Below are 57,671 nucleotides of genomic sequence, written 5' to 3'. Positions count from 1 at the left end.
CAGGTCCGGCCCGACCGCAGTGACCGAGCCCTGGTCGAACAGTCCGATCTGCACTCCGAACAGCTTGAACGTCGGCAGGGTGAAGATCCACTGATCGAGGACGACCGCGAACGCGGCCGTGCCGAGGGCCAGGTAGACCCCGGAGAGCCGTAGCGCGGGCAGCGCGATCAGCCCCCCGGCCACGGCGGAGACCACGACCGCGACCAGCAGCGCCCAGAGCTCCCCGTGCGCGCCGAGGTGTGCCCACACGACCGCGCCGATCCCGGCCATGCTCAGCTGGCACAGCGAGATCTGTCCCGCGTAGCCGGCCAGTGGCACATAGGACAGCGCCACCACGCCGAGCGAGAAGATCGGGCCGTAGGTGATCAGGTCGGGGGCGCTCAGCACGGTGGCCAGGACCACCCCGAACGCCACCACCACCAGCGCGAACAGCCCCGTACCGGCCATGGTCGGCACCGGGATCTGCCGCAGCCGCCGGTCGCGTCCGCGCAGCCGCCGGTGCGGGAAGGCCAGCAGCGCCGCGAACAGCAGCAGCGCCGGCGCGGCCAGGCGCAGGCCCGGGAGGTAGGCGTTCTGCGGCAGGTAGCCGGCCAGGTAGCTCTCCATGCAGCCGACCACGATCGCGCCGACGAAGGTCATCGGCAGGCTGCGCAGCCGGCCGAAGACGGCCGCGGTGTAGGCGCTGACGATCAGCAGGGAGAGCTGCGAGGCGTCCAGGGTGACTGTCGGGGCGATCAGGATGCCGCCGATGGCGGCCAGTTGGGTGCCCAGGATCCAGGCGACCTGGTTGGCGCGCACCGGCCTGGCCCCGGCGAGTCCCACCAGCGCGCGGTCGTCGACGGTCGCCCGCATCTCCGCGCCGGTCCGGGTCCGGTACATCAGCACCCGCAGCCCGATCGCCACGGCCACCGCGACCGCCATGGTGATGGCCTGATGCCAGGTCACCGTGGCCGGACCGAGGTGGAACGGCTTCCGGTCGGCGAAGAACGTCGGCAGCGGCCGGGCGACGTTGGGGTCCCAGATCCACCGGGCCGCGGCGATCAGACCGCTCAGCATCGCCACCGTCATCACCAGGCGTTCGGCCTCGCCCAACGCCTGGACCGGTCGCAGCACAGCCCGCTCCACGAGCAGCGCGAAGGCCGGCGCGAGCACCAGCAGCACCAGGACCAGGGCGACCGGGACCGGCCAGCCCCAGCCGACGGTGAACTGCCAGTAGCAGAACGCGGCGAGCATGCCCGCCGCACCGTGCGCGAAGTTGAACACGCCGGTCGTGGAGTAGGTGAGCACCAACCCGCTGCCGATCACCGCGTAGATCGCGGCGGTGCTCAGGCCGACGATCCCGAAGGTGATGAACTGGTCCATTACTCGCCGCCAACCGGTCTGGGCAGATCCATGGGATGTCCTCCTCGTTGCAGACTCCAGCAAGTGAGTCTGCTCCTCTCCACAGATGGAAGCTATCTTCTCGCTAATGAAGAATCAATCATTCGGACCAAGGAGGAACCATGGCCAAGCAGCGGTTCGGCACCTCGATCGCGATGACCGACGACGAACGTGACGCGTTCCTGCGCACCCGGTCGGTGTGCCGGGTCGCGACGGTGGGCCCGGACGGGCGCCCGCACGTCAGCGCCCTGTGGTTCGTCTGGGACGGCAGCGCGCTGTGGCTCAACTCACTGACCCGCAGCAAGCGCTGGGCCGACCTCGCGGCGGATCGGCGCTGCAGCGTGATCGTCGACGAGGGCGACACCGACTTCATGGCGCTGTGCGGCGTTGAGCTGCAGGGAAGCGTCGAGGTCGTCGGTGAGGCCCCGCGTCGGGGCGAGCCCGTGGAGCAGCTGCTGACCCCCGAGAAGCTCTTCGCCGACAAGTACATGGGCGGCGGCGACTTCCGCTACGACGGCCGGCACGGCTGGCTCCGGCTGCTGCCGGAGACGGTGGTCAGCTGGGACTTCGCCAAGCTGCGGCAGCGTCCGTTGACGCCGCCGCCGACCTCGTGAGAACCTTCCATCCGTTCAGTGAGAATTAAATTCTCACGCATGCCGGTGCCAGGAAGGGCGGTCGGGTCCTTGTCCACTGACGACCTGATGGAGATCCAGCAGCTGCTGGCCCGCTACGCGGTGCAGATGACCCGCGGGGACATCGACGGCGTGATCGCCGTCTTCACCCCCGACGGCAGCTACAGCGCCTTCGGCGACAGCTACGGACTGGACGAGTTCCCGGCGCTGGTAGCCGCCGCCCCCAAGGGGCTCTTCCTCACCGGTACACCCGTCGTCGAGCTGTCGGGGGACAGCGCGACCGGCACCCAGCCGCTCTGCTTCGTCGACCACGCCAGCCACGACCTGCGGATCGGCTACTACAACGACACCTATCTGCGCACAGCCGAGGGCTGGCGGCTGCGGACCCGGGCGATGACCTTCATCCGCCGCAGCGGAGCGCACGACTCGGGCCGCCCGCACGCCTACCAGCGCCCGGACGCATGAGCAGCACGCACATGAACGTCGCCGACTTCCGCTCGGGCCTGCGGACCTGGCTGGACCGGAACGACCTGTCCCCCGGGCCGGACCACTCCCTCGACGGACAGGTCGCCCAACTGGCCCGGGTGCGCAGGGCGCTCTTCGACGCGGGCTGGATGCGGTACGGCTGGCCCCCCGACGTCCAGGGACTCGGGGGGCCGGCGGTACTGCGCGCCGTACTCGGCGAGGAGGTCGCCGAACGCGGCCTGGCCGAGCCCGGGATCTACTCGATGGTCGAGGTGCTGGTCCCGACGCTGATCTCGTACGCCCCGCCGGCACTGGCGAGGACCATGGTCCCGCGGCTGCTCAGCGGCCGCGAACAGTGGTGCCAGGGCTTCTCCGAGCCCGGCTCCGGCAGCGACCTGGCCTCACTCACCACCCGGGCGGTCCCGCGCGAAGGGGGTACCTCCCACTCGAGCGGAGCCGAGAGTGGGGGAGACTGGGTGATCACCGGTCAGAAAGTCTGGACCAGCCTGGCCCAGTACGCCGCCCGCTGCGTCCTGCTCACCCGCACCGGCCCCGGCCACGGCGGGATCACCGCCTTCTTCGTCGACATGGACACCCCCGGCATCACCGTCAGGCCGCTGCGCACCATGCACGGCGTGGACGAGTTCGCCGAGGTGTTCCTCGACGACGTGGTCGTCCCCGCCGACCGGATGCTCGGCCGCCCGGGCGACGGCTGGCAGCTGGCGATGGACCTGCTCCCGCACGAGCGCTCCACCTGCTTCTGGCACCGCATCGCCCACCTGTTCACCCGGCTGGACCGGTTGCTCGACGAGACCGGGGATCCGGACGACGACGCCCTGGGCGCCGCCTACCTGGCGCTGCACACCGCCCGGGCCCGCTCCCACGCGACCCAGCGGCGACTGGCCGAAGGCGCCGTCCTCGGCCCGGAGACCTCGGTCGACAAGGTGCTGCTGGCCACCGCCGAACAGCGGCTGTTCGACACGGCCCGGGACCTGCTGCCGGGCGTGCTGGAGCTGACGGACTCCCCCTGGCGGGAGGAGTACCTGTACTCCCGGGCGGCGACCATCTACGGCGGCACCGCCGAGATCCAACGCAACATCATCGCCCGCCGACTGCTCGGCCTGGGGAAGGACTGACCGTGGACCAGGCCGAACGGGAGCTGCTCGCGGAGACGCTCCGCAAGACGATGACGGCGGCGTCGGGCCGCGCCCTCGACTCGGCCCTGGCCGACCTCGGCTGGGCCGAGCTGCTCGCCGAACTGCCGGACGTCGCAGTCCCCTTGACCTTCCGCCTGCTCGGCGAGACCGGCGCCCACGCCCCACTGCTGAACGACGTCCTGCTCCGCGCGGCCGGACGACCGCCCGGCGGCACCACGGCACTGCCGTACACCGGCGGCGCATGGGTGCGCTGGGAGCGGGACGACCGGGAGAGCACGGCGCTGGACGGGGACCTGCCGCTGCGCATCCTCCCGACCGGGGATCCGCTCACGGACCCGGCGCTGGCCGCCGGCCGCCGCGCACTCGGCTGGTGGCTGCTGGGCACCGGCCGGGCCATGCTCGCGCTCGCCCGCACCCATGTGCTGGACCGCACCCAGTTCGGCCGCCCGCTCTCCTCGTTCCAGGCGGTACGGCACCGGCTCGCCGAGACCCTGGTCGACCTGGAGGGCGCCGAGGCGACCCTGCTGGCCGCCGAGGACGGGCTCGGCTCGCTGCTCGCCAAGGCGGCCGCCGGACGGGCGGCGCTGACAGCGGCCCGGCACTGCCAGCAGGTGCTCGGCGGGATCGGCTTCACCGCCGAGCACGGTCTGCACCGGCACGTCCGGCGGACCCTGGTGCTGGACGGACTGCTCGGCAGCGCACGGGAGTTGACCCGGGAGGTGGGGGCGCTGCTGCGGGAGAGCGGCACGGCCCCCCGGCTGATCCAGCTCTGACGTCACGTCAAGCCCTCACGTCAGGTCCGGCTCTGCGCACGCCCGCGGGCGGTGACCTCGCGGCGCCGGGCGGCGACCTGGCTGGTCCCGGGCTGCCAGGTCTCGGCCATGACGCCCTCGATGTGGTGCGCCTCGTCGAGGGTGGCGGTGTTGGCCAGCTGACGGTAGTGCCGGAGCAGCCGGCGCACGCCGCGCTGGTCGTTGCTAACGATGTCGGCGGCCAGCTGCCGGGCACAGGGAAGCAACTCCTGGTGCGGCACGACATGGTTGACCAGTCCTAGGTCCAACGCCTCGTCAGCGGTCAGGAAATTGCCGGTGAGTGACATCTCGACAGCCCGGCGCAGCCCGACGGACTGGGCCAGCAGCACGGTGGCGCCGCCGCCCGGCATGATGCCGAGCCGGGCATGGGTGTCGGCGAACCTGGCCCGCTCCGAGGCCACCAGGAAGGTGCACTGCAGGGCCACTTCGAGCCCGCCGGTCACCGCGACGCCGTTGACGGCCCCGATCACCGGCTTGCCGATGACCGGCAGGAACCGGTAGAGGCCGTTGCTGTCACGCTCGGGCCCCTGGCCCGATGCCCGAGGAGCCGCGGTGGCGGGTATCTCCCCCGACACCTCCTTCAGGTCGACGCCGGCGCAGAACGCGGGATCCGCTCCGGTCAGGATCACCGCATCGACGTCGGTGTCCCGCCCGGCCGCGGTGACCGCGTCCCAGAGCGCCTGGGTGAGCTCCCGGCTCAGCGCATTGCGGGCCTCCGGCCGGTTCAGCGTCACCGTCGCGACGCGCTCCTCGATGTCGACCAGAACGACGGGCTCGGGCAAGGGACACCTCTTCGCAGAGAACTAGATTCTCACTGAATGCACATCATACTATCCATAAATGAAAATCGACGGTGGTATCACCGGCCTGGCCGGCGCCGCAGCACGGGCCCGCGTCCTGGAGGGCGACGGCTACGACGCCGCCTGGGCGGGAGAGCTCAACCAGGACCCCTTCCTCCCGCTCGCGGTCGCCGCCGAGGTGACCGACCGGATCGAGCTGGGCACATCCATCGCGGTCGCCCTGGCCCGATCGCCGATGACCCTCGCCTACACCGCCGACGACCTGCAACGGCACTCGGGCGGCCGACTGCTGCTCGGCCTCGGCTCGCAGGTGCGGGCCCACGTGGTGCGCCGCTACTCCATGCCCTGGGGCCGGCCCGCGGCGCAGCTGCGCGAGTTCGTCCTCGCCCTGCGGACCATCTGGTCCTCCTGGCAGGACGGCACACCACTGGACTTCCAGGGCGAGTACTACCGGCACACCCTCATGCCCCCGGACTTCGTCCCCCCGCGCCACGACTTCGGCCCGCCCCGGGTACTGCTGGCCGGTGTCGGCGAGCTGATGACCCGTACCGCCGGCGAGGTGGCCGACGGCTTCCTCTGCCACGGCTACACCACCGCGCGCTGGATCCGCGAACGGACCCTGCCGGCCCTGCGCGAGGGGCGCGAGCGGGCCGGCGCCACCATGGACGGCTTCGAGGTGGCCAACACCCCGTTCATCGTCACCGGCACCGATCAGGAGATGGAGGCCGCCCTGCCGGTGCTGCGGGCCCGGATCGCGTTCTACGCCTCCACCCCCGCCTACCGGGGCGTGTTCGAGCTGCACGGATGGGGCGATCTGAACCAGGAGTTGACCGCGCTGTCGAAGGCTGGGCGCTGGCCGGAGATGGCCGGCCTGGTCACCGACGAGATGGTCGACGCCTTCGCGATCGTCGCCCGCCCCGACGTCCTGCCCGTCCGTGTCGCGGAACGCTTCGGCGGGCTGCTGACCCGCATCACCTTCACACCACCGGCCGGCCTCGCCCGCGACGCCGCAGCGGACCTGGTCGAGCGGCTGCGGGCGTGCTGCTGAGGGTTGCGAAACAGCATTCTCGTAAACGAGAATCAGACTTACCCACCTGGACCCCGACCTGCACCGGGAGCACCCGTGACCGACCTCTGGACCGACCTGCTGGCCTGCGTGGACCTGCGCGAGCAGGAGGGCGGACCGGGCCCGCGCTACACCGGTCCCAACCAGCGGCTGCCCTACCACCGTCTGTTCGGTGGGCAGTTGCTGGCCCAGTTCGCCCGGGCCGCCTCGCTCGCCTGCCCCGGAAAGACCGTCAAGTCCCTGCACGCGCTGTTCCCCCGGGCCGGAAGGACCGACGAACCGGTCGACTACCAGGTGGAGCGCCACCACGAGGGCGGCACCTTCGCCACGGTCACGGTCGTGGCCCGGCAGACGTCGGGCGTCGTGGCCACCGCCGCGGTGTCGCTGCACGCCTTCGAGGAGGGGCTGGACCGGCAGGGCGACCTGAAGGTCCCCGAGGTCCCAGCGGCCGAGCACGCGCTGGCTCTCGACCTGATCCCCTGGGACACCCGCTCGCTCGGCGGCCTGGACACCCCGGACGCCGAGCCGGCCGAGTTCGACCTGTGGATGCGCACCCCGCCGGTCGACCCGCAGCTGGCCCCCGCTTTGACCGCCTACGCGACCGACCTGACCCTGATCGGCACCGCGCTGCGCCCCCTGGAGGGGGTCACCCAGAACGACTCGGGCACCGCGTTCACCTCCGCCGTCACCTCGCACAGCCTGTGGTTCCACCGCCCGTTCCGCACCGACGACTGGCTGCTGCTGCGTCAGCACAGCCCGCTGCTGGCGCACGGCCGGTGCTTCGGCCGGGGCGACGTGATCACCCGCGACGGCTCACTGGTCGCCTCCTTCGCTCAGGAGGCCCTGCTGCGCTTCAGGTCCTGAGATCGGACTTCCGGTCCTGGGATCGGAGAGGGCCAAAAGCCTCGTCCGGGCGGGAAGGCGCGCATAGTGTTGCCCCGGGACACGGCGTGGTGTGCCGGAAGGGTGCCGGATGATAGCGATGACGACCCAGCGCGAGGAGATCCTCCTCACCGCCCTGGAGGTGTACGCCGAACGCGGTTACCGGGGCACCTCCCTCGACCTGGTCGCCGAGCGTGCGGGCCTGACCAGGCAGGGCCTGCTGCACCACTTCCCGAGCAAGAAGAAGCTGCTCATCGCGCTGCTCGAGTTCCGCGAGGAACGCAGCCGGGCCTACCTGGCCGCCGACCACGCGGACAAGGACTGGCCCAACCAGCTCGCCGAGGCGCTGACCTTCGACCACCGGATGCCGGTGCTGGCCGAGGTCCACAGCGTGCTGCTGGCCGAGAGCATCACCGGGAACGACCTGGACCAGCAGTACCTGCACGACCATCAGCACACCCTGGAGGAGCGCACGGTCGCGCTGTTCGCGGAGCGCTACGGACCCCGGCTGCCCAGCGGGCTGACCCCGCGGACCGCCGCGACGGCGGTCCTGGCCATGATCGAGGGGATGCAGCTGCAGTGGCTGCTGGAGCCGGATCAGACGGACTATCCGGCGATCATGCGGGATACGCTGTCCGTGCTTCTGGGGTCAGCGCCCGAGGACTCCATCGCTGAATGAAGCCGGCCATGGCCGTGAGGACCTCCGCGCGCAGGCTCGCCGCGTCCGCCCGCACATGCAGGTCCACCGTGACGCCGGAGCGGGCCGCGCGGTTGGCGAACTCCACCGAGTCGTCGAGCAGCGGATCGGTGCCGGCCACCAGCAGCTGGATCGGCGGCAGTCCGTGCAGATTGGCGAGCAGCGGGCTGAGCAGGGGGTTGGTCGGCGCGGTGCCGGCGGCGTAGCGCTCGGCCCAGCGGCCGAGCTCGGCCACGTCGAAGGTGGGGTCGGCGGTCGCGTTCAGCTGCAGGCTGGGCGCCTGCATGGTGAGGTCGAGCAGGGCCGAGACCAGCACCCCGCAGCGCGGCGCCGGCTCGCCCAGGTCCCGCAACCGCAGCAGCAGGGCGGCGGCCAGGCCCGCTCCCTGACGCTCCCCCACCACGGCCACCGGCCCCTGGCTCCGGCAGTAGTCGTAGGCGGAGTGGACGTCCTCCAGCGCGGCCGGGAAGGCGGTGCGGTGCCGCGGGGCGACGACCACCGCCCCGGTCCGCAGGGCCAGCCGCTCGGCCAGGCCGGGGGCCGACTCCGGCGCGCCGGAGAGCCTCCGGTCACCGGGCAGGTACAGGACGACGCCCCCGGTGGGGTTCGGCGGACGCACGACCACGCCCACCGAGCCCGTCTCGACCCGCGGTTCACTTCGCACGCGACATCACTCCGTCCACTGCCTGCCAGTGCTCGTCGGCCACCCACAGTTGCGCGAAGAGCCGCGCCGCCTGCTCGGCCGAGCCGTCTCCCGTGATCACCTGCTTGATCGCCTGCGCCGGTGCGGTGGCGAGCGACCTGGCCAGCGAGCGCCAGCCCTGCTCGAAGCCGGCCCGCGGCAGCACCCGGTCCACCAGACCGAGGCGTTCGGCCTCGACGGCGCCGACCATGGCCCCCGTGCCCGCGAGCAGCAGCGCCCTCCCCCGGCCGACCAGTGACGCGAGCCGTTCGGCGCCGCCCCAGGCCGGCATGATCGCGAGCGTCACCTGGGTGAAGCCGATCCTGATGTCGTCGGCGGCCACCCGGATGTCGGCGGCCAGGGCGACCTCGGCCCCGCCTCCCAGGGCATGCCCGTTCAGGGCCGCGATCACCGGGCCGGGGAACGCCGCCAGCCGGTCGCAGATCCCCCGCATCCGCAGGGCCATGGCCATCGCCTCCTCCTCGGTCCGGATCGCGGCGAGTTCCTTCAGGTCCCCACCGGACACAAAGGCCCGGTCGCCCGCGCCGGTGACGACCAGGGCCCGGGAGCCCTCCGCCGCATCGAGAGCCTTGTCCAACTCGTCCATGGTGCTCAGCGCGATGGCGTTACGGGCCTGCGGGCGGTTGATGGTGACGACGGCCAGCCCTTGGTCCAGCTCCAGCTCTACCATCAAGCTTCTCCATATGAGAGATGCGTATTCTCATTCTGAGCGAACATCATATTCACCGGCAGCGGCGCAGTCCAGACCGGTTCCACCGGATCAGTCCTCGTAGACGACGGTGACGTGCGGAGTCACCGGCTCCCCCTGGCAGGTGAGGATCCAGCCGTCGGCGATCTCGTCCTCCTCCAGCGCGTTGTTCACCCGCATCCGGGCCTTGCCCTCGGTGATCTGGGCGATGCAGGTGGCGCAGTTCCCCGCCTCGCAGGAGAAGGGCGGCGCCAGACCGGCCCGGCGCGCACTCTCCAGCAGGGTCTCGTTGGCGTGCTGGGCGACGGTGTGCCGCTTGCCGGAGAGGACGATGGAGACGGTGCCGTCCAGTTCGGCGTCGGCGGAGCCGTCGCCGGAGTCGACCACTGCGGCCGGGGCGGCGAAGCGCTCGGCGAAGATCCGTGCCGGATCGGCGCCGTGGGCCAGCAACGCACGCTCGGTCAGGTCCATGAAGGGCGCCGGTCCGCAGAGGTAGAAGTCCGCGCCCCGGTCGCCCAGGACGAACTCGCGCACCTGGTCCTCGGTGACATAGCCCGACCGGTCGTCCAGGTGGTGCCGGATCTCGAAGCGGGTCGGGTGGCGCCGGGCCAGCTCGTCCATCGCGGGTCCGAAGATGACCGAGTCGGCGTCCCGGTCGGCCGCCAGCACCCGGACCCGTCGCGCCGTCGTCGCCAGCGCGGTCTTGACCAGGGACAGGATCGGCGTGACGCCGCTGCCCCCGCAGAACGCCAGCAGCGGCGCCGGGGTCTCCCGCAGGCAGAAGAGCCCGGTGGGACGGGTGGTCTCGATGACGTCGCCGGGCCGCAGATGGTCGTGCATCCAGTTGGAGACCAGGCCGCCGGGGACCCGCTTCACCGTCGTCATCAGCTCGGCGTCGGTGTCCGGGGAGCTCGACATCGAGTAACTGCGCAGGGTGTCGCAGACCTTGACGGTCAGGAACTGTCCGGCCCGGTAGGGATAGGGGACGTCGAGCACATAGGTGCGCGTGTCGGCGGTCTCCTGGATGACTCGGGTGATTCGGGCCGGATACAGGCCCTGGTCTCGTCCCATGTATGGAATTTAGCTTCTCTTGCTGAGAGAGTGCAATTCTCAGCGTCGAGGAAGGAGCACTCGCCATGCGAAAGATCCCCGCCGAACTGGTGCAGCGCTACGAGGCGGAGGGCTGGTGGACCCGGGACACCATCGGCGACCTGCTGGCCCGCGGCCTGGAGGCCGCCCCGGAGACCGTATTCCGGGTGCACTCGGACGTGCGGCCCTGGACGGGGACCTTCGGCGAGCTCGAACGGACCGCGCGCCGGCTGGCCGCAGGGCTGCGCGAGCGCGGCGTCGGCCCCGGTGACGCGGTCGCCTTCCAACTGCCCAACTGGATGGAGGCCGCCGCGGTCTTCTGGGCCTCGGCGCTGCTCGGGGCGGTCGTGGTGCCGATCGTCCACTTCTACGGGCGCAAGGAGGTCGGCTACATCCTGGACTCGGTCACCCCGAAGGTCTTCGTCACGGCCGAGCGCTTCGGGCGGATGGAGCACCAGCCCGACCTGAGCGCCCGGGTACCCGTGGTCGGCGTGGTGGGACGGGACTTCGACGACCTGCTCGGCGCCGAACCCATGCCCGGCGTGGTCCGGACCGACCCGGCCGCCCCCGCCCTGATCGCCTTCACCTCCGGCACCACCCGCGACCCCAAGGGCGTCGTCCACAGCCACCAGACCCTCGGCTACGAGACCCGCCAGCTGGCCGGCTTCTATCCGCCGGACCGGGGCAGCCAGCTCACCTCGGCGCCGGTCGGCCACTTCATCGGGATGGTGAACGCCTTCCTGATCCCGGTGCTGGACGGCTCCCCGGTGAACCTCGCCGACACCTGGGACCCGGGCCGGGCGCTGGAACTGATGACACGTGACGGACTCACCGTGGGCGGCGGCGCGGCCTACTACATGACCAGCCTGCTGGACCACCCCGACTTCACCCCCGGACACCTCGCGCACATGAAGTACGCCGGCCTCGGCGGCGCGTCGGTCCCGACCTCGGTCACCACCCGGCTGGAGGCCCTCGGCATCACCGCGTTCCGCTCCTACGGCAGCACCGAACACCCCTCCATCACCGGCTCCCTGCACACCGCGCCCGAGCGCGAGCGGCTGTACACCGACGGGAAGGCGCTGTCCGGCGTGGAGTTCCGGCTGGAGTGCGACGGCGAGATCCTCAGCCGGGGCCCCGACCTGTGCCTCGGCTACACCGATCCGGCCCTGACCGAGAACGCCTTCGACACCGAGGGCTGGTACCGCACCGGGGACATCGGCGTGCTGGACCAGGACGGCTGCCTCACCATCACCGACCGCAAGGCCGACATCATCATCCGCGGCGGGGAGAACATCAGCGCGGTGGAGGTCGAGGAACTGCTGCTCGCCATGGACGGCGTGGCCGAGGCCGCCGTAGTGGCCGCCCCCGACGTCCGGCTCGGCGAGCACGCCGCTGCCGTGGTCCGGCTGCGGCCCGGCCACCCCGCGCCGCCCACCATCGACGCCATGCGGCGCCACCTGGAACAGGCGGGCCTGGCCCGGCAGAAGTGGCCCGAGGAGCTCCACACGGTCGAGGACTTCCCGCGCACCGCGAGCGGCAAGATCCAGAAGTTTCACCTCCGTCGGGACATTGCAGTGCGCCACGACGGAGAATAAGGTTCTCTTATTCAGCAAAGGAGGATCTCATGCCGTCACGCGAGCTGCCGTATCCGCTGTTCGACGCGGACAACCACCTGTACGAGACCGAGGACGCGCTCACCAGGTACCTGCCCGAGCAGTACCGGTCGGCCATCCAGTACCCGGTGGTGAACGGCCGCAAGAAGATCGCGGTGCTGGGACAGATCAGTGACTACATCCCCAACCCCACCTTCGAGGTGGTGGCCCGTCCGGGCGCGTGGGAGCAGTACTTCCGGGAGGGCAACCCGGACGGCAAGTCGCACCGGGAGCTCTTCGGGGCCCCGATGAAGTCGATACCGGCGTTCCGGGAGCCCGCTCCGCGGCTGGAGCTGATGGACGAGATGGGGATCCAGCGGACGCTGATGTTCCCCACCCTGGCCAGCCTGGTCGAGGAACGGATGCGGGACGAGCCGGAGCTGATCCACGCGGTGGTCCACTCGCTCAACCAGTGGCTGTACGAGACCTGGGGCTTCAACCACAAGGACCGGATCTACACCACCCCGGTGATCAGCCTGCCGATCCTGGACAAGGCCATCGCCGAGCTGGAGTGGTGCCTGGAGCGCGGGGCCCGGGTGATCCTGGTCCGGCCGGCCCCGGTGCCCGGCTACGGCGGGTCGCGGTCGTTCGCGCTGCCGGAGTTCGACCCGTTCTGGAAGCGCGTCGAGCAGGCCGGGGTGCTGGTGGCGATGCACTCCTCCGACAGCGGCTACTCCCGCTACTCCAACGACTGGGAGGGCAAGGGCCAGGAGATGCGGCCCTTCGAGGCCCAGGTGTTCCGGATGATGAACGAGTGGCGCCCGGTCACCGACGCGGTGTCCTCCTGGGTCTGCCACGGCGCGCTGTTCCGCTTCCCCGAGCTGAAGGTCTCGGTCATCGAGAACGGCTCGTCCTGGCTGGTGCCGCTGCTCGACCAGCTCGCCAGCGTCTACAAGAAGCAGCCCCGGGGCTTCCTCGGCGACCCGGTCGAGGCGGTCCGGACCCGGATCCACATCAGCCCGTTCTGGGAGGAGGACATGTCCGAGCTGGCCTCCGTGGTGGGCGTCGACCGGGTGCTGTTCGGCTCCGACTGGCCGCACCCCGAGGGGCTTGCCGACCCGGTCACCTACGTCGACACGCTGGCCAAGTTCAACGAGGCCGACCAGGCCAAGATCATGGGCGGCAACCTGGCCCGGCTGATCGCGTAATGCAGACCACGGCAAAGGCCTGGGAGACCATCCCCGACATGGTGCTGAGCGCGGCCGACCGCTTCGGCGACGCCGAGGCCGTGGTGGACGGCCCGCTGCGGCTCAGCTTCACCGAACTGGTCGACCGGGTCCGGGTGGCCGCCGGCGCGTTCGCCTCCGCCGGGATCGAACGCGGCGACCGGGTGGCGCTCTGGGCACCCAACTCGGCCGAATGGATCATCGCGGCATTCGGGCTGCTGACCGCCGGCGGCGTGCTGGTCCCGGTCAACACCCGCTTCAAGGCGGACGAGGCGCACGACATCATCCGCCGCAGCGGGGCCAGGGCCGTCCTGGTCCAGAGCGGCTTCCTGGGCCAGGACTACCCGGCCCAGCCCGGGGTCCCGGTGATCGACCTGAAGTCGGACTTCCTCGCCAGCGGTTCGCCGTTCCAACGCCCGGTGCTGGGGACCGACGTCTGCGACATCATGTTCACCTCGGGCACCAGCGGGCGCCCCAAGGGCGTGATGATGAACCACGCCCAGACCCTGCGGCTGTACGCGGAGTGGTGCGACCTGGCCGATCTGCGGCAGGGCGACCGCTATCTGACGGTCAATCCGTACTTCCACATCTTCGGCTACAAGGCCGGCTGCATCGCCTCGCTGATCCGCGGCGCGACCATCCTGCCGGTGCCGGTCTTCGACGTGGAGCAGGTGCTCGCCCTGGTGGAGCGGGAGAAGGTCACGGTGCTTCCCGGACCGCCCACGCTCTACCACTCGCTGCTGTCCGCACGCGGCGGCCACGACCTGTCCTCGCTGCGGGTGGCGGTGACCGGGTCCGCCGACATCCCGGTCGAACTGATCCGACGGATCGTCAGCGAGCTGCCCTTCCGCTCGGTGATGACCGGCTACGGGCTGACCGAGGCGGGGACGGCCACCGCCTCCCGGCCCGGCGACTCCTTCGAGTCCATCGCGACCACGGTCGGCACCCCCTGCGACGGAGTCGAGATCCGGATCGCGGACGACGGCGAGGTGCTGGTGCGCGGCTACACCGTGATGCAGGGCTACCTCGACGACCCGTCGGCGACCGCCGAGGCCATCGACCCGGACGGCTGGCTGCACACCGGGGACCTGGGCACGCTGGACGACGCGGGCAAGCTGCGGATCGTCGGCCGCAAGAAGGACATGTTCATCGCCGGCGGCTTCAACGCCTACCCGGCCGAGATCGAGGGCTTCCTGATGGAGCATCCGGCGGTGGCCCAGGTCGCCGTGGTCGGCGTCCCGGACGAGCGGCTCGGCCAGGTCGGCAAAGCCTTCGTGGTCCGCCGCGGCCCGGTGACGGAGCAGGAGCTGATCGCCTGGAGCCGCACCCGGATGGCCGGCTTCAAGGCGCCCCGGTACGTGGACTTCCTCGACGAGCTGCCGCTGAACGCCAGCGGCAAGGTGATGAAGACCCTGCTGATGAAAGACGTACTGAAGTGAACGACTCCGCCCAGAACTCCTCAGCGACGCATACCTCCTCGGGCATCCCGCTCAAGTCGGTCTACGGACCGGCGGACCTGGCCGGGGATCCGCCGGACCCCGGCCACTTCCCCTTCACCCGCGGCAACTACCCCTCCGGCTACCGGGGGCGGCTGTGGACCTTCCGGCAGTACTCCGGGTTCGGCACCGCCGAGGAGTCCAACCGCCGCTACCGCTACCTGCTGGAACAGGGCGGCACCGGACTCTCGGTCGCACTGGACCTGCCCACTCAGTGCGGCTACGACTCCGACGACCCCGAGGTCGGCGAGGAGGTCGGCCGGGTCGGCGTCGCCGTGGACACCCTCGCCGATGCCGAGGTGCTGTTCGACGGCATCCCGCTGGACCGGATCAGCACCAGCTTCACCATCAACGGGACCGCGGCGATCCTGCTGGCCTTCTACGTGGCCGCCGCCGAGCGCCGGGGCATCCCCCGGGCGAAGCTCACCGGGACCATCCAGAACGACATCCTCAAGGAGTACGCCTCGCGCGGCACCTGGATCTGGCCGCCCGACCCCTCGCTGCGGCTGATCGCGGACACCATCGAGTTCTGCGCGGCCGAGGTGTCCAGCTTCAACGCGATCTCGGTGGCCGGCGCCCACTTCCGCGACGCCGGTGCCAACGCGGTGCAGGAGATGGCCTTCACCCTGGCCGACGGGGTCACCTACTGCGACACCGTGCTGGCCCGCGGCCGGATGACGATCGAGCAGTTCGCCCCACAGATCTCCTTCTTCTTCTACACCCACGGCGACTTCTTCGAGGAGATCGCCAAGTACCGTGCCGGACGCCGCCGTTGGGCCACCATCGTGCGCGAGCGCTACGGTGCGACCTCCGACAAGGCGTCGATGTTCCGCTTCGGCTGCGTGGCCGGCGGCGCCTCCCTCTACGCCCCGCAGGCCAGGAACAACACGGTCCGGGTCGCCTACGAGGCGCTGGCCTCGGTGCTAGGCGGGGTCCAGTCGATGTTCACCGCCGCCTGGGACGAACCCTTCGCGCTGCCCAGCGAGGAGTCCACCACCCTGGCCCTGCGCACCCAGCAGATCCTGGCCCACGAGACCGGGGTGGCCAGGGTCGCCGACCCGCTCGGCGGCTCCTACTTCGTCGAATCGCTCACCGACGCCACCGAGGCCAGGATCGTGGAGATCATGGCGGACCTGGAGCGGCACGGCGGCATGGTCCGGGCGATCGAGGACGGCTACCTGCAGGGCCTGATCGCCGACGAGGCCTACCGGATCCACCAGGAGGTCGAGTCGGGGACCCGGCCGGTCGTCGGCGTCAACCGGTTCACGGCGGACGAGCCGGCCCCCGAACTGGCCACCTACGAACTGGACGCCGAGGGCCTGGACCGGCAGCTGAAACGGCTCGCCGACGTGAAGGCGACCCGGGACGCCGTCACCGTCCGCACCGCTCTCGCCGAGCTGACCCGCGCCGCGGAAGGGACCGACAATCTGATGCCCCGTCTGATCGACTGCGCCAACGCCTACTGCACGGTCGGCGAGATGGTCGCCGCGCTCAAGGCGGTCTGGGGCGAGTTCCAGCAGCCGGTGGTGTTCTGATGACCACCGCCACAACCGCCGCCACCGCCACCCGCGTCCTGATCGCCAAGCCGGGCCTGGACGGCCACGACCGCGGAGCCAAGATCGTGGCGCGGGCGCTGCGCGACGCCGGCTTCGAGGTGGTCTTCACCGGCATCCGCCAGCGGATCGAGTCCATCGTGGCCACCGCCGTCCAGGAGGACGTGGCCGTGGTCGGACTCAGCATCCTGTCCGGCGCCCACCTCGCCCTGACCGCCCGCGTCGTCGAGGGCCTGCGGGCCGCCGACGCGGCCGACATCGCCGTGGTCGTCGGCGGCACCATCCCCGCGGCCGACGTCCCCCGACTGCACGCGGCCGGCGCCGCAGCGGTGTTCCCGACCGGGACCCCGCTGGACGCGGTGGTGGCGGGGGTCCGTGCACTGACGACCACGGCCGTCGAACCCGCCCTCTGAACCTGCTGTCTGAACCTGCTGTCTGACGACACATCAACTACCGGACAAGAGCTGGAGGCACCGTGCGGGTCGGGGTGATGATCGGACCGGAACGCGGGGACTCCGCGCGCAAGGTCGCGCGGATGATCGCGGATGTGGAGTGGGCCGAGGGCGCGGGGATCGACACGGCCTGGGTGCCGCAGATCCCCACCGACTTCGACGCCCTGACGGCGGTCGCGCTGATGGGGGTGCGCACCTCGCGGATCGAGCTGGGCACCGCGGTGGTGCCGCTGCAGGCGCAGCACCCGATCGCGCTGGCCCGGCAGGCGCTGTCCGCGCAGGCCGCGACGGGCGGGCGGCTGGCCCTGGGCCTCGGCCCCTCGCACCACTGGATCGTCCGGGACATGCTGGGCCTGCCATACGAACGGCCGGCCGGTCTCACCCGCGACTACCTGGACGTCCTGGACGCCGCTTTGCACGGCCCCGGCCCGGTCGACGTGGAGAACGCGTCGTTCACCGTGCACAATCCGCTGGAGCTGGGCCCGGTGGCCCCGATGCCGGTGCTGATCGCCGCACTGGGCCCGGTGATGCTGGCGCTCGCGGGCGAACGGGCCGACGGGACGGTGCTGTGGATGGCCGACGAGCGCGCGGTGGCCGAGCACGTCGTGCCACGGATCACCAAGGCGGCCGAGGGCGCCGGGCGTCCGGCCCCGCGGATCGTCGCCGGGATCCCGGTCTGCCTGTGCCGGCCGGGCGAGGAGGACGCGGCCCGGGAGCGAGCCAACCGGATCCTCGGGGAGGCCGAGATCTCGCCCAACTACCAGCGGCTGCTGGACCAGGGCGACGCCGAGTCCATCGGCGACCTGTGCGCGGTCGGCGACGAGGCCGCCATCGCCACCCGGTTCCGCCGGTTCGCCGACGCGGGCGCCACCGACCTGTCGGTGCGGCTGCTGCCCATCGGCGAGAACCGGGAGGAACTGGTCGCCTCCAAGCAGCGGACCAGGGAGATGCTGGCCGGACTCGCCACGGAGTTCCGGTGAGCGCGGGCCCGGAGGGCGCAGGACCGGAGAGCGCAGGCCCGGAGAGCACGGGCCCGCTGGCCGGCGTCCGGATCCTGGAGGTCGGCCATATGCTGGCCGGCCCCTACGCCACCATGATGCTGGCCGACCTCGGCGCCGAGGTCACCAAGATCGAGCCGCCCGGCGGCGACATCTCACGGCAGGTCAGCGCCTCCTACTTCGCCAGCCTCAACCGTGGCAAGCGCAGCATCCGCCTCGACCTGAACTCCGAACCGGGCCGGACCCGGCTGCACGAACTGGTCGCCGACGCACACGCACTGCTGGTCAACCTCAAGCCCTCGGCGATCCACCGGCTCGGCCTCACCTATGACGCGCTGCGGCCGTGGAACGACCGGATCGTCTGCGTCGCCCTCACCGGCTACGGGCTGCACGGCGGCGACCACCCGGCCTTCGACTACGTGGTCCAGGCCGCCACCGGCGTGGCCGCGCTCACCGGCGAACCCTCGGGACCGCCGGGCCTGCCCGGCTACTCGGCGGCCGACAACTCCTCAGGTCTGACCGCCGCACTGGGCCTGCTCGCCCAGATCGTCTCCGGCCGCGGCGGCCAAGTGGACGTCTGTCTACGGGATGTGATGCTGTCCCAGCTCAACTACCGGGCAGCGGCCTACCTCAACGACGGGGTGGTGCCGAAGCGCCTGCCCCGGGGCGCGCACTCCTACTACGTACCGGCCCAGATCTTCCCGACCCTGGAAGGCCATCTGGCCCTGTTCATCACCCATGACGGCTTCTGGAAGTCCTTCGCGGCCGAAGCCGGCGTCGCCGGCTTCCCGACGATGGCCGACCGAGCGGCCCGCCGCGAGGAGGTGCTGGCCGCCGTCACGGAGGCCCTGGCCACCGACACGGCCGCCGCCTGGGAGTCCCGACTCCGCCCCCTGGGCGTACCGGCGGCCGCCGTCCGCACCCTGCCGGAGGCGCTGGCGGCCACCCCCGAGATGGTGGTGACGGCCGGCGACTACCGCCTGGTCGCCGGCTCCGTCCGGATCGCCGGCTACCACCCCGCCTACCGCCCGCCACCGGGCCTGGGCGAGCACGACTGCCCGGATCCGACCCGGACTGACGAACCGTCATGACGTGCACGCCACACGGAGTTGGGCGGCGGCAGCGTCGATCCTGCTGGAGTCCGGGCTGGTGTCGCCGTTCAGGATGTCCCGGTTGTAGTCGGCGATCGCCTTGTTCAGGTTGTCGACCGCCTTGTTGACCTTGGCGTCGTCGGTCCCGTCGCCGATCTCGGCCAGGTTCCTGTTGATGGTGTCGATCGACTCGTGGGTCCGCGTGGGGTCGTGCGACGAGTCCAGGCCGGCCTCGTGGATCGCGATCAGGCTGTCGGCGATCGTGCCGGCATTGCCGAAGCAGCCGACGGAGCTGTTGAAGCCGTTGACGCCGTTGACGCCGTCACAACCGGCGACGAGTCCCCCGGTCAGCAGAACGGCGCTCACGGCGATGGCGATCGTGGACGCGCGGCGTCCGGGTCGGTGCTGCACGGACATCTGAATGGCCTCTTCTTCCTCGGACTGGCTCAGTTGGCTCAGGGCATGGCTGCGCCGACCTGCTCCCGCAGGAGCCCCCGCAGGAGCAGGTCGGCGCACCGGACGGGGTGTCAGCTACCGCGAACGGCCGCGAGGACCCCGCCGTCGACCAGGATGTCGATGCCGCTGAGGAAGCCGGCCTCGTCCGAAACCAGGAAGGCGGCCACGGCGGCGACGTCGTCGGACTCGCCGGGCCGGCCGAGCGGGGTCCGGTCGATGAGCCGCTGCATCGACGCCTTGTCGGCCGCCTCCTGCTTCCCCTGCGGCGTGAGGATGACGCCGGGCGAGATCGAGCAGGCCCGGGCCCCGGCCGGGCCGAGGCGGACCGCCTCGGCCCGGGCGAAACGGTGCACGCCGTGCTTGGCCCAGGTGTAGGCCAGCCCGGTGTTCTCGATGTCCGACCCGACGGTGTCGTGCAGCCGATCCAGGAATCCCTCGTCGAGGGGGTCGTCCAGGACCGCGGCGATCTCGGGATCGGGGTCGAGGTCGACCCCGGCGATCATCGGCGCCATCGAGGCGAAGAACACCAGCGCCGTACCGGCGGTGGCGAGCGGGCGCAGGCCCTCGGCGAGCAGCGCGGTGCCGACCAGGTCGACCTCGAAGATCCGGCGCCAGTCGGCCATGGTGGGCGAGATCCCGGCGGCGTGGATCACGGCTCTCAGGGTGCCGTGCTCACGCACCCGGTCGGCGAGCCGGGCGATGCCGTCCCGGTCGGTGACGTCCAGGGCGAACGGCTCGACGACCGCGCCCCAGCCGTCCTCCGAGAGCGACTTGGCGGCCGCGGCCACGGCCTCCCCGTCCCGGTCGACCAGCAGCAGCACGTCCACCTGGTGGGCGAGCCGGCGGGCGCAGTCCAGCCCCATCCCGCGTCCGGCGCCGGTGGCGATACCTACGGTCGTCATGAGCTGTTCCTTCCGGTGTCCGTTGCGGGCGTCGCCGACGGCTGTGCCCAGTACTGCTCCAGATGCGGCTGGACGCCCCTGGTGACCAGCTCGACCCTGGGCCCCCTGGCGCTGCGCAGGAACGCGAAGAACAGCCCGCCGTCGGCGCCCGGGCGAGTCGCCTCGATCACGTAGCCGTGGTCCTCCAGCTTCAAGGTGTCCCCTGCGACGTCGTCGGACCAGTAGCCGACGTGGTGCAGGGTGGAGCCGGGCACGGGCTCCCAGAGCGTCCCCGGGATCCGTCGCACCACCTCCAACCGGGGCGACGTGCGCGAGAACGTGCACCTCATGTCGAGGACGGCAGCGCCGGTCGGCAGCTCCAGCGCCACCGGGCCACCGGTCTCGTCGCACCAGTCGTATCCGAACAGCGAGGAGAGCTGCTCCAGGGTCCCCTCGAAGTCCTCGACGACGATGCCGACGTGGAACTGGTCCTCCGGGTTCAACATGTGACCACCATCGTGTCTCCCTTGCTTGCGCCACGGCGCGGGGCGTGGACTCCTTCGCATCAGCGAGAATAATGCTCTCGCTGATGGAAAAACACATTCTCGACGCCCTGCGAACGTTCACCAGACTGTCCGGACCGGGCCCCGGACGTCGTCGTGCGCCTGCCGACAACCCGGCTACCGCAGTCGCAGTACCCCGACCCGCAGCACCCCGCCCGACGCCGAACGACGACACCGCCCCACACACAGCCCCGCGCCGCCGGCTGCTGGACACCACGACGCTCGTCCAGCAGTGGTCCATGGGGCTGAAATCCCGTGCACATGTGCGAGTGCACCGGGGGCCCGGTCCGGGTGGGCTGCAAGGTTCGTATAGATACCGATGATGCCTATCGCGGAGGAGCGCCGCAGAGTGCAGAGGACCTGCAGAACCGAACAGTGGCCGCTGCCAGGCATGTCGGTGGCCCGGGGCGACGTGCTGGTGCCGGCCTGGGTGGACCATCCGGAGCGGGGTCGGGTGGCCTGTCCTGCGGCCCGCCTGCTGGGTGGCAGCCTGCTCCGGAACGGACTGGCGGTGCGCTACCAGGACCTGGCTCCGCCCTCCCCCCCGTCTCCCGCCATGGACGCAGACGGGAGGGCGGTGCTGCAGGTGCTGTCCTACCTCGGCCGGGACGGAGCCGCGACCGGCCTGGCGGCGGTGTCCGCGCCCGGTCCCGCGGCAGCCGCGGTGACGGCGGCGCTGGAGCGGTGGGCGGCGGTGATGCGGACCAGACGGCTGGTGGTCGGCGGGGTGGAGCCGTTGTGCGCGGGCGTCCGCCGGGCACGGGCGGTGGTCGACGCGGTGGCGGAGAGCGGGCGACCCACGGTGGTACTGGCTCCGGACCCGGTCGCGGCCGGCCCGGTGATCGGCCGGGGCAGCGCGGTTCGCGGCACGGAATCGGCAGCGGAGCTGGAGCACATCCTCGACGGCGCAGTCGTGGTGGTCGGCCCGGCCGGTGTGGCACCCGCCCTGCGGGCACGGATCGCCGCCCAGGGTCGGACCCCGGTGGACGCCGTCTGCCCGCTGGCGCTGGCGGCACAGGCGGAGGTGCGCCGGTTCGCGCAGCAGGGCGAGACCGTGGTGCTGGTCGGACGGAATGGACACGGAGCAGTGCCGGCGCTGCTGGGCCAGGCCGCTGCCGGGTCGGTGCGACTGGTGGAGGACCTGGCGCAGGCACGGCAGCTGGAGGTGGCCGATCCGGGCCGGGTAGCGGTGGTGCTGCAGCCGGGACTGCCGCTCGGCGAGGCCGAGTCGGTGGCCGAGGCGGTCCGCAAGCGCTTCGGCCACGTTCTCCCGCAGCACCCGTCGACGTACTGCCATGCGGCGGACGACCGGCTGCGGGCGTTGACGCAGCTGGCCCGCGCCTGCGCGGTGGTGCTGGTGACCGGGCCGGCGGCCTCGGCGCGCGAGACGGTCCGGGTGATCGAGCAGGCGGGTGCCGCCGCGTACGCAGTGCTCGGACCCGAAGGCGTCCGCCCCGGATGGCTCAAGGGACGGGCGTCGGTCGGCGTGACCGCCGCTGCCGGGGCCGAACCGGGCCTGGTGCAGGCACTGGTGCGAACGCTGTCCGGATTGGGGCCCTGTGCGGTGGAGCTCCAGGAGGGCGCTACCGTGGCCTCCACTACCTCTGACGCGATGTCAGCTGTGGCCGGGGGCACGGCTGCGGTCGAGCAGGATCCGGGCCGTGCGCTGGTGCCGGTGCGGACGCAGCCGGGCGCGTAGCCGGGTCAGCGCGTCCTCTATCCGGGCCGAGTGCAGGTGCGGGCGGTCGTCGAGGAAGCCGTGCCAGGTTGCGCACGCCTGCTCCAACCGACCCAGATCCAGCTGCAGTTCGGCGAGCTGAGCGGTAGTCAGGGCCCGGGCCCGGCGTTCGGCGACGGGACGGTGGCGCAGCGAGGCGGTCAGCGCGGCGACGGCCCCGGCCCGGTCGGCACCCGCGGCCAGCACCTCGGCCTCCTGGTGGGCGAGCGCGGCGGGGTGGAAGGCCCCGATGGTCCCGTGGGCGTCCTGCCCGTGGTCGAGCAGCCGGTGGGCCCGGCTCAGCTGGGACAGCGCGGCGCGCCGGTCCCCGGTCGCGGCGCTGGTGACGGCGAGTTGGCCGGACAGCAGCGCACCCTGTCCGCTGGGCAGCGCGGGCAGATGACCGGCCGCGGCCTCGGCGAGATCCCGCGCGTGCGCATGGTGGCCCAGATGGTGGGCCTGGATGCTCAGGGCGCGCAGCGTGGTGGTGTAGCCGCTCAGATCGCCGCTGCGGGCGAACAGCCGCGCGGAGGTGCGGTAGTAGGCCTGGGCGGCTCCTCCCAGGTTCTCGTCGAAGCACATGTAGCCCGCCAGGTAGGTCAGCCGGGCCGCGGCCCGCACCAGCCGACGGTCGGCGGCGGTACGGACGCTGCGCCCCAGGAACGGGGCGATGTCGGCGGCCAGGTAGGCGGACAGCGCCGGGCGGGCCCGGCCGCCCCCCGACTCGGCGTCGGAGGAGGCGAACAGATCCAGCATCAGTTCCGCGCTCTGCGCCAGGGCGAGGACGTCCCGCGCATCCGCCCGCCGCTCCACCGCGGCCCGGGGCGCCGCGGCACCGGTGAAGTCGGGCAGAGCGGTGGCGCTGACGGAGTAGACCAGGGAACCGAGCACGGTGCGCCGCCGACGGCCGCCGCCGGCCAGCTCGACGAGGCGGGCCACGATGTCCTCCTCGCGTTCCGGAACGGCCTGGGTGGGGCCTTGGCCCGAGGGGCGGACCAGGGCGGTGTCGCTCAGATCGACGCGCCGCCGCAGCCGGCGTGCCAGGGTCTCCGCGACCATCCGGGCCACCGCCTCGGGAGGCCGACTGCCGGCCAGCCAGTGCGCCACCGAGGTGCGGTCGTACCCGAGGGTCAACCCGCTCTCGGCGCCCGCGGCGTTGACGGCGCGGGCCAGATCCTGACCGGTCCAGCCGGCCTCGGCCAGCAACGCCCGCAACCGCGCGTTCGGCTCTCGCCGCGACACCATGGAATCTCTCCCCGCTCGCAGGACCGCTGACCGGTGGGACGGTTGGCCTGGGACCGGGTGGAGCCCCTGCTGCACAGGGTAGGCGCCGCAGGACCCTGCCGGGCAGGGAGCACCTGGGTCGCCGGAGGGGCGCCGGGCAGTGAGCGCACGCCTGCTGCGGTGCTCTGATGCTGGTCGAACTACGGTGTGCGGGCGGACACCAGGCACCTTGCGACGCTCCGCAGCTTCTCGCAGGTCTCCTCGTGCTCACGCTCGGGAAGGGACTGGCCGACGATGCCGGCCCCGGCCTGCAGCCAGGTACGGTCGCCCTCCTGGAAGATGCTGCGCAGTACCAGGGCGGCGTCCAGACCGCCCTCGCTGTCGCAGACCAGCACCGCCCCCGCGTACAACCCCCGTTCCCGGCCCTCCAGTTGGCGGATGACCTGATAGGCGGGACGCTTCGGGATCCCGGTGGCGGTGACGGCGGGGAACAGCGCGGCGAACGCGGTCCACATCCGGCCGCGCACGGGCAGCCGGCCGCTCACGGTCGAGGCCAGGTGCTGCACGCTGCCGCGTTCCCGGACGGCCATGAACTCGCCGATGGACACGGATCCTGACTCGCTGACGGCGGCGATCTCGTCCCAGGCGAGTTTCACCGAGACCGCGTGCTCGTAGATCTCCTTGGGGTCGGCCAGGAGTTCGGCGCACAGTTCCCGGTCGGCGGCCGGGGAACCGGTGCGGGCGCGGGTGCCGGCCAGCGGCTGGGTGGTGACCCGTCCGTCGGGAGAGACCACGGCCACCGTCTCCGGGCTGAATCCGGCGGCGCGCATCCGGCCGAGGTCCAGCAGGTAGGAGCGGGCCGGGGTGTTCCCCCGGCGACCGGCGACATAGCTGCCGATCAGGTCCACCGCGGCGGGCACCTCGACCACCCGGGAGATGATGACCTTCTCCAGAGTGCGCGCACGGATGTCCAGCACCGCTGCGGCGACCGCAGCCCGGTAGTTGTGGCTGTCCTCGACGGTCACGTCGACCGCCGTGTCCGGGACGGCGGGACCCGGGTCGTCGTCCAGCAGGCTCTTCGCCAGCACGTCCAGGAGTTCCCGGTCGGTCGACCGCAGCAGCATGCCCTCGGCGGTGATCCGCACTTCGGTCTGCGGCACCACCAGGTGCATCAGGTCCGCATCGCCCACCTGGTCCCCGGCACCGGCCAGCAGCTGCGCCATCTCGAAGGCGGCCCAGCCGTACGCACGCCACTCCGGGACGCCGGTCATGTCGAGGAACTGCTCCACGATCCCCAACGGGTTGCCGGTGCACGGAAATCGCCGGGTGCGCTCCCCCAGTTGCTGCACGGCCCAGTCCCGCGACAGCCGCAGCGAGGCGAGGCTGCCGCCGGCGAAGTGCCAGGCCTGGTCGCTCTCGTAGACCACGTACTGGTCGAACCGGCCCGAACGGGCCAGCTGCGCGACAGTCAGCAGGGGGTCCTTCGGCGGCGGGAGGCGCAACTCCCGATAGCGGACGAGGTCGGTGATCATCAGCAGGGCCTTCTCTCTGCTCGTTCTGTTTCTCTAGTCGTCCCGCTGGTGTGGCCGCCGCCCGCGCACCGTGACCAGGGGGTAGGAGTTGACCGCGAATCCCGGTTCGTCCAGAAGGGACCAGAAGTCCCGCAACTCGGCGGCGGCGACCCCGCCCGCGAGCAGCCGGTCCTCCACCTGCTCGGTGTTGACCCGGTGCAGCCGGATGCCGGCGCCGCCGCCGGCCCAGGCCTGGGCATGGGTGCTGGACGAAAGGTCCGTCAACCCCGCCTGGGACATGGCCCCGTAGACCCGACGTCCCCACAGCGGATCCGCTCCGGCCTCGCTGAGCAGCCGCATCAGGTGCGTGTGGACCTTCTCGAAGAGCTCTGCGGCGCCGGGGTGCGGCGCCGTCAGCACCGGGAGCCATCCGCAGTCGAACTCCTCCAGGACGAGCCAGCCCCCAGGCCTGAGCGCGGCCACCAACCGGTCCAGGACCTGGCGCCGCTGCGGCAGGTGCAGCAGCACCAGGCGCGCGTGGACCAGATCGAAGGCGTTCTGCGGCAGATCGTCGCTGACGATGTCGTGCTGCACGACCGTCAGATTGGTGCGCTCGTCCTGCGGACCCCTGGGCTGCGGGACCAGATCCGTGAGCAGGACCTGGCCGAGGGGCCCCACCACATCGGCCAGCCAGGTCCCGAGCGAGCCACCGCCGCCACCCACCTCCAGGCAGTGCCAGCCGGCCCCGAGCCCGGTCTGCGCGATGCGCAGCCGCGACACCGGGTCGTAGCAGGTCTCCAGCGCGGTGAAGCGATCCGGGGCCTGAACCGCCGAACTGTCGAACACATAGCGGGACATGAACCACCTCCGGGCCGGGCGGCACATCCGCGGAACCGCGAATCTGCGGACTCCAGGACAGCAGTTGCGGTCCCGCCCAGGGGAAGGTGGGGAGGCCGGGGTTGTTGAATATCCGCCACCGTTGAATGCGTCCCGTCCCGGCCCGGCCCGGCTCAGCTCGGACGCCACGGTTGTCCCCGATTCGGGGACAGGTTCGGGTTGGCGGGTGGTGCGGCGGGGGGCGGCAGCTGTAGGTGGCTTACATGGCGCCACCGTTGCCGCCCACCCCCGCCCGTGGCTTGTTGCTGTTGCTCGCTACGCTCGCGGCGACAAGGACGGGAGGGGTGCGGGGTCTCGCCGTTGCCGGGCGGCGGGGCGGTCGGCGGTGGGGCTGGAGAAACGATTCGCCAGGTAGGTGCCCTCTACACTTTGGGTCAATCTTCGGACACTGGGTCAGTTGATCTACGTGAATGCCCGGATATGTCCGACATCTCCGTACGACGAGTGACCCGATGTACGAGAAGTGACCCCAGTTCCGGCAACTCGACCCACCGCACGCCCCCCGCCCACCCCGCACGCCCCAGTCACGGGCCTACGGCGCCCGGCCAAGCAGCCCCCTCCCTGCTGTTAGCCCGCGAGGCGGAGCCGAGCAACAGCAACAAGCCACGGACGGCGGAGGGCGGCAACGAACCCGCCATGTAAGCCACCCACAGCTGCCGCAAACAACCAGCTACGCCGCCCCGCCTCCCCCGCCCCGGCTCAGACGCCCTGCGCGGCGCCGTTGGCCTCGGCGATGAGCTGGTTTCCGGTTGAGTTGGGGAGCCAGAGTCTCAGCAACAACGGGAAAGGGTGCAGCTCGTTGCAGGGTTGTGATCAACGATCACCATCGCAGGGGCGGCCGGCCCCGGTGGGAGATTACGCGTTCACTACACATTGACATCGATTGATGGCAAGGTAGTACCTGTGGCGGCATATGACAGTGTGGATGTCCGGTTACACATCGACCCGCTTGATCCGCTGCCGAACGAGCAACGGGTGCATTTCTTCGAACATCTTCGGGATCCGGAGAGCGGCGAAATGCGCCTACCCGCTCATCCGGCGTCATGTTCACTCGCACGCGAACTCACCCTGGAGATCCTCCAGTCCTGGGGTCTGGAGCATCTCGGTTCCGCCGCCGCGCAGTTGGTGGCTGAGCTGGCCGCCAACTCGATCATCCACAGCGGCGGCAGCATCCTGCGGCTGCGGGTGACCCGGCGCGGGGGCTCGGTCCGGATCGAGGTCCGGGATCCGTCCCAGCAGCTGCCGCTGCTGATCCTGGGCGATGCCGAGGACGACCACGGGCGGGGGATGCACCTGGTCGACGCCCTTGCCGATCGCTGGGGTGCGGACCTGCTCCCCTACGGCAAGGGCGTCTGGTGCGACCTGCACATCCCCCGTAACTGAGGATGGATCAGCCTGCGCTGCAGGTGGTCCCGTTGAGGGCGAACGAGGCCGGCGCCGCGGCGTTCCCGGTGTGGGTGGCCTGGAACCCGATCGTGGTGGAGGCGCCGGGGGCCAGGGTGCCGTTGTAGCTGAGGTTGGTCGCGGTGACCTTCCCGGTGGACGGACTGATCGCGGCGTTCCACGCCGAGGTGACGGTCTGTCCGGAGGCCAGCGTGAACACCAGCGACCAGCCGTTGACGGTGCTCGTCCCGGTGTTGGTGATGGTGATGTTCTCGGTCAGGCCGGTGTTCCAGGCGTTGACCGCGTCAGCCACCTTGCAGGAGCCGGCCGCCCCGGTCGGACCGGACGTCGGCGACGCCGAGGCGGAGGCGGACGCCGTCGGCGTGGGCGAGGTGGTGGCGGTCCCGCCCAGTGCCGTCACCGAGGCGGTGTAGGCCGGCTTCGGCTGGTAGTTGCTGTCGTACATGGTCGCCGCGCCGTAGCCGGAGAAGGCGCCCGGGATCCAGGAGTCGGCGTCGCCGACGCCCCACTGGGAGACGCCGACGCAGCCGCTGACGCCGAGGCAGTCGTTGATCACGGTCGCGTAGTCGGTGGCCTGCTGGGTCAGGTTGGCGGCGGTGGCCGGGAGCTGGATGCGGTCGTCCAGCTCGGTGACGGCCACGTTCACCCCGAGCGCGGTGAAGCGCTGCATGTTGGCCTTCATGGTCGACGGCACCTGGCCGAGGATGAAGTGGCTCTCCAGCCCCACGCCGTCGATCGGGACGCCCTGCGACTTGAGCGAGGCGACCAGGTTGTACATCGCGTCGCTCTTGGCGTTCTCGCCCTCGATGTTGTAGTCGTTCAGGTAGAGCTTGGCGTTCGGGTCCGCGGCGTGGGCCGTACGCAGCGCGTCGGCGATGTAGCCGCTGCCCATCGCGGTGTAGAAGACGTCCTGCCGCAGCGTCCCGTCGTCGTTGAAGGGCTCGTTGACCACGTCCCACGAGTAGACCTGGCCCTTGTAGTGGGTGGCCTCGGTGGTGATGTGCGCCTCCATCGCCGCCTGCACCTGACTGGTCGGCAGACTGCTGACCCAGGACGGCAGTTGGCTGTGCCAGACCAGGTTGTGGCCGCGCACCCGCATGCCGTTCGCCTTGGCGTAGGAGACGATCGCGTCGCCCGGCGCGAAGTTGTAAGTTCCATTGGACGGCTCGGTGGTGTCCCACTTCATCTCGTTGCCGGGGGTCACCATGTCGAACTGGCTGGAGGCCACCGCGGTGAGGGTGGAGTTGCTGAGGTTGGACTGGGTGAGGGCGGTGCCGAAGTAGATGCCCTTGGCCTCGGCCAGGGACTTCAGGCTGGTGCCGGCCGCCCCGGCCTGCCCGCCCAGGCCGGTGAGCAGCAACGCTCCGGCGGCGACGGCCGCCGCCGCGACGCCGAGGCCGCGCCGGAACAGGGGGCGGGACGAGCGCGGCGCGGGCTGCGCCGCCTGCTGCCGCGTGAGCTGCGGCGCGGGGTGCTGCGGCGTCGGGTGCTGCGGCGTCGGGTGCTGCACGGAGCTGACGCCGGTTGAGCTGCTGCGGCGCCTTCCGTGGTCGTGTGCTGTCACCGTTCATGTCCTTTCCACAGGGGTGGGTGGGGTGTGCGGACGTGCGGCGTTGCAGACGCGGGCATGACAAACCGCTGGTCGGAGCGGCCCGACCAGGCCGTCATGCGGCGAACCGGGAGGGTTCTCGATCGAAAGTTTCGATCATGCTCCCGAATGTCAGCGGTGACCCTAGGCCCGACCCGACGGTCCGTCAACACCCCGCCGACACCGCGCAGTGCGGACCCCGGTGAAGCCGGCCCTCAGCGCCCGCCCCGGGGCCGCGTCGTGCTGCTGCGCTCCACCAGGCTGGTGGCCAGATCCACCCGGAGCGTGCTGGGCTTCCTGCCCCGGGCCAGATCCAGCACCATCCGGGTGGCGACCTCGGCCATCTCGGTCAGCGGCTGGCGCACCGTGGTCAGCGGCGGACCCACCCAGCGGGCCAGCGGCAGGTCGTCGAAGCCGACCACGCTCAGGTCCTCCGGGATCCGCAGCCCCAGCTCCCGGGCCGCCTCGTACAGGCCAAGCGCCTGCAGGTCGTTGCCGGTGAAGACGGCGGTGGGCCGGTCCGGCAGGCGCAGCAGCTCCAGCCCGGCGACATGGCCGGCCTCGTGGTGGAAGTCGCCCTCCCGGACCAGGCCCGGGTCGAACCCGATCCCGGCGGTCTCCAGCGCCGCCCGGTAGCCGTCGGTCCTGGCCCGGCTGCACATCATCCGCGCGGGTCCGGCGATCACCCCGATCCGCCGGTGCCCCAGCTCCAGCAGGTGCCGGGTGGCGGCCAGGCCGCCGTGCCAGTTGGTCGCACCGACGGCCGGCACGTCCTGGCCCGGGTCGCCGGCCGGATCCATGACCACGAACGGGATGTCCCGGCTGGCCAACTGCTCCTGCTGGGCGTGGTCGAGGCCGGACAGCACCAGGACCACCCCCATCGGCCGGCGCGCCAGCACCCCCTCCATCCAGGTCTGGCCGAGGCTGAGACGGCCCGAGGACTCGGACAGCACGACGCTGAGCCCCTCCTCGCGCACCACGTTCTCGACGCCCCGGATGACCTCCATCGCCCAGGCGCTCTCCAGCTCGTGGAAGACCAGCTCCAGCAGCGGGGCCGCCTGGTTGGCGCTGCGTCGGCGCCGGTAACCGTGTCGGCGCAGCAGCTCCTCGATGCGCTCGCGGGTGGCCGGGGCCACGTCGGCCCGGCCGTTCAGCACTTTCGAAACGGTCGGAGTCGAGACGCCGGCCTCCCGGGCGATCTCCGCCAATGTCGCCGTCCCGGTCACGGCCCCTCCCCTGCTGCCCGTCGTGCCTGCGGTTTCCGTGCCGCGGATGACTTCACGCCAGGGATCGTAGTCCCTGGGAGCCGGAAAATCGCCGGGAGTTGGCCTTGCGCCGACCCTTGACGCCCCCTGCCGCCGGGCCTACGTTTCCCCACGACATTCGGCAAAGTCTCCGAAACAATCGAAGGACAGGCAGGCCATGAGATCCTCCGCTTCTGTGTCTCGCAGCCGTACGTCCCGCAACAGAGTCGTTCGCAACAGAGTCGTCGTGTCCACCCTGGCCTGTGCCCTCGTGGCCGGAGTGACCGCCGGCTGCGGATCCAGCGGCGGCAGCTCCGCGAGCAGCTCGGGCACCATCCACATCCTGGTCTACGGCGACACCGGCAACACCGTCGAGAAGCAGATCGTCGACACCTTCAACAAGACCTCGAAGGTCAAGGCGGTCCTGGACACCATCCCCGGCGCCAACTACCAGCAGAAGCTCCAGACGATCATCAACACCCCGCAGGCGCCGGACGTGTTCTTCAACTGGGGCGGCGGCAGCATCGCGCCCTTCGTCAAGGCCGGCCTGCTGATGCCGCTGGACAGCTTCATCGCCGCGGACCCGCAGCTCAAGTCCGACTTCCTGCCGTCGGTCTTCAACACCGCCGTGATCGACGGCAAGGCCTACGGGGTCCCCATGCGCGGCACCCAGCCGGTGCTGCTCTTCGACAACAAGAAGGTGCTCGCCGACGCCGGCATCACCCCGCCCGCCACCTGGGACCAACTCATCGCCGACGTGCAGACGTTGAAGGCCAAGGGGAAGACCCCGATCGCGCTGGGCGGCGGGGACCAGTGGCCGACGCTGATGTGGTTCGAGTACCTCTACGACCGCGTCGCCGGCCCGGGGCTCTTCGCCAAGGCCCTCGGCGGCGACCCCAGCGCCTGGGCCAGCGCCGACAGCCAGAAGGCGCTGGGCATGCTCAAGCAGCTGGTCGACGCGGGCGCCTTCGGCAGCAACTTCGACTCGGTCAAGTTCACTGACGGAGGGTCACCGGCGCTACTGGCCAAGGGCAAGGCCGCGTTCGAGCTGATGGGCTCGTGGGAGTACGCCACCGAGAAGGCCGCCAACCCGGACTTCACCAAGAACGAGCTCGGCTACAGCAACTTCCCGACCGTCAGCGGCGGCACCGGCGACCCCAACGACGTCGTCGGCAACACCAACAACTTCTACTCGGTGCTGAAGAACACCAAGCACCCGGACGCCGTCGCGCAGTTCCTCAAGCTCATGTACTCCGACGAGTTCGTCAAGGCCCAGCTGGGCATCGGCAACCTGCCCACCACCACCAACACCCAGCAGTTCCTCTCCACCTCCACCGACCCGGCCTACGACACCTTCCAGTACAACCTGGTGAAGCAGGCGCCCTCGTTCCAGCTCTCCTGGGACCAGGCCTACCCGCCCGCGGCCACCACCGCGATGCACCAGGCGGTCCAGCAGTTCATGGACGGCAAGATGGACGCCGCCGCCTTCATCAAGGCCATGCAGGGGCTGCCGACCTCATGACCAGCCTGACTGCCACCCTCGCCGCCGCGGTGGAGCGCCGCCGGGCGGTACGCAGCGGCGTCGGGGCCACCCGCCCGGGCCTGGCCTGGGCGGTGCCCGCGACCCTCTTCTTCACCCTGTTCGCGATCGTGCCGCTGGTCCTGGTCGCGGTGCTGTCCTTCACCGGCTGGAACGGGATCGGCTCCCCGCAGTGGACCGGGCTGGCCAACTGGACCGCGCTCTGGCACGACCCGGTGATGCTCAAGAGCCTGTGGCTGAGCGCCCTGCTGACCACCCTCGGCGTGGTGGTGCAGACCCCGATCAGCATCCTGCTCGGGGTCTGGGCCGCCGGGCACCAGCGCAACCGCGCGGTGCTGCTGGCGATCTACTTCGTCCCGCTGCTGCTCTCGGCGACCGCGGTCTCGGTGCTCTGGCGGGCCCTGCTGGACCCCAACTTCGGCATCCCCTCCGAGGCGGGCTGGCTGTTCGGCGACGGCAACCTGCTCGGCACCCAGAGCGGCTCCATCGGCGTGCTGGCCTTCGTCGGGGCCTGGCAGTGGACCCCGCTGCACACCCTGATCTACCAGGGCGGCGCCCGCGCCGTCCCGCAGGTGCTCTACCAGGCGGCGGCGATCGACGGGGCGGGGACGGTGCGCCAGTTCTTCCACATCACCCTGCCGCAGCTGCGCAACACCATCATCACCTCCATGGTGCTGATGGTGGTCGGCGGGCTGACCACCTTTGACACCGTGCTGATCCTGACCCAGGGCGGCCCCGGCACCGACACCACCATCAGCGCCTACTACATGTACCAGCAGGGCTTCCTGAGCTTCGACTTCGGCGGAGCCTCGGCGATCGCCCTGGTGCTGGTGGTGATCGCCACGCTGGTCTCGCTGGTCATGGTCCGGCTGACCGGCTACGACAAGATGAACAGCACCGCGGAGGGACTGTGATGCGCCACCGCCCCAACTACCTGGCCGGCTTCGGCTCGCTGATCTGGCTCTTCCTGGTCGGCCTGCCGCTGTACGTGATGCTGACCGCGACCCTGCGCACCCAGTCCGACTACTCCACCTCCGGGCCGCTCAGCTTCCCCACCCATCTGACCCTGCAGAACTACCTGGACGACTTCTCCAACGGCTTCGGCCGGGACTTCCTCAACACCATCGTGGTCACCCTGTCCGTGGTCGCCATCGTGCTGCTGGTCGTCCCGCCACTGGCCTACGCCATCGTCAGAAGCCGCCACCGCACCATGAGCACCGTCTTCCGGATCTTCCTGCTCGGCCTGGCCATCCCCGCCCAGGCGGTGATCGTGCCGATGTTCTACGTCATCAGCAAGGCCGGCCTCTACGACAACCTGCTCGGCATCATCCTGCCCACCGCCGCCTTCTGCCTGCCCATCTGCACCCTGATCCTGACCGGGGCGATGCGGGACATCACCCCCGATCTCTACGAGGCCATGGCGGTTGACGGCGCGTCACCGGCGCGGGTGTTCCGGCAGCTGGTGGTGCCGCTGTCCAAGGGCGGGCTGTCCACCATCGTCGTCTTCGCCGCGCTGCAGGCCTGGAACGGCTTCCTCTTCCCGCTGGTGCTGACCCAGTCCGACTCCACCCGGGTGATCACCCTGGGCCTGTTCAACTTCCAGACCGAGCACGGGGTCGACGTCCCGGCCCTGCTCAGCGCGGTCCTGCTGTCCATGCTGCCGATCCTGGTCGTCTACCTGTTCGCCCGCCGCGCCCTGGTGCGCGGGCTGATGGGGGTCGGCGGAAAATGAGAGAGCGCGTGAACACCACCCGTACCGCCGTCCCGGACTGGCAGGACACCTCGCTGCCGGCCGGCGAACGCGCCGACGCCCTGATCGCCGCGATGACCCTGCGCGAGAAACTCGCCCAACTGGTGGGCGTCTGGGTCGGCGCCTCCGCCGACGGCGGCGAGGTCGCCCCCTACCAGCACGACATGGAGGAGCCGGTCGATCTCGACGCCCTGCTCCCTTACGGCCTAGGCCAGTTGACCCGCCCGTTCGGCACCACCCCGATCGACCCCGCCCTCGGCGCCGTCTCGCTGATGCGCAGTCAGCGCCGCATCGCCGCCGCCAACCGGTTCGGGATACCGGCGCTGGCCCACGAGGAGTGCCTGGCCGGCTTCGCGGCCTGGGGGGCCACCGCCTACCCGGTGCCGCTGTCCTGGGGCGCCACCTTCAACCCGGAGCTGGTCCGGGCGATGGCCGCCGCCATCGGCCGGGACATGCGCGCCGTGGGCGTGCACCAGGGCCTGGCCCCGGTCCTCGACGTGGTCCGCGACGCCCGCTGGGGGCGGGTGGAGGAGACCATCGGCGAGGACCCCTACCTGGTCGGCACCATCGCCACCGGCTATGTGCTGGGGCTGGAGTCCGCCGGGATCGTCGCCACCCTCAAGCACTTCGCCGGCTACTCCGCCTCCGTCGCCGGCCGCAACCTCGCCCCGGTCCCGATGGGCCCGCGCGAGCGCGCCGACGTCATCCTGCCCCCGTTCGAGATGGCCCTGCGCGAGGGCCGTCCGCGCTCGGTGATGTCCGCCTACACCGACACCGACGGGATCCCCTCCGCCGCCGACCAGGAGCTGCTGACCACCCTGCTCCGGGACGTCTGGGGCTTCACCGGGACCGTGGTCGCCGACTACTTCGGCATCGCCTTCCTGCGGACCCTGCACGGGGTGGCCGCGGACCTGGGCGACGCGGCGGGCCTCGCGCTGGCCGGCGGGGTCGACGTGGAACTGCCCACCGTCAAGGCCTTCGGCGAACCGCTGCTGGCCGCCGTCGGCTCGGGCGCGGTACCCGAGCGACTGGTGGACCGCGCGCTGCGGCGGGTCCTGGTGCAGAAGGCCGAACTGGGGCTGCTGGACCCCGACTGGAACCCGGTCCCGCCCGCCCTGGCCGGCACCGGCACCGACCCGGCGACCTACGACACACTGCCGCCGGGCGCCCTGCGCGGCCGCATCGACCTGGACCCCGCGGCCAACCGGGCGCTGGCCGAGGAGGTCGCCGAACAGGCCGTGGTGCTGCTGCGCAACGACGGCACCCTGCCGCTGGACCGTCCGGGCCGGATCGCGGTGATCGGCCCCAACGCCGACACTCCGCGCGCCCTGCTCGGCTGCTACGCCTTCCCGGTGCACGTCGGCGGCAAGCACCCGCAGGTACCGCTCGGCATCGACCTGCCCACGCTGCTCGACCAGGTCAGCGCCGAGTTCCCGGACAGCGAGGTGGTCACCGCACCCGGTACCACCGTCGACGGCGGCGACGCCTCGGGCATCGCCGAGGCGGTGGAGCTGGCCCGGGGCGCGGACGTGGTGCTACTCGCCCTGGGCGACCGGGCCGGGCTGTTCGGACGCGGCACCAGCGGCGAGGGCTGCGATGCCGAGTCACTCGAACTCCCGGGACTGCAACAGCAGTTGCTCGACGCATTGCTGGACGCCGGCACCCCGGTAGTGGTCGTCCTGCTGGCCGGACGCCCCTATGCGCTGGGCCGCGCGGTGGGCGAGGCAGCCGGCATCGTCCAGTCCTTCTTCCCCGGCGAGGCCGGCGCCCGGGCGGTGGCCGGGGTGATCGGCGGCCGGATCAACCCCTCCGGCCGGCTGCCGGTCAGCGTCCCGGGCCGTCCCGGCGTCCAGCCGTCCACATACCTGGCGGCCAGGCTCGCCCAGGCCAGCGATGTCTCCAGCACCGACCCGACCCCGGCCTACGGCTTCGGCCACGGACTGTCCTACACCGACTTCGACTGGTCCGACCTGCAACTGCTCCAGGACACCGCCGACACCGCCGGGGAGTTCCGGATCGCCCTGACCGTGCGCAACACCGGCCGGCGCAGCGGCACCGAGGTGGTCCAGCTGTACCTGCACGACCCGGTGGCCTCGGTGGTCCAGCCGGTGCAACGGCTGGTCGGCTACCGGCGGATCACCCTGGACCCCGGCGAGCGGTCCCGGCTGCGGATCACCCTGCCGGCCGACCTGGCGTCCTTCACCGGACGCGAGGGCCGGCGGATCGTCGAGCCCGGCGACCTGGAGCTGCGGCTGGCGGCCTCCAGCACCGAGACCCGCCACGCCGTCCGACTGACCCTCACCGGACCGGTCCGCACCGTCGACCACACCCGGCGCCTGCATCCGGAGATCACCGCCGGCTGACCGCCCGACCGGCCGCCGAAATCGGGACAGCAGTTCTTGTTATCCTCACCTGCCTCATCGCATCTGCCCACAGGGGGGTCCGAGAGTCGCGAGAGGATACCGACGGCAGTGCTGCACAATCCGGACACCGAGCTCGTGGCCGCCGCGACCGCCGGGGACCCACGGGCTCTGGACGACCTGGTCGCGGACTGCCTGCCGCTGGTCTACAACGTCGTGGGCCGGGCGCTGAGCGGCCACGCGGACGTGGACGACGTGGTCCAGGACACCATGCTGAGCGTGGTCAACGGCCTGGACCGGCTGCGCGACGCGGAGCGCTTCCGGTCCTGGCTGGTCTCGATCGCCATGCAGAAGGTCCGCGAACGGTGGCGCCGGCAGCAGGCCCGGCCGGCGCCCGGTTTCCTGGACGAGATGCTCGGCCTGCCCGACCCGGACGCGGACTTCGTCGACGTCACCATCATCCGCCTGGAACTGTCGGACCAGCGCCAGGAGTTGGCTGAGGCCACCCGCTGGATCGAGCCGTCCGAGCGCGACGTGCTGTCGCTGTGGTGGCTGGAGGCGGCCGGCCGGCTCACCCGGTCCGAGCTGGCCGAGGCGCTGCACCTCACACCGCAGCACACGGCGGTGCGGGTGCAGCGGGTCAAGGAACGGCTGGAGGCGGCCAGGGTCGTGGTCCGGGCACTGCGCGGCACCCCGCCCTGCCCGGACCTGGTCGCGCTGACCGACCGTTGGGACGGGACACCGGCCCCGCTCTGGCGCAGGCGGGTGGTGCGGCACGCCACCGACTGCCGGAACTGCTCCCTGCACTGGCGCGACCTGCTGCCGCCGGAGGGACTGCTCGCCGGGATCGCGCTGGTGCCGCCACCACCGGGGCTGGGCGTCGGCACATTCACCTTCCTGCACGGGGGAGCCGCCCATGCCGTCACCGGCCATGCCACCGCGACCCACGCCGCCGGCCTGGGCGGACGCGCCGCGCACCTGGTGCAGTACCTGATGGCCAAACCCGTCGCCGTCGCCGCCGCGGGCGCGCTGGCGCTGGGCGGCGGCGCCGCAGCCGGGTACGCCGTCCTGGACCGGCCCCCGCACAAGCCGGCGCATCAGCTCGCAGCGACCACCGCATCCAGCACCTCCCCGACGGCCGTCAGCACCGCCACGCCCACCGCCTCACTCAGCGCCGTTCCGACGCCGTCCGCCTCCCCCACGGCCCCGGTCTACGGCCAGACCGTGGACCAGGCGGAGTCCGCCCCGCCCGCCACCGTGAAGCCCGGCCCGCTGCCGGTGCGGCCGCAGACCGCGCCGCTGGCCCTGTCCGGCACGTTCGGGGCCCAACACCCCGGCGCCACCGGCGAGATGTACGTGCTGGACCACCGCGGCGACAACCTCACCATCACCGGCCGCGGCTACCTCCTGGTGCGCTGGCAGCTCCCGACCGTGGGTCAGATCTTCCCGCCGACCTGGACCGGGCTCGGCGGCAGGCTGTTCCATGTCGCCTCCGGCGGCGGGCGGCGGATGGACGACCCCAAGCCGGGCAGCACCGTCGCCGGCACCTGGATGGGCGACCGCGCCCAGGGCTACGACACGCTGGTTGCGGGGGCCCAGCAGATGTGGCAGAACGAGTACTTCTACCTGGACGGCACGGTCACCGTGCACCTGGACCAGGCCGGCCTGCGCTACTCGCTGATCGTCGCCCCCAGCACCTGGCAGGCCGTCAGCGACGACATCGACCAGGCTCCCGACCCGGCGGCCGGCCTGGTCCGCTACGGCCTGGTCCGGGACACCGGCGACGACACCGCCCCGGTACCGCAGTACCTGACCCGCTCCTCCCCCGCCGACCCCTTCTCGGTCGCCCAGCAGTCCCGGCTGACGTCCTGAGGAATGACCTGACGCATGTCCTGACGAAAGCTGTTATCGCGGCGGCGCCGTCCGCATCTCCCAGGGTGAGCATCGCAATCGATCCGACCATCGGGAGACACGGCACATGGGCAAGCAGACTGGCGCACACCGGATTCGCCGCGGACGGGTCGTGGTCGCCGGGTCGGTGGCACTCGCGGCCGTGGGCGCGCCGCTCCTGGCCTCGCAGTTGACGGCCTCGGCGGCCACCACCGACATCACCGCCGCGATCCGGGCCGGGCAGGACGTCACCCTCACCGGCGACGCGGTGGTGAACCTGCCCACCGGGACCACCACCTACAACGGCGTCATCAGCGGCACCGGAACGCTCACCGTGAACGCCCCCGGCGGCTCCGGCACCCTGGTGCTCACCAAGGACAGCGACTTCACCCTGCCCGCGTCGCGCCGCCACCAGACGGTGACCACGACCAGGTCGGCCCATCCGGTGACCACGGTCACCGACCCCGACCAGCCGGCCGTGATCGTCAGCCGCGGCGCCACCCTGCAGTACAGCTCCGGCGGCTCGACCGGCATCATCGGCCACTACCCCTACGGCACCCCGGGCTACGCGCTGAACGAGGACAACATCCGGGTCGACGGCACCCTGGTGCTGCAGACCGTGAACCGGAACTACAACCTCGGCACCATCAGCGGCTCGGGGCTGGTCATCCAACCGCGCTTCACCTGGGGGACCCTGGACCTGGCCGGCACCCACCCGTTCAGCGGCGTCATCTACAACGGCACCGGAATGGCGCTGGCCAAGCCGTGGTACCCGCTGGCGCTGCCCAACGCCAAGGCCATCGTCAACGAGGGCTCGGCCATCGTCGGCACCCCGTACGACTACACCCTGAGGCTGCGTCAGGACTTCTACGAGGACCACTACGGCAACGACATCAACTTCCACACCGCGCGCGGCGGCCTGGTCGTCGTCAGCGGGGTGTACAGCTACGCGGACCAGGGGGTGCCGAACAACCCCTCGTTGAGCAACCCGTCGCTCAACCTCAGTACCTCGGTGGGCAACGCCAACACCCGCGGCGTCAACATCGAAGGCGCGCACGTGCAGTGGGGCGACGGGACCACCAGCCGGTTCTTCCTCCCGGCCACCCCCGCCAACTCCTACATCAACATCCACAACAACGGCACGCTGGCCTTCGACTACGACGGGCCGGTCACCCTGGACACCCCGATATCCGGCGGCGTCTACCACAACTCGCTCAGCACCCCCGCGTACAGCGACATCAGCCTGATCGCCCACCCGGGCAACGCGGTGACCTTCGCGACGCCGATGAACTACCACGGCACCACCACCATCGGCGCCGGGGCCACACTGACCCTGGGCACCGGGGCCGCGGGCGGCGACTCCAGCCTGCTCACCGGGACGGCCGCGGACAGCATCGACGACCGGGGCACCCTGGTGGTCCGCAACACCGCCAAGGCGGTCTCGCTGTCCCGGATCAGCGGCTCCGGCTCCCTGCTCCAGGCCGGCTCCGGCACCACCACGCTGACCGGCGCGACCAGTTACACCGGCAGCACCACCGTCTCCGCGGGAACCCTCGCCGTCACCGGCGGCAGCCTGGCCACCGGCAGCGGCGTCGCGCTGACCCGCCCGGGAGCGGTGCTGGACCTGCGCAAGGCGGGCGACCAGACCGTCCACAGCCTGTCCGGCGTCCAGGGCAGCACCATCCTGCTCGGCGACAACACCCTGACCGTGGACACCTCCGCGTCCACCGTCTTCAGCGGCCGGATCGTCGGCGGGACGCTGAACAAGACCGGCAGCGGCTCACTGACCCTGACCGACAAGGCCGTCCCGGCCGGGCACGGCTGGACCACCGGGACGGCCGAGCAGGCGACGGCCGACGCGCACCCGAGCGCGAGCACCGGCGCCACCGCGGCGGCGACCGGAGCGACGTCGACGGGCAGCACTGCGGCAGCAGCCGCCGCGTCCGCCTCCCCCGCCCAGGTCGCCGGCGCGTCCGGCGACCTGGCGCAGACCGGCAGCTCCGTGCCCACCCTCGGCCTGGCCGGTGCGACCGCCGCCCTGCTGGCGACCGGCGCCACCCTGCTGCTGCGCAACCGCCGCAGGTCCGCCGCAGGGGCCGGCGGCGGACACCGCCGGCGCACGGGTCGTCGGCGCTAGGTCAGCGGTAGACCCGGACGTAGTCGGCGGAGAAGCTGATCGGGCTGGTGGAGGTCGGCGCCGAGTGGTACTGCCCGGCGCTGATCGACAGATTGAGGATCAGGTAGGCGGACCAGTTGGCGCCGACGCCGGTGTCGTCCGAGTACACCTTGGTGCCGTTGACGTACCAGTCCACCGAGTTCGCGCCGTAGTAGGTGCCGATGGTCACCCAGCTGCCGGGGGCCACCGCCGAGGCGTTGGTGTAGTAGTCCTGCGCGGCGTTGACGTGGTTGGTCAGCTCCAGCAGGTCGGCGTTGTCGGGGTGGTACTCGAAGGAGTCGATCTCCCCGTTGCCGTCCTTCCAGGTCCACAGGGCCGGCCAGGCGCCAGCGGCGGAGGGCAGCTTGACCCGGGCTTCGACATAGTCGCCGGTCCTGACCTGGAAACCCTCCTTCGAGCCCTCGGTGGTGAGCAGGCCGGTGGTCCAGGCCTGCTTGCCGTTCTCCAGGGTGTGCGAGGACGGCTGCGCGGTGAAGGTGGCGACGCCGTCGGCGACGCTGACGTCGTTCTGGTCGAGCCAGTCGAGCTTGTTGTCGCCCGGGTTGTGGTCGCCGTAGGCGTAGGAGCTGCTGGTGTCGCCGACCCAGCGCGATCCCCAGGAGATCGGGCTGCTGAACTCGTCGGACCAGGTCAGCGACTTTCCGGCGGCGGCCGCCGCGGTGGAGGTGGTGCCGGAGGAGGTGGTGCCGGTGGAGCTGGTACCGGAGGAGGCCGTGCCGCCGGAGGCCGCCGCGGCGGTGACGGTCAGGGTCTGCGAGGCCAGGTTGTGCCAGGCGCCCGCGCTGTCCTGCCAGAAGCCGAACTCGGTGTAGCTCCCGGCGGGCAGCGTGCGGCTGCCGGTGGTGATGGAGACCCCGCCCGGGCAGATCCGGACGTCGGACGCCGACCCGGGGAAGTCCAGGTTGTTCCCGGCCGCGTCGCGGACGCCGACGCCTAGCGTGGCGGCTGTGAAGCAGCGGCTGGAGTGCACCGTGAGCCCGGCGGTCGACGCGGTGCCGGCGGTCAGCGAGGTCGGGGTGAGCCGGTCCTGGGTGACCCTGGTCGCGGCCTGGGCCGGGGTGGCCAGCGAGACGGCGGCCAGCGCGGCGGCACCGGCCATCCCGACGGCCGCGCCGAGGCGTGCGGAGGCAGTGGCAGGTATGCGCATGAAGGGGTTCCTCTGCGACGCCTGCGAGGTGAGCTGTCGGGTTCGGGCACGGAGGACGCCCGGTCGCGCGTGGTGCGACGTTCACCCCTAGCCGGTGGCGCCTGTCACGGCGCTCGGTCCGGCGACTGACCTGGGTCCCCCGCTCCTGCCCGTGGAGCGATTCGAGTTCCTGCCACCGGGCGGACAGGATTCGGCGTCCCGGTGGCGAGGTCCGCGTGCGGCGGAACCAGCAGGCTAGGCAGGCGCTCCGCCCGGAGGCAATGGAATGTGCCGGGGTTCACATAGGCCTTATATCGGACATCTGAGCTGCGGCAACGCCCCGGCGGGGGTGGAATGCCACGGCCCTCGGCACGGTTGTCCGTCCTCGGTAGTCGTTCACCGTTCCCGATCCCTGGAGCCCCACCCGTGTCCGTCAGTCCCTCCAGCCCCTCCGCCGCCCGCGCGGCCCAGCTTCTGTCGCGACCGATCACCATCGGCGGTCTGACCGTGCCGAACCGGATCGCGATGGCCCCGATGACCCGGCAGTTCTCGCCCGGAGGGATCCCCGGCAAGGCCGTCGCGGCCTACTACGCCCGGCGTGCCGCCGGCGGTGTCGGGCTGATCGTGACCGAGGGAACCTACGTCGACCACGAATCCGCCGGGTCGAGCGACAACGTCCCACGCTTCCACGGCGAGGAGCAGCTGGCCGGCTGGGCGAAGGTCGCCGAGGCGGTGCACGCGGAGGGCGGCACCATCGTCCCGCAGCTGTGGCACATCGGCATGGCCCGGAACGCCGGCCAGCCCCCGTACGCTGACGCCCCCGCGGTGGGCCCCTCGGGGATCCGGCTGGACGGCACCGAGGGCGCCGGGAAGGCGATGACCCAGGCCGACCTGGACGACGTCATCGCCGCCTTCGCCCAGGGCGCGGCCGACGCCGAGCGGATCGGCTTCGACGGCGTCGAGCTGCACGGTGCCCACGGCTACCTCATCGACCAGTTCCTGTGGCACGGCACCAACCGCCGCGCCGACGGCTACGGCGGCGACCCGGTGGCCCGCACCAGGTTCGGCGCCGAGATCGTGGCCGCGGTGCGTGCCGCCGTCTCCCCGGACTTCCCGGTGATCTTCCGCTACTCGCAGTGGAAGTCCGACAACTACGACGCCCGGATCGCCGCCACCCCGGCCGAGCTCGACGCGGTGCTCGCCCCGCTGGCCGCGGCGGGCGTGGACGCCTTCCACGCCTCCACCCGCCGCTACTGGCTGCCCGAGTTCGACGGCTCGGACCTGAACCTGGCCGGCTGGACCAGGAAGCTCACCGGCAAGCCGGTGATCACGGTCGGCTCGATCGGCCTGGACGGCGACTTCATCCGCGGCTTCCAGGGCGAGAGCGCCCCGGTCCGGGGCATCGACGACCTGCTGGACCGACTGGAGCGGGACGAGTTCGACCTGGTCGCCGTCGGCCGGGCGCTGCTGCAGGACCCGGAGTGGGCCGCCAAGGTCCTCGCCGGCCGATTCGACCAGCTGGCCGACTACAACCCGGCGGCGCTGCGCACCCTGGTCTGACCGGTCCGCGCACACCCCCGGCCGACCTGCCGTCACCCGTCCTGACCGGGTGACGGCAGGCTCCGCCCCAGTCGGCCCAGCGGGGACAGGGACATGATCAAGGGGGAGAGCAGCTGCCCGGCGGCGGCCACCAGCAGCGCCGTGCGCAGCCCCCACTGCCCGGCCAGCCAGCCGCCCAGCAGCGAGCCGAGCGGGGTCGGACCCAGGCCGACGAAGTTGAGCGTGGCCACCACCCGGCCCTGGATCCGCACCGGCGTGACCGCCTGCCGTACGGCCGTCACCGTGACGTCGACCAGTTGGCCGCAGGCGCCGAAGACCAGGTTGCCCGCCATCAGCAGCGGGACCGTGACCGCGGCGGATCCGTGCAGGGCCGGCAGCCAGAGCGCCAGCCCGTCGCCGAGCGCCGCCGAGGCCACCAGCACCAGACCGTAGCCGAGTCGCCCCGGCAGCCAGGCGGCCAGCACCGAGCCCGCCAGCGCGCCCGGGCCCATGGCCGCGAACACCAGCCCCACCTGCGCCCCGGACAGGTGCAGCGCGCGCGGCAGGAACAGCAGGTAGACCGTCATCAGCGCGGCGAAGGAGAACTGGAAGGCGGCCGAGCAGACCGCCACCGTGCGCAGCACCGGGTCCGCGGCCACGAACCGTAGCCCCTCCCGGATCTGACGACCCGTCCGGACCTCCCCCGCGGCCGCCGGTGGCACCGTCTCGGCCCGCCGGATCCGCTGGACCGACAGCGAGGACAGCGCGAAGCAGAGCGCCGCCGCGAGGACAGCGACCGGCGCCGACAGCAGCGACACCAGCCCACCGCCCAGGGCCGGGCCGCCCAGCTGCGCGGCGGAGCGGCTGCCCTCCAGCGCGACGGTGCCCCGCACCAGCCGGTCCCGCGGCACCAGCCGCACCAGCGAGGCCTGGCAGGCCACCCCAAAGAACACCGAGAGCAGGCCGACCACCAGGGCGACCGAGAACAGCACCGGCATACCCAGCACTCCGAGCAGACCCGCGACCGGGACCAGGGCCAGCGCCACCGCCCGGCCGAGATCCGCCGGCACCATCACCGATCGGGTCCGCCTGCGGTCCACCCATGCCCCGACCAGCAGCGAGCACAGCAGGATCGGCGCCTGCTCGACCGCGCGCAGGGCGCCGAGCTGTTCGGCCCCCGCGCCGAGCGTGAGCACCGCGACCAGCGGCAGCACCGTCTGCGCGGACTGCTCGCCGAACTGCGAGGCGGTCTGCCCCGCCCAGAGCCTGCGGAAGTCACCGTCCCGCCACAGGCTCTGCGGCGGCGGCTGCGATCGGTCGGAACGACTGGAACGGACACACGACACGGAAACCCCTGAAGCTGCTCAGCACAGAACCGCCGGCGTACCGGCGCGAGAAAGGTCGCTGTGCCGCACTCCACGGGCAGCACGCGATGACAGGTCGGACAGGTCGGTCAGGACCTACGGCGTCAGCGCGTGCTCGATCGGCCGGGCATTCCAACTCCTCGGGGGTTTCGGGTCGCTGGGAGACTAACCGTCAGCCGGGCGCCCTGGAAAGCGCATTACCGGAACCGGTCATGTACCGGCCATTCCCTTGACGCCGAGTATTGGTCTGGACCATCGTGAGAGGGCCGCGGCAGTACGCCCCCACACACCTGAGCAGCACATGACCTGTGCTGCCCCCACGCTGAGGAGAACCCGCCGATGAGGCGTCCCGCCATGCCCTCGACCGCGGCCCGGTCCAGACTCGCCGCCACCGCCACCGCGACGGCAGCCGCCGCGGCCCTGCTCGCTGCGCCGCTCCTGGCTCCCGCCACTGCCCGGGCCGCCTCCGGCCTCACCGGACTGATGGCCACCTTCGCCGTCACCCAGAGCTGGCAAGGCGGTCTCGAGGGCACCTACACCATCACCAACAACACCAACGCGACCGTCAACACCTGGTCCCTGGTCTTCGACCTGCCCAGCGGCGAAGCGGTCACCAGCGTCTGGAACGGCACCCTCACCAAGTCCGGCAACACCTACACCATCACCGCCCCCAGCTGGGCGTCCCCGCTCGCCCCGGGCGCGACCGCCGATGTGGTCGGCATGGACATCTCCACCGGTGCCACCCAGACCCCGCCGGCCGACTGCCTGATCAACAGTCAGCCCTGCCAGGGCGTCCCGGCCGACACGGTCGCGCCCTCGACGCCCACCGGACTGGCCGTCAGCGGCACCGGGCCCGGCAGCATCTCGCTGTCCTGGAAGGCCTCCACCGACAATGTCGGCGTCGCCGGATACCACCTCTACGAGGGCACCGCGCTGGTGGCGACGGTCACCGCGACCACCGCCAACCTCACCGGACTGCTGGCCGGCAGCAGCCACACCGTCAGCGTCGCCGCCTTCGACGCGGCCGGCAACGAGTCGCCGCACTCGGCCGCGGTGACCGGGGTCGCCGGCAGCGGCACCGTCCCCGGCACCGCCGCGCCCTATGTGGACCTCGGCGCCTGGCCCACGCCCAGCCTGCCGGCGATCGCGGCGGCGACCGGGCTCAAGCAGTTCTCGCTGGGCTTCCTCATCAACGGCAGCACCCCCTGCACCGCCAGCTGGTTCGGCGCCTACGATCCGGCCTCCGGCTGGGAGAAGGCCGACTTCGACGCGATCCGGGCGGCCGGCGGCGACGTCCGGCCCTCCTTCGGCGGCGCCAACGGCACCGAGCTGGCCCAGTCCTGCACCACCGTGGCGGCGCTGGCGGCGCAGTACCAGAAGGTGGTCGACGCCTACGCGCTGGACCGCATCGACTTCGACATCGAGGGCTCCGCGGTGGCCGACCACGCCTCCATCGACCGCAGGTCGGCGGCGATCGCCCAGGTCCAGGCGGCGCAGCGGGCCAAGGGGCGGGACCTCAAGGTCACCCTGACGCTGCCGGTGCTGCCCAACGGCCTGACCGCCGACGGCGTCTACGTCCTGCAGTCCGCCAAGAACGCCGGCGTGGTGGTCAACGCCGTCAACGTGATGGCGATGGACTTCGGCGACTCGGCCGCGCCGTCGCCCGCCGGGAAGATGGGCACCTACGCGATCCAGTCCGCGCAGTCCACCCAGGCGCAGATCAAGCAGGTCTGGACGGGTCTGACCGACGCCCAGGCCTGGGCCATGGTCGGGATCACCCCGATGCTGGGGCAGAACGACAACCCCAGCGAGGTCTTCGGCCTGGCCGACGCCCAGCAGCTGATCACCTTCGCCAAGCAGGACCACCTCGCGGAGCTGGCCTTCTGGGAGGTCACCCGGGACGCCAACGCCTGCACCGGCGGACTGTCCCAGTGCACCGACATCGCCCAGACGCCCTACGAGTTCTCCAAGATGTTCGCCGGCTACACCGGCTGAACCCGGTCCCTGCACGCGGCCCGGCGGGGCTTGCTCCCCGCCGGGCCGCCACCGAACGCCTGCTCCGGACGGGTACGTCCGGCCGAAGGGCGGCGCGCCACCGTGGCCCGGGAGGGACCGCTGGCTAGCGTCCTGCGGGTGATCATCACCCTGCGCAGCCCGCTCTCCCTGTGTGTGACCGCCCTGGGCGGAGGCCTCCTGCTCGCCTCGACGGCAGTGGCCATGACGCCGCCTCAGCTGTCCCCGGCCGCCGGGGCCAGAGCCGGCGGCTACAGCGGCAACCCGGTGGACGGGAGCAAGGGCTTCGGCGTGGTGGTCGAGAACAACGCCGTGCTGGGGAGCACCGAGTCCGAGGGACCGATCGCCATCGGCGGCAACCTGAGCTTCGGCCCGGGGTACAACGTCTCGCTGAACTCCGCCGGGGGCTACACCGCCCCCGGCGACAGCAAACCGACCGCCCTGCTGGTCAACGGCTCGGTGGACTTCGCCGGCAGCTCCCCGACCGGGGTGCTGAAGGTGCTCTCCGGCGGCTACCTCAAGGTGGGCTCGCTGACCGGGGCCGACGTGCTGAACACCGACGGCAACGGGGCCTCGGTCAACACCCAGGAGGTGGTCTCCGGCGCCGGCTACAACAGCGTGCCGCGGATCGAGCTCAACAGCCAGGAACCCCTCAGCGCGGTCGGCCCGCACCCCGGCCTGATCGACTTCGACGCGCTGTTCGCCGCCTACCGCCAACGCTCCACGGACATGGCCGCCTGCCCCACCAATGTCACCCTGCTGGACGGCAACGGCGTCGCGCTGCCCGACCAGAACGTGATCCCGGCCGGCTCCAACATCAAGATCCACCTCTCCGGCAGCCACACCAATGTGCTGCACCTCACCGGGGCGATGCTCAACAACATCTCCGAGCTGACCTTCCTGGACCAGCCCAGCAGCAGCGGACCGCTGATGATCGTGGTGGACACCACCGCCACCGGCGGCAGCTTCGTCTGGAACACCCCGAACATGGCCGGGCTGCAGAAGACCGCCATCTCCTCGCTGCTGTGGAACTTCCCCGACGCCACCGACATCACCGTGTCCACCGGCGACAGCATCGAAGGCACCATCTACGCCCCGCGGGCGCTGCTGACCGACGTCGACCCGTCCAACATCGAGGGCGACATCATCGTCCGCTCACTGGTCCACGGGCCGCTGATCCCGTCCTCCGGATCGGCCGTCAACGCCGGCGAGCTGCACTACTTCCCGTTCACCGCCACCATCAGCTGCACCAGCGCCAGCCCGAGCCCGGCCAACACCGACATCCCGACCCCGTCCGGGTCCGCGTCCCCCACGTCGTCCTCGTCGTCCGGCTCCGGAACCTCGTCGAGCACCCCCGCGCCGAGCAGCGACGAGAACGAAGCGCACACCCACCGCCCGGACCTGGCCGCGACCGGCACCGACCCCACCCAGCCCGAGGTACTCCTCGGGGCCCTGGCCCTGACCGCTGTCGGCACCGCCACCCTGGCCCTGGTGCGCAGGGACCGCGGCAGCCGGCACCGCTAGGTTCGCCACCGAACGTTCATCTCGGCTGACCAGACGGGTCACTGAGCGTGCATCAGATAGTTACTGGTGGGTATTCCCTTCTTCCCCGTGAACCTCTAGCGTCCTTCTCGTCCTTCACTTGTTCAGACAAGATGACGCTTGGAGTCCCCATGAACGCCAGTCTTCCGATGCGCCGCCTCGGTCACGCGGTCGCCGCGGCGATCACCGTCGCCGGCCTCGCCGCCGCGCCCGCCCACGCCGCCGCGGCGGCGCCGACCACGCTGTCGGTGTTCGCCTGGAACGTGGACCTGGGCACCGCCGTGGTCGACACGGTCGAGAAGGAGAACGCCGCCGGACGCACCCCCACCGTCGAGGCGATCATCCGCAAGAACGACGCCGACGTGGTCATCCTGGACGAGGCCTTCAACAACACCTCCGACGCCAAGATCCCGGCCGCCCTGGCCGACCTCTACCCCTACGCCACACCGGTGGTCGGCAAGGTCTGCTCGGGCGGCGGCTGGACCGGCATCAGCGGCGACTGCTCCAACTCCCCGTTCGTCATCAACGGCGGCACCCTGATCCTGTCCAAGTACCCCATCCTGGCCCAGTACGCGCACATCTTCTCCAACTCCACCTCCGGCACCTGGGACTACAACGCCAACAAGGGCGCGGCCCTGGCCGAGCTCGACGTCAACGGCACCCCCACCTGGGTGGTCGGCACCCATCTGCAGGCCGACCAGTCGGGGACCTCCACCGACACCACCCAGCGCACCCGGCTGGCCCAGCTCGGCGAGATCCGGAGCTGGACCGACCAGATCGTCGGCACCTCCGCGCCGGTCCTGATCGGCGGCGACCTCAATGTCGAGTACTACGCTGGCGCCTCCCGCGGCGACTACGCCAACGCCCAGGCCGCCGTCGGCGGCGTGCTCGGCAGCCCGGCCCTGGACCCGTCCCAGAGCCGGTACACCATGGACTGCCCGGTGTCCTCGTGGTGCCAGTACATGTCCGGTGTCGAGTCGTTCGCCAGCACCTACCAGGACGACCTGGACTACCTGGGCTACCTCCAGGACGGCACCCGCCCGGTCCCGGCCGCGCTGCCGACCGTGCACATCGACTTCGACCCGCAGGGCGGCTGGACCAGCGGACAGCTGGACACCAACGCCCCCAGCGACCACTACCCGGTCCAGGCCACCTACGTACTGCCCTGATGAACCGCCTCCAGGGGTAGTTCCAGGCGCAGCCGCGCACCGCGCTCGGCGGGCAGCACCGCGACGGTCCCGCCGTGGGTCTCCGCGATCTGTCGGACGATGGACAGGCCCAGGCCCGAGCCCGGTCGGGCCCGGGCCGCGGTGGCGCGGTAGAAGCGGTCGAAGACGAACGGCCGGTCGGCCTCGTCTATGCCGGGGCCCTGGTCGGTGACGGTGCAGCAGATCCGGTCCCGTCCGGGCGCGAAGGCCACCGCGAGCTCGACCGCGCCGCCGTCCGGGCTCCACTTGGCGGCGTTGTCGACCAGGTTGCCCAGCGCCCGGGCCAGCGCCTCCGGGTCGGCGAGCATCACGCAGTCCTCCGGGTCGGGCGGCGGCAGTACGGCGAAGCGCAGTCCGGGCGAGCGCCGGGCGGCCCGGTCGACCACCTCCTGGGCCAGCAGGTCGACCCTGACCTCCTCGGTGTGCACCTGCGCGCGGCCGTAGCGGGCCAGCTCGACCAGGTCGTTGACCAGGCGCTTCAGCTCCTCGCTCTGCTCCAGCGCGGCCCGCACCAGGGCCGGCGCCTGCGGATCGGCGAGTCCGCCCGGCTCCGCCAGCAGCTCCAGGTTGGTGGTGATGCTGGTCAGCGGGGTGCGCAGCTCGTGCGAGGCGTCCGCGACCAGCTGGCGCTGGGCGGAGACCGAGCCGTCCAGCGCCCCCATCATCGCCGAGAAGGACCGTGCCAGCCGTCCGATCTCGTCCCGGCCACCGATGTCGGCGAGGCCGCCGTCCGCCCGGGAGGTCAGATCCTGAGTCACCGTCACCTGCTCGACGGTCTCGGTCAACCGGCCGACCGGACGCAGCAGCCGACCGGCCAGCAGTCGGGCCGCGAAGGCGGCTGTCAGCGCGCCGCCGAGGACCAGTCCGACCAGCAGCAGCTCCAGCCGGTGCAGCGCGTCCAGGGTGTCCGACAGCGGCTTGGCGACCCGGACCAGGGAGCCGCTGCTGCTGTCGAACTGGGAGGTGTAGACCCGGTAGGCGCGGCCCTGGTAGTCGGCGTCGCTGAAGTAGGCGGGCCGGCTGCCGGTGGCGACGGCGGTGTCCTGGACGGTGACGTCGGCCAGTTCCGCCTTGCCGGGCTGCACCGGTGACGGCAGGAACTGCACCAGCGTGCCCCCGATGTCCAGCACGCCGGTGGCCGGGAAGCCGTCGCCGGACTGGGACACCTTCTGCTTCAGCGCCTGGCTGAACCTGGGCGAGCTGGCCGCGGTGGACACCAGGGTGCTGTCCAACTGGTCGTGCAGGTCGCGGTCGGCCGAGGGGTAGAGCACCAGTGCGGCCAGCAGCAGGGCGGCGGCCACCACCAGTCCGCCGGCCAGCGCGACGCGGTTCCGCAGGCTCACCCGGTCACGGCTCCTCGGGTCACCGCTCCTCGGGTCACGGCTCCTCCCGCAGCACATAGCCGAGTCCGCGCACGGTCTGGATCAGCCGCGGCTCGCCCCCGGCCTCCAACTTGCCCCGCAGATAGCTGATGTAGACCCAGAGCGCATTGGACCCGGGACCGAAGTCGTAGCCCCAGACCGCCTCGAAGATCGCACTGCGGCCCAGCACCCGGCGCGGGTTGCGCAGGAACAGCTCCAGCAGCGCGTACTCGGTGCGGGTCAGCGCCAGCAGCCGGCCGCCGCGGTGGACCCGGCACTGCGCGGCGTCCAGCTCCAGGTCCGCGTAGCGCAGCAGTTCCCGCGCCTCCAGCGTCCGCGAGCTGCGCCGCAGCAGCGCCCGGAGCCGGGCCCGCAGCTCGTCCAGGGCGAACGGCTTGACCAGGTAGTCGTCGGCGCCCGCGTCCAGCCCGGCGACCCGGTCGGCGACCAGGTCGCGGGCGGTCAGGATGAGGATCGGGGTCTCGTCCCCGCGCCGGCGCAGGATCCGGCACACCTCGAGCCCGTTCGGCTCGGGCATCATCACATCCAGCACGATCGCAGCCGGCCGCGCCTCGACGACGCCCGCCAGCGCGGCCGTGCCGTCCGCCGCCTCGGTGACGGTGAAGCCGTCGCGGCGCAGCGCATGGCCGAGGGACCGCCGCACGGCCGGGTCGTCGTCGGCCACCAGGATCCGCATCAGCCCATTGTGCTCCGCCCGGACCGACGCACCGTCAGCTCTTCGCGGACCCGGACGGAGCCGGCACGGCGGACAGCGACTCCTTCATGTGCATGAGATCCGCGTTGAACTGAGTGGGCGTCAGTCCCAGCGAAGCGGCCAGCGAGCGGAACCCCGGGTCGGTGACCTCGACGCCGTGGGCGGTCCCGCGGGAGAGGACGTCGAGCCGCTCCAGGACGGCGGTGGCCCGGGCCCGGCTCACGCCGAGGATCCTGGCGAGGGCCGCGCTCTCCTGCGGGTCCGGGGTACCCGGCGGCACCATGGGCTTCTTGCCGCCGGGGCCCGGGTTGGCGGAGCCGCCCGGTGCGGGCGTCTTGCAGGTGACGGTCGGCGAGGTGCTGGACGGGGTGGCGGTCGAGGCCTCGGCGGCGGCCACGCTGCCGCCGGTCAGCAGGGCGATCGCCACGGTCGCGACCGCGAGACGGGTCTTGGAACGCATGGTGTCCTTCTTCCGGTCGAGGTGCCGGGGTCCGTCCCCGACACCTCGACCAGCACACCAACCGCGCCTTCGGGCACCCATCGGCCGGCCTTAACGCCGCCTCAGAGAAGCAGCGTTATGACGGACCGTCAGCCGTCGGTGTCGGAGGAGGGGATGTACGCGCCGGGCACGTCGTTCGGGGCGTAGATCGTGGTCTCGCCCGGGTAGGGCGTCTTCCAGTTGTGGGTCTCGTACCAGGTCAGGTGGTTCATCTGGGCCGGGTTGGCGTAGTCGGGCACCGCGTTGGTGCCGGTGAGCCGCTGCTGCGCCTTCCAGCCGGCCCACTTGGCCGCGACCGCCTTCTCACTGGCCGGCGGCGTGGTCGTGGCCGGCACCGCCGCGGCGGCGGGGTCCTGCGGCGCCGGGGTGTCGACGCCGCAACTGGGCGGCGTGGCGAGGCCGTCGGTCAGCGAGGTCCGGTTGGGCAGCGCGGTGAACGGCGTGTAGTTCGGCTTGCTGGTGAAGGCCGCGGTCATCGGGGTGGCCGCGCTGTCCTTCTGGTTCATCGGGTGGATCCCGAGGATCTGCTCGATGGTGCGGATCATCGTGATCTGCGTGTAGTAGTGGTCGTCGACCACGCCGGTGCGCTGGGCGTAGGGGCTGATGATCTGGATCGGGGCCCGGTGGCCGTCGACGTGGTCCAGGCCGGCCTGGGAGTCGTCCTCGACGACGAAGATCGCCGAGTCCTTCCAGTACTTGCTGTGGGTGATCTCGTCGATCATCTTTCCGGTGGCCAGGTCGTTGTCGGCGACCTGCGCGGCCGGGCTCGCCGGTCCGCCGGTGTGGTCGCTGGAGAGCCAGAACATGTTCAGGTTCGCCGGACCGTTCTTCTCGAAGTCCTGCTTCCAGATCTCGTACCGGTACAGGTCCGGGACGCTGGTGTCGAACTTGGGGAAGCCGGGCACCGACACGCTGTTGAGCGAGGGGATCGGCGAGGAGGAGTTCAGGGTGTAGGCGGTGCCCTGGCCGGTGGCGTCCATGGTCTTGGCGTCGCAGTACAGGTTCTGCCAGCTGGCCGTGGCCGGCTTGGTGAGGAACTGCTGGAACTCGCCGAAGTCCCGCACGGTCTTGCCGGCCGCCTGCGCTCCGGTCCACAGGAAGCCGGACTCCTGGTGCCCGAGCGCGTCGTCCTCGGTGTCGTAACTGCGCAGGTACTCGCCGGCCGAGGACTCGGTGTACTCCGGGTCGTCGGCCTGCATCAGCCAGTTGTGGCCCTCGGCGGAGTTGGTGCCGATGTCGTAGGTGTTGTCGTAGAGACCGAACTGCTCGGCCAGCGCGTGCTGGTTGGGCGTCACGTTCTCGCCGAACTGGGCCAGCGCGGCATCGCCGTTGCCCTGCGCCATGTCGCCGAACAGCTGGTCGTAGGTGCGGTTCTCCTTGACGATCAGGAAGACGTGCTTGATCGTCGACGGGGCGCCTATCTGCGCCGGGACCGGCACCGGCTTGGCGTGGCTGCTCGCCTTGCCCTTGGCCAGCGTGACCGCGCCCTTGGTCCAGCCGTTCTGCTGGAAGACCTTGGCGGTCTGGGCCCTGATGACACTGTCGCTGGGCAGCGTGAACTGGGTCAGGCTGGAGGTGGTGTCGTGGGTGTCGTGGCCGGCCGCGGTGGTGGGCCGCAGGGCGTCGATACCACGGGTGTTGGAGACCACCACCTTGTTGCCCACGGTGGTGATCTCGGCGGGGAAGTAGTCGGTCGGCAGCAGGCCGACATAGCTGACCGGCTCCTGCGGCCGGGTGTAGCGGTAGACGGCGACCGCGTTGGCCCGGCCGAGCGTCACCAGCAGGTGGCCGTCGTCGGTCAGTGTGACCGCGTCGGGCTCGTAGCCCACCGACGCCTCCGGCCAGGGCTGGGTGGCGATGGTCTGCACGACCCTGCCGCGCTTGGTGTCGATGACCGCGACGTCGTTGCTGGCGGTGTCGGTGACGAACACCGCTCCCTGCTTGGCGTACACCGCGGTCGGGTGCAGCCCGACGTCGATGCTGCCGACGGCGGCGGAGGGGTTCGTCAGGTCGATGACGCTGACCGTGCCGGTGGTGGTGGCACCGGTCACCGGGCTGGCCGGCACCTGGGTGTTGTAGGAGTTGAGGGTGTACTCCCCGGCCTTCGCCGCCCGTCCGCCCTCGTTGCTGACGTAGAGCTTGCCGCCGACCAGGGCCAGGCCGCGCGGGGCGTTGCCCACCGCCCAGCTCTGCTCGACCGTCCCGGTGGCGGCGTCGATGGCCACCACCCGGTTCTGCCCGTTGACGGCGGAGTACACGGTCGAGCCGTCGGCCGAGAACACCGCCGCGCCGACCAGCGCGTGCTTGGCGCCGTCGGCCGCGATCGGCACGGCCACCGGGTTGGCCAGGGTGCCGTCCGGGTTCACGGTGAACCTGGTGTAGCCGTCGGTCTGACCCAGCCACAGCTGCGTGCCGTCGGGCGAGTACGTCGGGCCCTCCTGGCCCACCGAGCTGCTGCTGATGTGCAGGTCGTCCGCGGCGGCGCTGCCGATCCGCTGCTTCACCTGACCGGTCTTCAGGTCCACCACCACCAGCGCGGCGTCGCCGTCGGTGACCGCGGCGGCGAGGTGGCCGCCGTCCGGGCTGACCGTGGACGACATGATCTTGCCGTCGTTGATGACCAGCCGGCTGCCGTACGGGGCGATGTACTGGTCGCTGGAGATGACCTGGCCCTTTGAGGTGACCTGGCCGACCTGCTGGGTGCCGAACTGGTGCGTCGAGGCGAAGGCAGTGCCGGTGGCGGCCAGGGCCAGCGCGGTCACGCATGCGGTGACCAGCGTGGCCCGGCGGCTGACGGATCTTCCGAGGAGGACCAGCTGCTCCTTCTCGACATCCCGGCGGCGGCGCGTTACCTGCATGGACTCATCCCTTCGGGGAGGCGGGGATCAGCTCGACATCGCTGTCGAACTGCCACAGCGGGTTCGGCGCGTCCCCGGTCGGGGTCCGCACCAGGAAATAGCCGTTCACGTCCTTCGGACCGTCACCGTCGGCCTCGATCCGGCCGTCCGAGGTGACGTCGAGCTGGTAGACCGCCGACCCGGGGGCCGCGGCGCCGGGCAGGTGCCAGCTGACGACGCAGCGCCAGTCGTTGCCCGGACCCTCGGGGTCGACCTGGCCGTCGCTGCGGTCGCACACCGCGGTGGCCTGCAGCTGCGCCTCGGTGACGGCGGGGCGCTGCAGCTGCTCGGTCTGCAGCCGGTAGAGGTGGGCGAAGGCGGTTGCCACCGACTGCTGCACCTTGGCCTGCGAGATCCCGGAACCCAGCGAGGGCGTGGCCACCGCGACGGCGCCGAAGCCGACGGCCAGCAGGGCGACCAGCGGCAGCAGCGCCACCGGGAGCGCGCGGCGGCCGATGCCGTCGTCGCTCGCATTGGTGAAGTCCCGCCGCAGGAACAGCCGGTAGGCCAGCCAGGTGGCCACCGCCGTCCACACCAGGCTGACCGCGACCGAGATCAGCAGCTCGCGCGGCTGCCCCGGGCTGGTGAACAGTCCGTGCCAGGCGATGAAGGCGTAGCCGGGCAGGGCCAGGCGCAGCGCGACCGGCAGCGGCAGCATCTGCGCCAGCTGCATCGCGACCGCGACCAGCGCCGGCAGCAGCAGCCCCATCGGGGAGCGCCCCAGCACGACCGACCCGAGCAGCCCGATCGCGGCCAGTGCCAGCGTGGGGGCGAGCACGCAGACCCAGGCGAGCAGCACGTTCCCGGCCGCGCCGGAGGGCGACAGCAGATGACCGTCGAGGCCGACCAGCCGCTGGTCGCCGACCGACAGCAGGCCGCCGACCGAGGCGGACGCCACCAGCCCGGCCACCAGCAGCAGGATGACGGTCAGCGCCGCCAGCGCCTTGGCCGCGAAGATCCGCCGCAGCGAGCGGACCGCCACCAGCAGATGGCGCCAGGTCCCGAGCCGGTCCTCGGCGGCGAACACGTCGCCGGCGACCACCGAGGTGATCAGCGGCAGCGCCCAGGAGCCGGCGAAGCCCAGCACCACCAGCGGTCCGGCCCATCCGGTGGCGTGCATCCAGCGGCCGAAGAGGGTGTCGGTGGGCAGCGTGCTCTGCTGGCTCACCGCGGCGACGAACAGCCCCGGCACCGTCCAGCAGACCAGCACCAGCAGCCGGATCCGCCACTGCGAGACCAGCTTGACCAGTTCGAAGCGGTAGGCGCGGGTCACCGGGACCTGGACCGCGTCGGGCTCGGGGCCGGCCTCGGTGCCGTCGACCTGGTCGTCGGCGACGGTCATGGTCATGCGTCGGCCTCCTGCTGCTCGGTCAGGGCCAGGAACGCGGCCTCCAGCGGCGACACCACGGGGGCCAGCTCGCGCACCGCGATGTCCGCCCGCACCAGTGCGGCCACCAGTTCGTCCAGGGCGGGCAGCTGGGCGCTGACGACCAGCGCCTCGGCGCCGCGCCAGGCCGCCGACTCCTCGACCACGCGGATCCCGGCCGTCCCGGCCGCCAGCCGGCGCGCGGCCTCCGGGGCGGAGCTGAGCAGCCGGTACTCCAGCTCACGGCTCTCGCCCGCCAGCTTGTCCAGCGGGCCGGAGAAGCGGACCCGTCCGGTGGCCAGGATGGTGACCTCGGAGCAGAGCGCCTCCAGGTCGTCCATCCGGTGGCTGGAGAGCACCACCGTGGTGCCCTCGGCCGCGAGCCGGGTGAGCACGCCGTGCACGTGCTTCTTGCCGGCCGGGTCGAGACCGTTGGCGGGCTCGTCCAGCACCAGCAGCCGGGGGTCGGTCAGCAGGGCGGCGGCCAGACCGAGCCGCTGACGCATCCCCAGCGAGAAGCCGCGCGCCTTGTCGTCGGCGACGTCGGTGAGCCCGACCTCGGCCAGCGCGCCGTCGATCCGCGGCCGCGCCGTCCGGGCGTTCTGACCGCGCAGGGCGGCCAGTGCGGCCAGGTTCTGCCGGGCGGTCAGCGAGGGGTACAGGCCGGGCCCGTCCACGAATCCGGCGACGCCGCCGGGGGCCGCCAGGGCCCGCCCGACCGGCCTGCCCAGGATCTCGAGGTCGCCGGAGTCGGCGACGGCCAGCCCGAGCAGCAGCCCGAGCAGCGTCGTCTTGCCCGCGCCGTTCGGCCCGACCAGACCGTGGATCCGCCCGGGCAGCAGATCCAGATCGACACCGTCCAGTGCGACGACATCGCCGAAGCACTTGGTCACCCCACGAGCCCGCACCACACGTTGCGTCCCCATAGCCCCTTCTCACAAGACACTCAGGGAACCTATGACATGACCACACCGCAGTCAGGGGCGGACGGTTGAACGTTCGTGGAACGGCAGACCACCGATTCATCGGGGACCGACACGTCTCCCACCCATCCCCGGCGGAGCAACCGTCCGGCCGGCCGAGTTGCGGCGAACCGGAGCGCTGTGATGCTGATGGTGAACCGGCGCGACGGAGCAGGGACGGAGGCGGAGATGCCCGGGAGACGGCCGGCCGCGACCGACACGGCCCTGCTGGACGCCCTGTTCCAGGAGGCCCTGTCCGGCCTGTTCATCCTGGACGACGAGTTCCGGGTGGTCCGCTTCAACCACACCGCGCGCGGCGTCCGCGGCCTGCCCGACGACGACGTGCGCGGCCACCGGCTGGACGAGGTCGCCCCGGACATGATCACCCCGGAGGTGGCCGACCTCGCCCGCGCCGTGCTGGCCTCCGGAACCGCCGTCCGAGGCCGGCTGGTGCGCGGCTTCCCGCCCGGCGACCCGACCCGGGAGATGGTGGCCTCGGTCTCGCTGTTCCGGCTCAGGGACGAGGCGCGGCAGGTGCTGGGTCTCGCCGCCGTGGTCGAGGACGTCACCGAGCGTGAGCAGGCCCTGGAGCGCCTGGCCACCCTGCACGAGGGCCACCGGACCATCGGGACCTCGCTGGACCCGGCCGCCACCGCCGACGAGCTGGCGGTGGTCGCGGTGCCCAGGTTCGCCGACACGGTCGTGGTGGACCTGCGCGACGACGCCCTGCGCGGCCAGGAACTGCGCCCGGGCCCGGTGGACGCCGCACTGCCGCTGCGCCGGGTGGCGCACCGCTCCACCGGCGCGCAGCAGCTCGTCACCGTGGAGCTCGGCGCGCTGACCACGGTGCCGTTCCCCACCCCGTTCACCCAGAGCCTGGAGGACCTGCGGCCGCGGCTGCTCACCGACCTGGCCGAACAGGGCCGGGACCAGTGGCCCTACCTGCGCTCCCCCGGCGCCGGCCAGGTGGACGACGCCCTGGTGGACTCGCTGATCGTGGCCCCGCTGGCCGCGCACGGGGTGCTCTTCGGCCTGGTCGGCTTCTACCGGGACCGGCACCGGGAGCCCTTCACCGAGCGGGACCTGGAACTGGCCGGGG

At 71.7% G+C, this 57,671-nt stretch carries 48 protein-coding genes and 1 riboswitch (2 of these 49 running past the window's edge); of the genes, 27 read left to right on the top strand and 21 right to left on the bottom strand.

The genetic code is table 11. From position 1 onward, the window contains the following. Positions 1-1,362, bottom strand: partial view of a branched-chain amino acid ABC transporter permease gene (locus IF29_RS0127435; RefSeq protein ID WP_030260270.1) — the 5' portion only. 798 nt of this gene lie to the left of the window's left edge; 1,362 of the gene's 2,160 nt are visible here — the first part of the coding sequence; the start codon lies at positions 1,360-1,362; its stop codon lies off the left edge, out of view. Positions 1,363-1,502: 140 nt separating this feature from the next. Here IF29_RS0127435 and IF29_RS0127430 point away from each other — a divergent pair, with 140 nt between their 5' ends. The 4 genes from IF29_RS0127430 to IF29_RS0127415 all read left to right on the top strand — a co-directional run bounded on the left by IF29_RS0127430 (position 1,503) and on the right by IF29_RS0127415 (position 4,407). Beyond that, a complete protein-coding gene (locus IF29_RS0127430; protein ID WP_030260267.1) occupies positions 1,503-1,994 on the top strand; it encodes a pyridoxamine 5'-phosphate oxidase family protein in 492 nt (163 codons plus the stop codon). Positions 1,995-2,063: 69 nt separating this feature from the next. After that, positions 2,064-2,477, top strand: a complete 414-nt coding sequence (locus IF29_RS0127425; protein WP_232242497.1) for a nuclear transport factor 2 family protein — start codon at positions 2,064-2,066, stop codon at positions 2,475-2,477. Then, positions 2,474-3,613, top strand: coding sequence for an acyl-CoA dehydrogenase family protein (locus IF29_RS0127420; protein WP_232242492.1), 1,140 nt, complete (start codon positions 2,474-2,476; stop codon positions 3,611-3,613). Before IF29_RS0127425 ends, IF29_RS0127420 begins: the two co-directional genes overlap by 4 nt. A 2-nt stretch (positions 3,614-3,615) precedes the next feature. After that, on the top strand, positions 3,616-4,407 hold the full coding sequence (locus tag IF29_RS0127415; RefSeq protein WP_030260261.1) for an acyl-CoA dehydrogenase family protein: 792 nt from the start codon (positions 3,616-3,618) through the stop codon (positions 4,405-4,407). A gap of 20 nt (positions 4,408-4,427) precedes the next feature. Here the strand turns inward: IF29_RS0127415 and IF29_RS0127410 are convergent, their stop codons facing one another. Further along, on the bottom strand, positions 4,428-5,228 hold the full coding sequence (locus IF29_RS0127410; protein WP_030260259.1) for an enoyl-CoA hydratase: 801 nt from the start codon (positions 5,226-5,228) through the stop codon (positions 4,428-4,430). 58 nt (positions 5,229-5,286) lie between these two features. Between IF29_RS0127410 and IF29_RS0127405 the strand changes: the two genes are divergently transcribed. The 3 genes from IF29_RS0127405 (at position 5,287) to IF29_RS0127395 (ending at position 7,873) form a co-directional block, all read left to right on the top strand. After that, positions 5,287-6,294 (top strand): TIGR03617 family F420-dependent LLM class oxidoreductase, encoded by a 1,008-nt coding sequence (locus tag IF29_RS0127405; protein ID WP_030260257.1) that lies wholly within the window; start codon positions 5,287-5,289, stop codon positions 6,292-6,294. 75 nt (positions 6,295-6,369) lie between these two features. After that, on the top strand, positions 6,370-7,176 hold the full coding sequence (locus IF29_RS0127400) for an acyl-CoA thioesterase (protein ID WP_030260255.1): 807 nt from the start codon (positions 6,370-6,372) through the stop codon (positions 7,174-7,176). Between the two features lie 118 nt (positions 7,177-7,294). Then, complete coding sequence (locus tag IF29_RS0127395) at positions 7,295-7,873, top strand: TetR/AcrR family transcriptional regulator (protein WP_051726069.1); 579 nt, start codon at positions 7,295-7,297, stop codon at positions 7,871-7,873. On the opposite strand, the gene IF29_RS0127390 is transcribed toward IF29_RS0127395, so the two are convergent. The 3 genes from IF29_RS0127390 to IF29_RS0127380 form a co-directional block, all read right to left on the bottom strand. Continuing rightward, positions 7,812-8,555 (bottom strand): alpha/beta hydrolase fold domain-containing protein, encoded by a 744-nt coding sequence (locus IF29_RS0127390; protein WP_051726068.1) that lies wholly within the window; start codon positions 8,553-8,555, stop codon positions 7,812-7,814. The two genes, IF29_RS0127395 and IF29_RS0127390, sit on opposite strands and share 62 nt — an antisense overlap. Beyond that, complete coding sequence (locus tag IF29_RS0127385; protein ID WP_030260249.1) at positions 8,545-9,264, bottom strand: enoyl-CoA hydratase/isomerase family protein; 720 nt, start codon at positions 9,262-9,264, stop codon at positions 8,545-8,547. The genes IF29_RS0127390 and IF29_RS0127385 overlap by 11 nt, the downstream gene beginning before the upstream one ends. Before the next feature lie 90 nt (positions 9,265-9,354). Then, entirely contained in the window at positions 9,355-10,353 is a 999-nt protein-coding gene (locus IF29_RS0127380; RefSeq protein ID WP_030260247.1) for a ferredoxin--NADP reductase, read from the bottom strand. 65 nt (positions 10,354-10,418) lie between these two features. On the opposite strand from IF29_RS0127380, the gene IF29_RS0127375 reads away from it, so the two are divergent. From IF29_RS0127375 to IF29_RS0127345, 7 genes are all read left to right on the top strand, one after another. Then, positions 10,419-11,966, top strand: a complete 1,548-nt coding sequence (locus IF29_RS0127375) for an AMP-binding protein (protein ID WP_030260245.1) — start codon at positions 10,419-10,421, stop codon at positions 11,964-11,966. A 29-nt stretch (positions 11,967-11,995) separates the two neighbouring features. Further along, positions 11,996-13,171: an amidohydrolase family protein gene (locus tag IF29_RS0127370; RefSeq protein WP_030260243.1), complete on the top strand. Its 1,176-nt coding sequence runs from the start codon at positions 11,996-11,998 to the stop codon at positions 13,169-13,171. After that, on the top strand, positions 13,171-14,628 hold the full coding sequence (locus IF29_RS0127365; RefSeq protein ID WP_030260240.1) for a FadD3 family acyl-CoA ligase: 1,458 nt from the start codon (positions 13,171-13,173) through the stop codon (positions 14,626-14,628). The genes IF29_RS0127370 and IF29_RS0127365 overlap by 1 nt, the downstream gene beginning before the upstream one ends. Next, positions 14,625-16,220: a methylmalonyl-CoA mutase family protein gene (locus IF29_RS0127360; RefSeq protein WP_030260237.1), complete on the top strand. Its 1,596-nt coding sequence runs from the start codon at positions 14,625-14,627 to the stop codon at positions 16,218-16,220. The genes IF29_RS0127365 and IF29_RS0127360 overlap by 4 nt, the downstream gene beginning before the upstream one ends. Further along, a complete protein-coding gene (locus IF29_RS0127355; RefSeq protein ID WP_030260234.1) occupies positions 16,220-16,651 on the top strand; it encodes a cobalamin-dependent protein in 432 nt (143 codons plus the stop codon). Before IF29_RS0127360 ends, IF29_RS0127355 begins: the two co-directional genes overlap by 1 nt. 62 nt (positions 16,652-16,713) lie before the next feature. After that, a complete protein-coding gene (locus IF29_RS0127350; protein WP_030260231.1) occupies positions 16,714-17,670 on the top strand; it encodes an LLM class F420-dependent oxidoreductase in 957 nt (318 codons plus the stop codon). Beyond that, positions 17,667-18,779: a CaiB/BaiF CoA transferase family protein gene (locus IF29_RS0127345; protein WP_084715034.1), complete on the top strand. Its 1,113-nt coding sequence runs from the start codon at positions 17,667-17,669 to the stop codon at positions 18,777-18,779. The genes IF29_RS0127350 and IF29_RS0127345 overlap by 4 nt, the downstream gene beginning before the upstream one ends. On the opposite strand, the gene IF29_RS0127340 is transcribed toward IF29_RS0127345, so the two are convergent. The 3 genes from IF29_RS0127340 to IF29_RS0127330 all read right to left on the bottom strand — a co-directional run bounded on the left by IF29_RS0127340 (position 18,774) and on the right by IF29_RS0127330 (position 20,622). Beyond that, entirely contained in the window at positions 18,774-19,196 is a 423-nt protein-coding gene (locus IF29_RS0127340; protein WP_030260228.1) for a hypothetical protein, read from the bottom strand. The two genes, IF29_RS0127345 and IF29_RS0127340, sit on opposite strands and share 6 nt — an antisense overlap. Before the next feature lie 110 nt (positions 19,197-19,306). Continuing rightward, a complete protein-coding gene (locus IF29_RS0127335; protein WP_030260225.1) occupies positions 19,307-20,137 on the bottom strand; it encodes an SDR family oxidoreductase in 831 nt (276 codons plus the stop codon). Continuing rightward, a complete protein-coding gene (locus IF29_RS0127330) occupies positions 20,134-20,622 on the bottom strand; it encodes a VOC family protein (RefSeq protein ID WP_030260222.1) in 489 nt (162 codons plus the stop codon). Before IF29_RS0127330 ends, IF29_RS0127335 begins: the two co-directional genes overlap by 4 nt. A 448-nt stretch (positions 20,623-21,070) precedes the next feature. On the opposite strand from IF29_RS0127330, the gene IF29_RS0127325 reads away from it, so the two are divergent. Next, entirely contained in the window at positions 21,071-22,378 is a 1,308-nt protein-coding gene (locus IF29_RS0127325) for a hypothetical protein (RefSeq protein WP_030260219.1), read from the top strand. Here IF29_RS0127325 and IF29_RS0127320 read toward each other — a convergent pair. The 3 genes from IF29_RS0127320 to IF29_RS0127310 form a co-directional block, all read right to left on the bottom strand. Beyond that, entirely contained in the window at positions 22,295-23,641 is a 1,347-nt protein-coding gene (locus IF29_RS0127320) for an NsdA family TPR-like regulatory protein (RefSeq protein WP_037596783.1), read from the bottom strand. The two genes, IF29_RS0127325 and IF29_RS0127320, sit on opposite strands and share 84 nt — an antisense overlap. A gap of 179 nt (positions 23,642-23,820) precedes the next feature. Further along, positions 23,821-25,152, bottom strand: a complete 1,332-nt coding sequence (locus tag IF29_RS0127315; RefSeq protein ID WP_030260215.1) for a salicylate synthase — start codon at positions 25,150-25,152, stop codon at positions 23,821-23,823. Between the two features lie 33 nt (positions 25,153-25,185). Further along, positions 25,186-25,989: a methyltransferase gene (locus tag IF29_RS0127310; RefSeq protein ID WP_030260213.1), complete on the bottom strand. Its 804-nt coding sequence runs from the start codon at positions 25,987-25,989 to the stop codon at positions 25,186-25,188. 1,056 nt (positions 25,990-27,045) lie between these two features. Between IF29_RS0127310 and IF29_RS0127305 the strand changes: the two genes are divergently transcribed. Beyond that, positions 27,046-27,411 (top strand): ATP-binding protein, encoded by a 366-nt coding sequence (locus IF29_RS0127305; RefSeq protein ID WP_051726066.1) that lies wholly within the window; start codon positions 27,046-27,048, stop codon positions 27,409-27,411. 7 nt (positions 27,412-27,418) lie between these two features. On the opposite strand, the gene IF29_RS0127300 is transcribed toward IF29_RS0127305, so the two are convergent. Together IF29_RS0127300 and IF29_RS0127295 are read right to left on the bottom strand one after the other, a co-directional pair. Then, a complete protein-coding gene (locus IF29_RS0127300; RefSeq protein ID WP_232242490.1) occupies positions 27,419-28,996 on the bottom strand; it encodes an endo-1,4-beta-xylanase in 1,578 nt (525 codons plus the stop codon). Positions 28,997-29,235: 239 nt separating this feature from the next. Further along, positions 29,236-30,246: a LacI family DNA-binding transcriptional regulator gene (locus tag IF29_RS0127295; protein WP_157623948.1), complete on the bottom strand. Its 1,011-nt coding sequence runs from the start codon at positions 30,244-30,246 to the stop codon at positions 29,236-29,238. A 196-nt stretch (positions 30,247-30,442) separates the two neighbouring features. On the opposite strand from IF29_RS0127295, the gene IF29_RS0127285 reads away from it, so the two are divergent. The 6 genes from IF29_RS0127285 (at position 30,443) to IF29_RS0127260 (ending at position 39,941) form a co-directional block, all read left to right on the top strand. Then, positions 30,443-31,786, top strand: a complete 1,344-nt coding sequence (locus IF29_RS0127285) for an ABC transporter substrate-binding protein (RefSeq protein ID WP_051726065.1) — start codon at positions 30,443-30,445, stop codon at positions 31,784-31,786. Then, a complete protein-coding gene (locus tag IF29_RS0127280) occupies positions 31,783-32,718 on the top strand; it encodes a carbohydrate ABC transporter permease (RefSeq protein ID WP_030260203.1) in 936 nt (311 codons plus the stop codon). The genes IF29_RS0127285 and IF29_RS0127280 overlap by 4 nt, the downstream gene beginning before the upstream one ends. Next, on the top strand, positions 32,718-33,536 hold the full coding sequence (locus IF29_RS0127275; protein ID WP_030260200.1) for a carbohydrate ABC transporter permease: 819 nt from the start codon (positions 32,718-32,720) through the stop codon (positions 33,534-33,536). The genes IF29_RS0127280 and IF29_RS0127275 overlap by 1 nt, the downstream gene beginning before the upstream one ends. Further along, the gene (locus IF29_RS0127270; RefSeq protein ID WP_037596778.1) at positions 33,533-35,917 is read left to right on the top strand and encodes a beta-xylosidase/alpha-l-arabinosidase; all 2,385 of its coding nucleotides are present in this window, start codon (positions 33,533-33,535) and stop codon (positions 35,915-35,917) included. Before IF29_RS0127275 ends, IF29_RS0127270 begins: the two co-directional genes overlap by 4 nt. 108 nt (positions 35,918-36,025) lie before the next feature. Then, a complete protein-coding gene (locus IF29_RS0127265) occupies positions 36,026-37,786 on the top strand; it encodes an RNA polymerase sigma factor (RefSeq protein WP_030260195.1) in 1,761 nt (586 codons plus the stop codon). Positions 37,787-37,892: 106 nt separating this feature from the next. Continuing rightward, complete coding sequence (locus IF29_RS0127260) at positions 37,893-39,941, top strand: autotransporter-associated beta strand repeat-containing protein (RefSeq protein WP_051726064.1); 2,049 nt, start codon at positions 37,893-37,895, stop codon at positions 39,939-39,941. 1 nt (position 39,942) lies between these two features. Here the strand turns inward: IF29_RS0127260 and IF29_RS45265 are convergent, their stop codons facing one another. Further along, a complete protein-coding gene (locus IF29_RS45265; RefSeq protein ID WP_084715026.1) occupies positions 39,943-41,127 on the bottom strand; it encodes a glycoside hydrolase family 16 protein in 1,185 nt (394 codons plus the stop codon). A 3-nt stretch (positions 41,128-41,130) separates the two neighbouring features. Continuing rightward, a riboswitch (cyclic di-AMP (ydaO/yuaA leader) is annotated at positions 41,131-41,296 on the bottom strand. A gap of 236 nt (positions 41,297-41,532) precedes the next feature. On the opposite strand from IF29_RS45265, the gene IF29_RS0127250 reads away from it, so the two are divergent. Further along, positions 41,533-42,666 carry an NADH:flavin oxidoreductase gene (locus IF29_RS0127250; RefSeq protein ID WP_030260190.1) on the top strand — a complete coding sequence of 378 codons (1,134 nt, stop codon included), beginning with the start codon at positions 41,533-41,535 and terminating at the stop codon, positions 42,664-42,666. Positions 42,667-42,698: 32 nt separating this feature from the next. On the opposite strand, the gene IF29_RS0127245 is transcribed toward IF29_RS0127250, so the two are convergent. Then, on the bottom strand, positions 42,699-43,991 hold the full coding sequence (locus IF29_RS0127245; protein ID WP_232242479.1) for an MFS transporter: 1,293 nt from the start codon (positions 43,989-43,991) through the stop codon (positions 42,699-42,701). Positions 43,992-44,348: 357 nt separating this feature from the next. Here IF29_RS0127245 and IF29_RS0127240 point away from each other — a divergent pair, with 357 nt between their 5' ends. From IF29_RS0127240 to IF29_RS0127230, 3 genes are all read left to right on the top strand, one after another. Further along, complete coding sequence (locus IF29_RS0127240) at positions 44,349-46,004, top strand: cellulose binding domain-containing protein (RefSeq protein ID WP_232242477.1); 1,656 nt, start codon at positions 44,349-44,351, stop codon at positions 46,002-46,004. Between the two features lie 138 nt (positions 46,005-46,142). Further along, positions 46,143-47,546, top strand: coding sequence for a choice-of-anchor A family protein (locus IF29_RS0127235; protein WP_051726062.1), 1,404 nt, complete (start codon positions 46,143-46,145; stop codon positions 47,544-47,546). 149 nt (positions 47,547-47,695) lie between these two features. Then, the gene (locus tag IF29_RS0127230) at positions 47,696-48,733 is read left to right on the top strand and encodes a sphingomyelin phosphodiesterase (RefSeq protein WP_051726061.1); all 1,038 of its coding nucleotides are present in this window, start codon (positions 47,696-47,698) and stop codon (positions 48,731-48,733) included. Here IF29_RS0127230 and IF29_RS0127225 read toward each other — a convergent pair. From IF29_RS0127225 to IF29_RS0127200, 6 genes are all read right to left on the bottom strand, one after another. Next, positions 48,718-50,115: a sensor histidine kinase gene (locus IF29_RS0127225; protein WP_037596775.1), complete on the bottom strand. Its 1,398-nt coding sequence runs from the start codon at positions 50,113-50,115 to the stop codon at positions 48,718-48,720. The two genes, IF29_RS0127230 and IF29_RS0127225, sit on opposite strands and share 16 nt — an antisense overlap. A gap of 34 nt (positions 50,116-50,149) precedes the next feature. Next, complete coding sequence (locus IF29_RS0127220; RefSeq protein WP_030260175.1) at positions 50,150-50,830, bottom strand: response regulator transcription factor; 681 nt, start codon at positions 50,828-50,830, stop codon at positions 50,150-50,152. A gap of 34 nt (positions 50,831-50,864) precedes the next feature. After that, complete coding sequence (locus tag IF29_RS0127215; protein ID WP_030260172.1) at positions 50,865-51,308, bottom strand: hypothetical protein; 444 nt, start codon at positions 51,306-51,308, stop codon at positions 50,865-50,867. A gap of 128 nt (positions 51,309-51,436) precedes the next feature. Beyond that, the gene (locus tag IF29_RS0127210; RefSeq protein WP_030260170.1) at positions 51,437-54,205 is read right to left on the bottom strand and encodes a bifunctional YncE family protein/alkaline phosphatase family protein; all 2,769 of its coding nucleotides are present in this window, start codon (positions 54,203-54,205) and stop codon (positions 51,437-51,439) included. Positions 54,206-54,209: 4 nt separating this feature from the next. After that, positions 54,210-55,586 (bottom strand): ABC transporter permease, encoded by a 1,377-nt coding sequence (locus tag IF29_RS0127205; protein ID WP_051726081.1) that lies wholly within the window; start codon positions 55,584-55,586, stop codon positions 54,210-54,212. Positions 55,587-55,588: 2 nt separating this feature from the next. Continuing rightward, positions 55,589-56,536 (bottom strand): ABC transporter ATP-binding protein, encoded by a 948-nt coding sequence (locus IF29_RS0127200; protein ID WP_030260164.1) that lies wholly within the window; start codon positions 56,534-56,536, stop codon positions 55,589-55,591. A 225-nt stretch (positions 56,537-56,761) separates the two neighbouring features. Between IF29_RS0127200 and IF29_RS0127195 the strand changes: the two genes are divergently transcribed. Next, a protein-coding gene (locus IF29_RS0127195; RefSeq protein WP_030260162.1) for a SpoIIE family protein phosphatase crosses the window boundary here: on the top strand, positions 56,762-57,671 show its 5' end (the start). 1,178 nt of this gene lie beyond the right edge of the window; 910 of the gene's 2,088 nt are visible here — the first part of the coding sequence; it begins with the start codon at positions 56,762-56,764; the stop codon falls past the right edge of the window.

This window comes from Streptacidiphilus jeojiense, assembly GCF_000719095.1.
In the GTDB taxonomy this organism is placed as follows: Bacteria; Actinomycetota; Actinomycetes; order Streptomycetales; family Streptomycetaceae; genus Streptacidiphilus; species Streptacidiphilus jeojiensis.
Note: the sequence above shows the minus strand (reverse complement) of the source record. Positions and strands in the feature narration are given on the sequence as shown.

Coding starts and splice junctions, on each gene's coding strand:
- IF29_RS0127430 (WP_030260267.1), top strand. CDS start 1,503: ATGGCCAAGCAGCGGTTCGGCACCTCGATCGCGATGACCGACGACGAA.
- IF29_RS0127420 (WP_232242492.1), top strand. CDS start 2,474: ATGAGCAGCACGCACATGAACGTCGCCGACTTCCGCTCGGGCCTGCGG.
- IF29_RS0127405 (WP_030260257.1), top strand. CDS start 5,287: ATGAAAATCGACGGTGGTATCACCGGCCTGGCCGGCGCCGCAGCACGG.
- IF29_RS0127395 (WP_051726069.1), top strand. CDS start 7,295: ATGACGACCCAGCGCGAGGAGATCCTCCTCACCGCCCTGGAGGTGTAC.
- IF29_RS0127385 (WP_030260249.1), bottom strand. CDS start 9,264: ATGGTAGAGCTGGAGCTGGACCAAGGGCTGGCCGTCGTCACCATCAAC.
- IF29_RS0127380 (WP_030260247.1), bottom strand. CDS start 10,353: ATGGGACGAGACCAGGGCCTGTATCCGGCCCGAATCACCCGAGTCATC.
- IF29_RS0127375 (WP_030260245.1), top strand. CDS start 10,419: ATGCGAAAGATCCCCGCCGAACTGGTGCAGCGCTACGAGGCGGAGGGC.
- IF29_RS0127370 (WP_030260243.1), top strand. CDS start 11,996: ATGCCGTCACGCGAGCTGCCGTATCCGCTGTTCGACGCGGACAACCAC.
- IF29_RS0127365 (WP_030260240.1), top strand. CDS start 13,171: ATGCAGACCACGGCAAAGGCCTGGGAGACCATCCCCGACATGGTGCTG.
- IF29_RS0127355 (WP_030260234.1), top strand. CDS start 16,220: ATGACCACCGCCACAACCGCCGCCACCGCCACCCGCGTCCTGATCGCC.
- IF29_RS0127340 (WP_030260228.1), bottom strand. CDS start 19,196: ATGTCCGTGCAGCACCGACCCGGACGCCGCGCGTCCACGATCGCCATC.
- IF29_RS0127335 (WP_030260225.1), bottom strand. CDS start 20,137: ATGACGACCGTAGGTATCGCCACCGGCGCCGGACGCGGGATGGGGCTG.
- IF29_RS0127330 (WP_030260222.1), bottom strand. CDS start 20,622: ATGTTGAACCCGGAGGACCAGTTCCACGTCGGCATCGTCGTCGAGGAC.
- IF29_RS0127325 (WP_030260219.1), top strand. CDS start 21,071: ATGTCGGTGGCCCGGGGCGACGTGCTGGTGCCGGCCTGGGTGGACCAT.
- IF29_RS0127320 (WP_037596783.1), bottom strand. CDS start 23,641: ATGGTGTCGCGGCGAGAGCCGAACGCGCGGTTGCGGGCGTTGCTGGCC.
- IF29_RS0127315 (WP_030260215.1), bottom strand. CDS start 25,152: ATGATCACCGACCTCGTCCGCTATCGGGAGTTGCGCCTCCCGCCGCCG.
- IF29_RS0127310 (WP_030260213.1), bottom strand. CDS start 25,989: ATGTCCCGCTATGTGTTCGACAGTTCGGCGGTTCAGGCCCCGGATCGC.
- IF29_RS0127305 (WP_051726066.1), top strand. CDS start 27,046: ATGCGCCTACCCGCTCATCCGGCGTCATGTTCACTCGCACGCGAACTC.
- IF29_RS0127285 (WP_051726065.1), top strand. CDS start 30,443: ATGAGATCCTCCGCTTCTGTGTCTCGCAGCCGTACGTCCCGCAACAGA.
- IF29_RS0127280 (WP_030260203.1), top strand. CDS start 31,783: ATGACCAGCCTGACTGCCACCCTCGCCGCCGCGGTGGAGCGCCGCCGG.
- IF29_RS0127275 (WP_030260200.1), top strand. CDS start 32,718: ATGCGCCACCGCCCCAACTACCTGGCCGGCTTCGGCTCGCTGATCTGG.
- IF29_RS0127270 (WP_037596778.1), top strand. CDS start 33,533: ATGAGAGAGCGCGTGAACACCACCCGTACCGCCGTCCCGGACTGGCAG.
- IF29_RS0127260 (WP_051726064.1), top strand. CDS start 37,893: ATGGGCAAGCAGACTGGCGCACACCGGATTCGCCGCGGACGGGTCGTG.
- IF29_RS45265 (WP_084715026.1), bottom strand. CDS start 41,127: ATGCGCATACCTGCCACTGCCTCCGCACGCCTCGGCGCGGCCGTCGGG.
- IF29_RS0127240 (WP_232242477.1), top strand. CDS start 44,349: ATGAGGCGTCCCGCCATGCCCTCGACCGCGGCCCGGTCCAGACTCGCC.
- IF29_RS0127230 (WP_051726061.1), top strand. CDS start 47,696: ATGAACGCCAGTCTTCCGATGCGCCGCCTCGGTCACGCGGTCGCCGCG.
- IF29_RS0127220 (WP_030260175.1), bottom strand. CDS start 50,830: ATGCGGATCCTGGTGGCCGACGACGACCCGGCCGTGCGGCGGTCCCTC.
- IF29_RS0127215 (WP_030260172.1), bottom strand. CDS start 51,308: ATGCGTTCCAAGACCCGTCTCGCGGTCGCGACCGTGGCGATCGCCCTG.
- IF29_RS0127210 (WP_030260170.1), bottom strand. CDS start 54,205: ATGCAGGTAACGCGCCGCCGCCGGGATGTCGAGAAGGAGCAGCTGGTC.
- IF29_RS0127205 (WP_051726081.1), bottom strand. CDS start 55,586: ATGACCGTCGCCGACGACCAGGTCGACGGCACCGAGGCCGGCCCCGAG.
- IF29_RS0127200 (WP_030260164.1), bottom strand. CDS start 56,536: ATGGGGACGCAACGTGTGGTGCGGGCTCGTGGGGTGACCAAGTGCTTC.